Annotated in this window: 49 protein-coding genes, 1 tRNA gene, 1 pseudogene, 2 riboswitches and 1 other annotated feature (1 of these 54 running past the window's edge); of the genes and pseudogenes, 7 read left to right on the forward strand and 44 right to left on the reverse strand. The window is 27.0% G+C overall.

What is annotated here, in order from left to right:
- Positions 1-65: 65 nt before the first annotated feature.
- The 4 genes from HCG76_RS05970 to HCG76_RS05985 form a co-directional block, all read right to left on the reverse strand.
- Positions 66-452 (reverse strand): hypothetical protein, encoded by a 387-nt coding sequence (locus tag HCG76_RS05970; protein ID WP_221699441.1) that lies wholly within the window; start codon positions 450-452, stop codon positions 66-68.
- A gap of 56 nt (positions 453-508) precedes the next feature.
- Entirely contained in the window at positions 509-1,894 is a 1,386-nt protein-coding gene (locus HCG76_RS05975) for an APC family permease (protein ID WP_221699440.1), read from the reverse strand.
- A gap of 215 nt (positions 1,895-2,109) precedes the next feature.
- Positions 2,110-2,652, reverse strand: a complete 543-nt coding sequence (locus tag HCG76_RS05980) for a dihydrofolate reductase family protein (RefSeq protein WP_221699439.1) — start codon at positions 2,650-2,652, stop codon at positions 2,110-2,112.
- Between the two features lie 191 nt (positions 2,653-2,843).
- On the reverse strand, positions 2,844-9,269 hold the full coding sequence (locus HCG76_RS05985) for a beta-N-acetylglucosaminidase domain-containing protein (RefSeq protein ID WP_221699438.1): 6,426 nt from the start codon (positions 9,267-9,269) through the stop codon (positions 2,844-2,846).
- Positions 9,270-9,755: 486 nt separating this feature from the next.
- Here HCG76_RS05985 and HCG76_RS05990 point away from each other — a divergent pair, with 486 nt between their 5' ends.
- Positions 9,756-9,983: a hypothetical protein gene (locus HCG76_RS05990; RefSeq protein ID WP_221699437.1), complete on the forward strand. Its 228-nt coding sequence runs from the start codon at positions 9,756-9,758 to the stop codon at positions 9,981-9,983.
- A gap of 237 nt (positions 9,984-10,220) precedes the next feature.
- Here the strand turns inward: HCG76_RS05990 and HCG76_RS05995 are convergent, their stop codons facing one another.
- From HCG76_RS05995 to HCG76_RS06080, 19 genes and pseudogenes are all read right to left on the reverse strand, one after another.
- Positions 10,221-11,315 (reverse strand): DUF5808 domain-containing protein, encoded by a 1,095-nt coding sequence (locus HCG76_RS05995; protein ID WP_195514921.1) that lies wholly within the window; start codon positions 11,313-11,315, stop codon positions 10,221-10,223.
- 13 nt (positions 11,316-11,328) lie between these two features.
- Complete coding sequence (locus tag HCG76_RS06000) at positions 11,329-11,700, reverse strand: GntR family transcriptional regulator (protein WP_221699436.1); 372 nt, start codon at positions 11,698-11,700, stop codon at positions 11,329-11,331.
- 202 nt (positions 11,701-11,902) lie between these two features.
- Entirely contained in the window at positions 11,903-12,178 is a 276-nt protein-coding gene (locus tag HCG76_RS18990; RefSeq protein WP_260458047.1) for a hypothetical protein, read from the reverse strand.
- A 186-nt stretch (positions 12,179-12,364) separates the two neighbouring features.
- On the reverse strand, positions 12,365-14,701 hold the full coding sequence (locus HCG76_RS06005; protein WP_260458046.1) for a VWA domain-containing protein: 2,337 nt from the start codon (positions 14,699-14,701) through the stop codon (positions 12,365-12,367).
- 13 nt (positions 14,702-14,714) lie between these two features.
- A complete protein-coding gene (locus HCG76_RS06010) occupies positions 14,715-16,505 on the reverse strand; it encodes a vWA domain-containing protein (RefSeq protein ID WP_221699435.1) in 1,791 nt (596 codons plus the stop codon).
- Positions 16,506-16,518: 13 nt separating this feature from the next.
- Positions 16,519-17,403: a DUF58 domain-containing protein gene (locus HCG76_RS06015; RefSeq protein WP_221699434.1), complete on the reverse strand. Its 885-nt coding sequence runs from the start codon at positions 17,401-17,403 to the stop codon at positions 16,519-16,521.
- Positions 17,404-17,406: 3 nt separating this feature from the next.
- Entirely contained in the window at positions 17,407-18,390 is a 984-nt protein-coding gene (locus tag HCG76_RS06020) for an AAA family ATPase (protein WP_221699433.1), read from the reverse strand.
- A 12-nt stretch (positions 18,391-18,402) separates the two neighbouring features.
- The gene (locus tag HCG76_RS06025) at positions 18,403-19,956 is read right to left on the reverse strand and encodes a pectinesterase (protein ID WP_221699432.1); all 1,554 of its coding nucleotides are present in this window, start codon (positions 19,954-19,956) and stop codon (positions 18,403-18,405) included.
- Between the two features lie 4 nt (positions 19,957-19,960).
- Positions 19,961-20,845, reverse strand: coding sequence for an ABC transporter permease (locus HCG76_RS06030; protein ID WP_221699431.1), 885 nt, complete (start codon positions 20,843-20,845; stop codon positions 19,961-19,963).
- Positions 20,846-20,847: 2 nt separating this feature from the next.
- Positions 20,848-21,783: an ABC transporter ATP-binding protein gene (locus tag HCG76_RS06035; protein WP_221699430.1), complete on the reverse strand. Its 936-nt coding sequence runs from the start codon at positions 21,781-21,783 to the stop codon at positions 20,848-20,850.
- Positions 21,783-24,176 carry a hypothetical protein gene (locus HCG76_RS06040; RefSeq protein ID WP_221699429.1) on the reverse strand — a complete coding sequence of 798 codons (2,394 nt, stop codon included), beginning with the start codon at positions 24,174-24,176 and terminating at the stop codon, positions 21,783-21,785. Before HCG76_RS06040 ends, HCG76_RS06035 begins: the two co-directional genes overlap by 1 nt.
- A 310-nt stretch (positions 24,177-24,486) precedes the next feature.
- Positions 24,487-24,657, reverse strand: a complete 171-nt coding sequence (locus HCG76_RS06045; protein WP_221699428.1) for a hypothetical protein — start codon at positions 24,655-24,657, stop codon at positions 24,487-24,489.
- A 256-nt stretch (positions 24,658-24,913) separates the two neighbouring features.
- Positions 24,914-24,988, reverse strand: a tRNA-Cys gene (locus HCG76_RS06050).
- Positions 24,989-25,493: 505 nt separating this feature from the next.
- On the reverse strand, positions 25,494-26,369 hold the full coding sequence (locus HCG76_RS06055; RefSeq protein WP_260458045.1) for a prohibitin family protein: 876 nt from the start codon (positions 26,367-26,369) through the stop codon (positions 25,494-25,496).
- Positions 26,370-26,557: 188 nt separating this feature from the next.
- The gene (locus HCG76_RS06060) at positions 26,558-26,692 is read right to left on the reverse strand and encodes a metal-sensing transcriptional repressor (protein ID WP_221699445.1); all 135 of its coding nucleotides are present in this window, start codon (positions 26,690-26,692) and stop codon (positions 26,558-26,560) included.
- A gap of 204 nt (positions 26,693-26,896) precedes the next feature.
- A complete protein-coding gene (locus HCG76_RS06065) occupies positions 26,897-27,505 on the reverse strand; it encodes a trimeric intracellular cation channel family protein (RefSeq protein WP_221699427.1) in 609 nt (202 codons plus the stop codon).
- A 54-nt stretch (positions 27,506-27,559) separates the two neighbouring features.
- Positions 27,560-27,636: riboswitch (glycine riboswitch) on the reverse strand.
- A gap of 3 nt (positions 27,637-27,639) precedes the next feature.
- Positions 27,640-27,725, reverse strand: a riboswitch (glycine riboswitch).
- Between the two features lie 69 nt (positions 27,726-27,794).
- Positions 27,795-28,226, reverse strand: coding sequence for a PIN domain-containing protein (locus tag HCG76_RS06070; protein ID WP_221699426.1), 432 nt, complete (start codon positions 28,224-28,226; stop codon positions 27,795-27,797).
- A gap of 65 nt (positions 28,227-28,291) precedes the next feature.
- Positions 28,292-28,453, reverse strand: a complete 162-nt coding sequence (locus HCG76_RS06075) for a tryptophan synthase subunit alpha (RefSeq protein WP_221699425.1) — start codon at positions 28,451-28,453, stop codon at positions 28,292-28,294.
- A gap of 47 nt (positions 28,454-28,500) precedes the next feature.
- Positions 28,501-29,200 (reverse strand): annotated as a pseudogene (locus tag HCG76_RS06080) (pyridoxal-phosphate dependent enzyme); the annotation flags it as partial.
- A 296-nt stretch (positions 29,201-29,496) separates the two neighbouring features.
- Positions 29,497-29,747 (reverse strand) — a binding site (T-box leader).
- 348 nt (positions 29,748-30,095) lie between these two features.
- Here HCG76_RS06080 and HCG76_RS06085 point away from each other — a divergent pair.
- On the forward strand, positions 30,096-30,449 hold the full coding sequence (locus HCG76_RS06085; RefSeq protein ID WP_221699424.1) for a hypothetical protein: 354 nt from the start codon (positions 30,096-30,098) through the stop codon (positions 30,447-30,449).
- A gap of 161 nt (positions 30,450-30,610) precedes the next feature.
- Positions 30,611-30,754: a hypothetical protein gene (locus tag HCG76_RS06090; RefSeq protein ID WP_221719003.1), complete on the forward strand. Its 144-nt coding sequence runs from the start codon at positions 30,611-30,613 to the stop codon at positions 30,752-30,754.
- A gap of 83 nt (positions 30,755-30,837) precedes the next feature.
- On the opposite strand, the gene HCG76_RS06095 is transcribed toward HCG76_RS06090, so the two are convergent.
- From HCG76_RS06095 to HCG76_RS06115, 5 genes are all read right to left on the reverse strand, one after another.
- The gene (locus tag HCG76_RS06095; protein ID WP_221699423.1) at positions 30,838-31,209 is read right to left on the reverse strand and encodes a hypothetical protein; all 372 of its coding nucleotides are present in this window, start codon (positions 31,207-31,209) and stop codon (positions 30,838-30,840) included.
- Positions 31,210-31,463: 254 nt separating this feature from the next.
- Entirely contained in the window at positions 31,464-32,699 is a 1,236-nt protein-coding gene (locus HCG76_RS06100) for a hypothetical protein (protein ID WP_221699422.1), read from the reverse strand.
- A gap of 103 nt (positions 32,700-32,802) precedes the next feature.
- Positions 32,803-33,309, reverse strand: a complete 507-nt coding sequence (locus tag HCG76_RS06105) for a GNAT family N-acetyltransferase (RefSeq protein WP_221699421.1) — start codon at positions 33,307-33,309, stop codon at positions 32,803-32,805.
- 210 nt (positions 33,310-33,519) lie between these two features.
- The gene (locus HCG76_RS06110; protein ID WP_221699420.1) at positions 33,520-34,530 is read right to left on the reverse strand and encodes a J domain-containing protein; all 1,011 of its coding nucleotides are present in this window, start codon (positions 34,528-34,530) and stop codon (positions 33,520-33,522) included.
- A gap of 210 nt (positions 34,531-34,740) precedes the next feature.
- Positions 34,741-34,992, reverse strand: a complete 252-nt coding sequence (locus HCG76_RS06115; RefSeq protein WP_260458044.1) for a hypothetical protein — start codon at positions 34,990-34,992, stop codon at positions 34,741-34,743.
- Positions 34,993-35,261: 269 nt separating this feature from the next.
- On the opposite strand from HCG76_RS06115, the gene HCG76_RS06120 reads away from it, so the two are divergent.
- Complete coding sequence (locus HCG76_RS06120) at positions 35,262-36,200, forward strand: L-lactate dehydrogenase (RefSeq protein ID WP_221699419.1); 939 nt, start codon at positions 35,262-35,264, stop codon at positions 36,198-36,200.
- A 97-nt stretch (positions 36,201-36,297) separates the two neighbouring features.
- On the opposite strand, the gene HCG76_RS06125 is transcribed toward HCG76_RS06120, so the two are convergent.
- From HCG76_RS06125 to HCG76_RS06165, 9 genes are all read right to left on the reverse strand, one after another.
- Positions 36,298-37,842, reverse strand: coding sequence for a C40 family peptidase (locus HCG76_RS06125; protein WP_221699418.1), 1,545 nt, complete (start codon positions 37,840-37,842; stop codon positions 36,298-36,300).
- A 291-nt stretch (positions 37,843-38,133) separates the two neighbouring features.
- Positions 38,134-39,591: a nicotinate phosphoribosyltransferase gene (locus HCG76_RS06130; protein ID WP_221699417.1), complete on the reverse strand. Its 1,458-nt coding sequence runs from the start codon at positions 39,589-39,591 to the stop codon at positions 38,134-38,136.
- Positions 39,592-39,784: 193 nt separating this feature from the next.
- Entirely contained in the window at positions 39,785-40,336 is a 552-nt protein-coding gene (locus HCG76_RS06135; RefSeq protein WP_221699416.1) for a GNAT family N-acetyltransferase, read from the reverse strand.
- 69 nt (positions 40,337-40,405) lie between these two features.
- A complete protein-coding gene (locus HCG76_RS06140) occupies positions 40,406-40,885 on the reverse strand; it encodes a hypothetical protein (protein ID WP_221699415.1) in 480 nt (159 codons plus the stop codon).
- Between the two features lie 81 nt (positions 40,886-40,966).
- Complete coding sequence (locus tag HCG76_RS06145) at positions 40,967-41,911, reverse strand: DUF7916 family protein (protein ID WP_221699414.1); 945 nt, start codon at positions 41,909-41,911, stop codon at positions 40,967-40,969.
- A 151-nt stretch (positions 41,912-42,062) separates the two neighbouring features.
- Positions 42,063-42,710, reverse strand: coding sequence for a manganese efflux pump MntP (locus HCG76_RS06150; protein ID WP_221699413.1), 648 nt, complete (start codon positions 42,708-42,710; stop codon positions 42,063-42,065).
- 316 nt (positions 42,711-43,026) lie between these two features.
- Complete coding sequence (locus HCG76_RS06155) at positions 43,027-43,296, reverse strand: hypothetical protein (protein ID WP_221699447.1); 270 nt, start codon at positions 43,294-43,296, stop codon at positions 43,027-43,029.
- A gap of 159 nt (positions 43,297-43,455) precedes the next feature.
- Entirely contained in the window at positions 43,456-45,465 is a 2,010-nt protein-coding gene (locus HCG76_RS06160) for an amylo-alpha-1,6-glucosidase (RefSeq protein ID WP_221699412.1), read from the reverse strand.
- 221 nt (positions 45,466-45,686) lie between these two features.
- The gene (locus HCG76_RS06165; protein WP_221699411.1) at positions 45,687-46,115 is read right to left on the reverse strand and encodes a DUF3783 domain-containing protein; all 429 of its coding nucleotides are present in this window, start codon (positions 46,113-46,115) and stop codon (positions 45,687-45,689) included.
- Positions 46,116-46,326: 211 nt separating this feature from the next.
- Here HCG76_RS06165 and HCG76_RS06170 point away from each other — a divergent pair, with 211 nt between their 5' ends.
- On the forward strand, positions 46,327-47,691 hold the full coding sequence (locus tag HCG76_RS06170) for a putative DNA modification/repair radical SAM protein (RefSeq protein ID WP_221699410.1): 1,365 nt from the start codon (positions 46,327-46,329) through the stop codon (positions 47,689-47,691).
- Positions 47,692-47,693: 2 nt separating this feature from the next.
- Positions 47,694-48,431, forward strand: coding sequence for a TIGR03915 family putative DNA repair protein (locus tag HCG76_RS06175; RefSeq protein ID WP_221699409.1), 738 nt, complete (start codon positions 47,694-47,696; stop codon positions 48,429-48,431).
- Between the two features lie 21 nt (positions 48,432-48,452).
- Here the strand turns inward: HCG76_RS06175 and HCG76_RS06180 are convergent, their stop codons facing one another.
- Positions 48,453-49,490 carry a J domain-containing protein gene (locus HCG76_RS06180; protein ID WP_221699408.1) on the reverse strand — a complete coding sequence of 346 codons (1,038 nt, stop codon included), beginning with the start codon at positions 49,488-49,490 and terminating at the stop codon, positions 48,453-48,455.
- 165 nt (positions 49,491-49,655) lie between these two features.
- Between HCG76_RS06180 and HCG76_RS06185 the strand changes: the two genes are divergently transcribed.
- Positions 49,656-50,117 carry a YopX family protein gene (locus HCG76_RS06185; protein WP_221699407.1) on the forward strand — a complete coding sequence of 154 codons (462 nt, stop codon included), beginning with the start codon at positions 49,656-49,658 and terminating at the stop codon, positions 50,115-50,117.
- A gap of 74 nt (positions 50,118-50,191) precedes the next feature.
- Here HCG76_RS06185 and HCG76_RS06190 read toward each other — a convergent pair whose 3' ends face one another.
- The 6 genes from HCG76_RS06190 to HCG76_RS06215 all read right to left on the reverse strand — a co-directional run.
- Positions 50,192-51,856 (reverse strand): ribonuclease J, encoded by a 1,665-nt coding sequence (locus HCG76_RS06190; RefSeq protein ID WP_221699406.1) that lies wholly within the window; start codon positions 51,854-51,856, stop codon positions 50,192-50,194.
- A gap of 505 nt (positions 51,857-52,361) precedes the next feature.
- Positions 52,362-54,659 (reverse strand): bifunctional glutamate--cysteine ligase GshA/glutathione synthetase GshB, encoded by a 2,298-nt coding sequence (gene gshAB, locus HCG76_RS06195; protein ID WP_221699405.1) that lies wholly within the window; start codon positions 54,657-54,659, stop codon positions 52,362-52,364.
- Complete coding sequence (locus tag HCG76_RS06200; protein ID WP_221699404.1) at positions 54,649-55,971, reverse strand: MATE family efflux transporter; 1,323 nt, start codon at positions 55,969-55,971, stop codon at positions 54,649-54,651. Before HCG76_RS06200 ends, gshAB begins: the two co-directional genes overlap by 11 nt.
- Before the next feature lie 227 nt (positions 55,972-56,198).
- On the reverse strand, positions 56,199-56,519 hold the full coding sequence (locus HCG76_RS06205) for an ArsR/SmtB family transcription factor (protein ID WP_221699403.1): 321 nt from the start codon (positions 56,517-56,519) through the stop codon (positions 56,199-56,201).
- A gap of 29 nt (positions 56,520-56,548) precedes the next feature.
- A complete protein-coding gene (locus tag HCG76_RS06210; protein ID WP_221699402.1) occupies positions 56,549-57,265 on the reverse strand; it encodes a lysophospholipid acyltransferase family protein in 717 nt (238 codons plus the stop codon).
- A gap of 136 nt (positions 57,266-57,401) precedes the next feature.
- A protein-coding gene (locus tag HCG76_RS06215; RefSeq protein WP_221699401.1) for a glycoside hydrolase family 3 C-terminal domain-containing protein crosses the window boundary here: on the reverse strand, positions 57,402-57,671 show its 3' end. 1,857 nt of this gene lie beyond the right edge of the window; only the last 270 of its 2,127 coding nucleotides appear in the window; its start codon lies off the right edge, out of view — the gene reads right to left on this strand; the stop codon is at positions 57,402-57,404.

Here is a 57,671-nt window from a genome sequence, read left to right on the forward strand (position 1 = left end):
AAACTTATATAATTTTCAAAGAGCGAGCAATTCTATGAAAAATCAAGCTATTTTTTCATATCAGCTTAACAGATTCCCTTTTTTATAAACTCATCTGCATTCTTATCATCATGAATTTTCACACTGCTATCATAGCTTATATTGCCTTTTTCAACCTCATTAATATATAACCCTATAATAAAGCAATATAATTCAATTTGTAAATTTCCATCTGATCTTGAATTAAAAGATAACGGATTTAATGGTTCATATACTGGACTCTTAATTTGTGAATAATTAAATGATAAAAATAAATATAATCTATTAATATTTCTATATACAATTTTTCCATCTTTTACAATGGGATTAGCACTTCCTAAATATCTTGCACAAGGAGGAAGTTCAAACCCTCTAAACTTATCACAATTACAATCATCTTTAAAACTACAATGTTTTTTCTTTCTTTTTTTCAAAAGATCTTCCTCTTAAATTGCTATATATTTATCCTATGATTATTTATATCTCTATTCTACTTATTTTTAACTATTTTATGCTCATCAACTAAATGATCTCTATTTTTATTTATCGTTATTGAACCTATAATCATTATTATTGCAAAAACAATTAAATAAGCAACAACATGCATTTTATGTGAGAAACAAGCTGCAATAATCATAAATATACATCCTATAATTGAAAGTATAGGCATTACAAAACGCTTAAATACTCCTAAACTAGTTTCCTTTTTAATCATCATAATAAAAATGGGAATATACATTGCATAAATAGTGACTATAGGTAATTCTGATGAATCAAAATTAAAAAATCCAAACCACCCTTCAGTTAATTGAGAACCATAGAAAAATAATAACCATACTCCACAAAACAACAATCCTATAACTGAAGAATTTGTAGGCATATTTGTGATATTATCTACTTGTTTAAATACCTTTTGCTTTGGCCCTAATCCTCTTGCTGCTATTGAATAAAGTCCTCTAGTACAACCTAACATTAATCCATTTAATGTTCCTAAACACGAAATAATAACAAATACAAATATTAATGATCCTCCAACACTTGAGAATATCTTTTCAAAAGCAAGCTTAGCTCCTGATTCTCCACCAGCCATCATAACTGAATTAGGAACTGCACCAGCAAGTCCAATATAATATAAAATATAAACAACCATTATAGCAAAAGTTCCTATAATAAGTGCTAATGGTAAGTTTCTTTTAGCATCTTTTAATTCCGCATTTATACTGGTTGCAATAATCCATCCTTCATATGCAAAAGCTGTTGCAACAACTGCAGTAAATAGACCCCCTGCCATATCCACCTTTTCTACAACGGTTTGAAAATTATAAGATGTCATTCCATTTATAACGCCTACAATAGTTCCTACTACAGCCATTAATAATAATGGTATCAACTTAATAACAGTTGTACAGACTTGAAATTTTCCTGCCAAAATTGGTGATAAAGAGTTAATTGCAAAAGCACCTACTAAATATAAACAAGCAATGGTCATACATTCTCCACCTGATATTGAAAATCCAAATAACACGCATGTATACCTAGCAGAAACCCATGCTAAAACTGAAGTTAATGTTGGATAATAAATAACAGCCATAAACCACCCTACATAATACCCATAAGTTTTTCCCATAGTTGCTTCAGCATAATCTACAACACCATTCACATACTCATACTTAGTTGCCATTACAGAAAATGTATAAGCACATGTAATCATAATAATACCACCAATAATCCAAGCTATAATTCCTAAAAAAAGATTGCCCCCAGTAGCAGTTAAAACCTTTTCAGCTTTAAAAAATACACCACTTCCTATAACAATACCTATTACCATTGCTATAGCTGTAAATAATCCATATTTTTTGTGTAACTTATTAGACATACATCACCCCATAATTATATTTAGAAATATTATTCTATAAAAATAGATTATCAACATTTACATTATATGTAAATATTTTTATTGCTATTTTTTTATAAATCCCTTCTTAAAATACAATTTTGTAATTTTTAATAATATAAAAAAAGATGAATATATAAAAAAGATTTTTTTATAATGCAATTTAACTTATTTATAAAATAGAAAAAGAAACTCAACTAAGAGTTCCTTTTTCTATTCTTATACCATAAATCTACTATTCCATTATAAGTTCTAGTACTAACCAATTCTAGTTTTCTTTCTTTAGTATGCTTATCAAATAGAGAAATTCCATCACCTAGAATTGTAGGTATTATTGATATACAAAATTCATCTATTAAATTAAGTTCCAATAATTGATTTACTATTGAGGCTCCACCACAAATCCAAATATTTTTACCTTCTTGTTTTTTTAAATTTAAAATTAGTTCTTCTAAATTCTTATTAGTAAAAGTTATTTCTTCTTTATTTTCTATATTTCTATTTGTGATAACATAACTTTGTTTCCCTTTATATACCCAAATATCTGGCGATAATTCTGTTACTACTTTGTGATAAGTTTTATATCCCAATATAACAGTATCAATTGTTTCAATAAATTCTGGGTAACTTCCTTGTTCAGTATTGGATTGATCCTGTCCACTTAACCAATTAACATCTCCATTATAGTCTGCAATATATCCATCTAAACTTGTTGCTATATATAATATTACTTTTCTCATTTGTAATTTTACTCCCTATTTTATATCTACTAAACTTAGTCTTTCTTACTATATATTAAATAAGTATATAAGTGCAATATAAAAAGTTTTTTAATCTTTTTAATTAATAACTAAATAAAAAATAGAAAGCAGATAGATTTGTTTATTCTACAAATCTATCTACTTTCCACTCTTTTAAAATTAATAATTATCTATTTTCTTTTTTTAAATAAACTTGCTCCTATTGCAGATATCATTGCACCTAAAACTCCAATTACTCCAGCTGAAGTTCCTCCTGTTTTAGGTAAATTTCCTTGATTATTATTAGTAGTACTATTATTACTATTTCCAGTATTACTATTATTACCTGCATTAGAACCATCATTTGATTCATTCTTATCATCACTTGTATTATTATCTTCTGGCTTCTCTGTAGTATTTTCAACTAATCTACCTAATGCTAATTCTAAACCACTCTTAGCATTATGAACTTCCTCTTCAGTAGCATCATCATTAGCAAATACTAATTTTGCCATTTCTAATGCATTAACTACGTTACCATAGCTCTCTTTTGTATATTTACTTGGATTTAAGCCTTCTGCTTTGTTAATTAAGTCTTGTAATTTATCCTTATTTGGCTTTAATCTTAATTCAAGATAAGCTCTCATTAATTTATTATAGCCTTCTTTTACTTCATTTTCTAAAGCATTTGCATCGTCAATAATAACATTAACTTCTGCTAGTACGCTTTCTAATTTACTCCAAGTTGAAGTTATAAATTCATCCTTATTTAATTTACTAATTCTATCTCTTAAATTAATTAATTGCTCTTTATCTCCCTTGTAGAATGATAATTTTTGCATTGCAGCAGCAAGTCTATCAAATGCAGCATTAACTTGATCTTGATTTGCACTAGGATTATTTAAAACTTCTATTGCTTTAGCTAATGCTTCTTTGAACTCTTCTACAACTACAGGAACAACATTTTCTAATTCTTCATCAGTAATTTCATTTGCCATATCAACAGCAATTTGTAAATGATCTTTAAATGCATCTTCATCAACTTCAGTATTTTCATTTACTATTATTTCATAAATTTTTGGTGATGGATTATTAATATCAAATTCTAGCTTAATTTCTAAGATATCCTCATTAACATCTATATCACTTAATTGCTTTCCTAATACACCAACATTTTTCCAAACACCATTTATATTTTTAACGCTTACCTTAGCTTCACTTATATTGTCCTTATCTTGTAAGAATAGTATATTTCCTACATTTGTTACTCTTGTCATCTTGTAAACTAATGATTGAGTAGTTTTATTAATTTCAGATTCAAATGCAGTAGATAAATCTCCATCATATAAATAATCTACTCTTCCTTCTAAATCACCAGTTACTAACTCTACATAATTATCACCAGCATCAGGTACAGTCTTATTTACTTCTACTTCAAATAATTGAACCCAACATCCTGAATTATCTCCATTTGCTTGTATTTTAATATATCTTGCCATTTGACCATTAGCATTTACAGCAGCAATCTTTTTATCTCCTTCAGATGTATATTGTAATTCTCCTAAAGAAGTCCAGTTAATACCGTCTTCAGATATTAAATACTCTGAATTTCTCATATAGTCTGTACCACCAAAATATGCACTTATATCATAAAGAGGTATTTTATTACCTAAATCTACTTGTATATAATGTCCTGCAGATGTTGCTTTATCTGACCAATATTTAGTTGACTTATCTCCATCTAGTGCTTTATCAATACTATAGTTTTGATAAGTTCCTATATTTTGAGATATAGTTGGTGTCATCTTGTAAACTGGAGTTGTCTTAAAAGTATTAATATCAATAGTCTTATTATTATCACCTTTATTTACTAATCTAACAAAAGTTGCAGCTATGCTATTATTAGTCTTCATTATACCATCAGCAACAGTTGTTTCAGCTTCAGACCACTCTATTCCATTTAGTGAATACTCAAGTACTAGCCCTTCATAATCATTTGCTTCAATGATAACTTCTGACAATTTATTTGCCTTAGGAAGTGCTATTCCAATATATCCATCTTTATTAAGCTCTAAAGCTTTAATTTCACCTATAGAATATTCTCCATTTTCAAATTTTACATCAATATTTAAATCTTTTATTGATGATATAACTTGTGGTGGTATTTCTTTAAATATAGCCTTAGAAATTATCTCTCTTGAAACATTTATAACTTCATTTACAATTGGCTTAAGTCTCTTTTCACCTACAGCTACTACATAAGGTGTTATATTTTCACCTTCTAATCTATCAACAGTGAATGTCTTCATTAAATCTAGCTTTTCACTAGCTAAATTATTATTATCAAGCCATTCTTCTATTTCACCTTCTTCTGCAGCTATTAATGATTTCATTGCAGCTACTCCTGCTTCACCTAAAGCATTGTATGAATTTAAAAACGGTTGAATTTCTGAAAGTAAATTATCATTATTTATATTTTCTTTAATAATCTCACAGTCAGATACAATAGTATTAAACTCATTTAATAAATCATTTGCTTTATCAATTACTGATTCATTATTAGAAATTGCATTTTTTAATGCATCTATCTTTTCATTTAAATACCAAGACTCATCATATTCAAAAGCTCCGCTTGCTCCACCATCATCTTTTAAATAACATGTATTGCTTGCAAATCTCATAAACTCTTCTTTTATTTCTGGAACAAGCTTTTCTATTGAAGTTTCCCAGCTCTTCATATAATCAAATTCATCAGTATTCCAAGTATAATCAGCTATACTATATAAAGCAACCTTAGAAGCTTCAGCTTGATTCATAGGATTTGAGAAGAATCCACTAACATTATCTAAATCTGTATTTAAATTGTGTAATGGTGCCATAAGGATTCTTGAATCACAGTAGTCATTAACTGGATAATTCCACCAAACTGCTAAATCCTTATCTACTCCAGTTTGAGTCTTTGGCCACTCCATTACATCCTTAGATATATTAGACATTGTAGCATGACCTGTCCACATTACTTGGATATCAGAATGTAAAGTTTGCATAAAAGGCTTAAAGTAATTATTCATGCTTGGTCCCCATGCTGAGTTATATCTTGCTGAAATAACTATCATAGGTGCAACATCACCCTTAGCTTTTACAAATTCAGTATCAATTCTATTTATCCATTCTGCTTGCTTTCTACCATTAGTCCAATCATCTGTATCATCAAATAAAACACCAAATTGTCTTACTCCTAAATCATATAATTGCTCATATTTTGCTATAAGAGCATCAAAGTCAGCTTCAGTGAATTTTAATGTTGCTCCTGGATGGATTGTCCAACAGAAATTAACATTATTTTCTGTTCCAGCTTGTGCAAGCTCTTGTATTTGCTTAGCCTCTTTTTCTGGATATAAATCCTTCCAATTACTCCTATGATATGGATCATCCTTTGGAGCATAAATATAAGTGTTCATCTTATATTCACTAGTATCTTTCATAAGACTTATTCTATCTTCATGACTCCATGGCGTTCCATAGAATCCTTCAATAAATCCTCTAAATTCTATTTCTGGATAGTCAGCAATTACTACCTCTGCAATTTTATTATCTTCTCTTTTTTCTAGCATTTGTCCTAAAGATAATACTCCATAATATGCTCCATCTTTATCAGAGGCAATTATAGATATATTTCCTTTTTGATTTTCATCATCAGTAGCTTTAATTACATATCCTTCTTTATTATTTAATGCTTCATTAGATAATATTTCTGAATCAGAACAATTTTCACAATGCTCTTTATCTGAAGTTAATATTATATTAGCTTTATCAGCTGAAACTTCCTCTGATAAACTATATTCTATATCATTTTCATTTAATATAGCTTCTAACTTTCCTAGTGTTTGTTTTTCTTGTTCTCCATGAACTACAACATTAACTTCACCTTGTAACTCCATACCTTCTTCTGATATATATTTAGTTTCTTGTGGTGCTGGATAAACTATAGGTTCTTTTTCTTCACCCGGCTCTACATATACAGGTGGCAATTTAATATCATCTTCAACTCCCATTACTTCTACTTCGTAAATTCTTGCAGCATTATCACTACCTTGAGTTGGCTTATCTACAATTAATTTAACATATTTAGCTTTAGTTACAGGAATTCTATCAGTAGTAACTCCAGCAGTATTATTTTTAACGTTTACTACTTCCTTGTAATTACTTCCATCTACACTAGTTAGAACTCTATATTCCTTTGTATTCATTGAAGCGGCTTCTCCACCTGCTTCTGAATGTTTTATAACTATATCAGTAACCGTATCTACCTTGCCTAAGTCTATAGTTAAAGTATGTGTACTTCCACTATTAGCGCACCACTTTGTATTTGTTTTTCCATCAACAGCTTTTTCAGCAGATTCTGATGCAGCTACTGAACTTGATGCACTTACTGATTTTCCTAAAGCAAGGTTAACCTTTTCAGTATTTGCAAAATTTGAAACTGTAATTAATCCTTCCTTAACAATAACATCCTTACCTAATGCGTTTTTGGCCTTTAAAGTTACTGAATATATTCCTTCTTTTTCATAAACTACAGTTGGACTTTCTTCAGTGCTAGTTTCAATATTTGCCCCTTTAAATGTCCATTCAAATTCTGATGATGCCATTGAACTTAAATTTGTAAATTTAACTTCTTGTCCTGGCGCTACAAAAGTACTTGAAACATCAAAGTTAGCCTTTGCATTAAAATCACTATTTAAAGCTTCAGTTATAAATGCTAATGCAGTCTTTTCTGAAAGCTTCTTTCCACTATTTAAACTTGATAAATTTCCCCTTAATAAAGCTTCTAATCTTTCTACTTCTGACGTATTTTTATCTCTCTTTGCTATTAAATAATCTAAAGCTATTTTATCATTTTCTCCTAAAAGCTTTAATTTATCTAAGTTTTCATTACAATGAGATAATACATTACTAGGTAATTTTTCTTTTAACACATTAGCAGCTTCAATCATATCATTAAATTCTTTATTTAATATTTCAATTTCAGAAGTAACGTCTTCACCTTTAACTATTTTTCTAAGAAATTCATCCATAGTTTGTCTTACTTCTGGTGCATCGCCTCTACCAGTAGAAGCCCAACTTGCTTCCATTCTTGATGAATGATCTGCAAAAGTTATCATATATGGAGCTAACTCCCCATACATCTTTTCTATTGATTTTTTCCAAGACTCTTGAGAATCATAATCAGATGTATTCCATGAATAATCTGCACCTGTTGCTAATGTTATTTTTGAAAGTTCTGCATGTTCCATTGGATTCATAGTAAAGAAATCTATTTGTCCCTCCAATGCTTTATCTGCATTATATATTGGTCCTAAAGCTAATTTTTCCTTCATATAATCAGTAACCGGATAATTCCACCATATACCCATTCGCTTTCCATATACAGAGTTTACAAAATTAGCATTTTCTAAATCTATTCCCTCTGATACAACTACAGGACCTGTCCACATTACCATTATGTCACTACTTAATGTTGATGAAAAATCTCTTGTATATTTAGTTAATTCATCAATTGTTCCCATTGCATGAGTATCATATTCTGTTGGAACAGTTATAAGTGGCTTAACATCACCTTTTACTTTAACAAACTCATTGTTAAATCTATTTAATAACTCTGCCTGTTTAACTCCATCCTTATTACTTATATCATCAAATAATATAGCAAAGCTTCTAACTCCCATATTATATAGTGATTCACATTTACTTACTAATGCTTGGAAATCTGATTCTCCTCCATCACCATCAAATCTAATATCTATACCTGGAGAAATTGCAAAAACAAAATCAACTTTATTATCATTTGATGTTTGAATAAGCTCATTCATTCTTGCCATTTCACTTTCTGGATATGGCTCTCTCCACCTTTCTCTATGATATGGATCATCTTTTGGAGCATAGATGTATGTGTTCATCTTATTTTCTCCATAGAACTCTATTTGATCTAATCTATCTTGATGAGTCCAAGGTGTTCCATAAAATCCTTCAACTATACCTCTTGTTTTCATAGTTGGCTCATCACTTATAATAACATCATTAGAATATACATCACTTCCATTATTAGAAATCAACTGTGTTAATGTTTGAACACCGTAGAAAGTACCATCTTCATCTTTACCTTCAATTAAAATAGTTCCACTATTACCATCATTAGAGTCAACAGCAAGTACATACCCTTCTTCTTTTAAGCTCTCAGTAGCTGAAACTCCGATTCTTTCTTTAGCTTCATCCATTTCTTTAATATCATCTTCTACCTCACCAATTATTAATGTAGTTGATGCTTCATCATATGTTTCATTAATTACAATATTATTTTGGCTTAAAAACTCTTTTAGAGTTCTTATTGCATCTTCATCAGCCAAATCTTGACCTTGTAAATTAACTGTTGAAGTAATTGTTAATATTCCCTCATTAACTTGCATATTTTCAGGAACAGGATTTAATTTAGGTAATGATATATTTACTTGATTATTCTTATCAGTAAATGCATCTACCTTGGTTATAGTCATCCCATTAATAATAAATACACTAGCCATTGTTGTTGCTAGCAACCTCTTTAACATCTCTCTCCTCATTTTCTCCCCCTACTTTTTAACATAATAAATTAAAAGTTAACTTTTAATTAATACTTTATACCAAATTTAATTATAACTCTTTTTTGGTAAACATTTACATATGCATATTTAAATCCGCAAGAAATCAATAATATTTCTCAATATTACTAAATATAAATTACCTATAAGAAACTACAAAAAAACTTAAAAACAATTTCATCATTTTCCCAAATCAAGGCATTTATCTCTAAATATTATAATATTTTTTTAAAACTTAACTATTATTAAATTAAAGTTTTGATTTTCTCACTATCAAGCTTTAGTTATCACTGTTACATTTTTGACCTTTCTTGACTTTGAGCATATAATATACTTGTACAAAGAAATAAGAGATGTACACAAAGTAAAAAGAACTCACTACTCATACTAGTTAAAAGTAGTAAGTCCTTATAATAGTCAAATAAATTTATTGTAATAAAATTTAAATTAATGAAAGAGAGTGATTTTATGACAATCTATAATTATGATAAACATGAGGACTATAAATTTGAATATAAAAAGGATCATATATTAGTTGATAAATATTATGATACTACTAAAAAATATGCACCTTATACTTCAATGCTTTCTAAACCTGATTTAAGTGAAGAAGAATTTGATAATATTTGTGAAGATTGGTATTCTAGAAAGCATAGAGAAGAAGCTGCTAAAGCTGCTCACAAAAAAGTTAGCTAATAAGTATGTTTATGAAAAAATTTAGTAATAAAACAGAAAAACTGTTGCATTTCTTAACTTTGCAACAGTTTTTCTATTAAAATTTTTAATGACTAGATTTTCTACATCTATACTGTAAATCTAATATTCCATTATAATTTCTAGTACTAATTAATAGAATCTGCTATATATGCATCTAAATTTTTTGCAATATATAATACTACTTTTCTCATTTGTACCTCACTTACAAAGTCTTAACTATTTAGCCACTGAAGATAATGCTAATACTGCAATTAATAATATTACTGTTCCAATATATATTGCCATACCTATTGGCGTACCTGCATTAACTGTATACCCTATGCCAAATCTCTTTTCAACATTTACTCTAGGATCTTCCTTATTATAATAAATTAATCCAAATATCCATTTATCGTCATCATCTTTTTGCACAACAGTATCTTTTTCTATTTTATAATTAAATCTAATTTTATTAGCTTTTATAATAAATATTACTAAAACTCCAATTAGTAAAATCATACATATTAAATTAATGCTTACTATAATAATATTCATATCTATAACTTGTAATAAAACCAAATTTCCTATTGTTAATAATAATAAACTAACTATTTCTGCCCAAATCATAGTATTGGATAGAAGATTTCTATATTTAATATTTCCTTCCCTAGACCTTTCAACATTTCTAGGGTCAATTCTTAATTTAGTACTTCTTATTATATATTCAGCAAATATAAATATTACTGATATAAAAACAATTGAAATAATTAATGATAAAAAAGTTCCTATATTCTTTTCTGAATAATAGGTTGCATTTCCCATAATATCAAAATTAGTAGCAATTTTATTAGGTAATAAATCATATTTTGATACAGTAAAATATATATTTCCCAGTATAAATACTAATGCTAAAACTATATCTATAATAATATTTCTTTTATTAAACTTTATTTTTTCTATTTCAAAAACAGTTACTTGCTTTTTACTTTTTAATCCGCCCATTATACTTTTTATCTTTCTCATTTTAGTATTATGAACTCCATAAGATATACTAGAAACAATTATTGCAAAAAATATTGCTATAGTCATTATTAATTCACTATTCCTTAAACACCCTAAAATTAGAATGACTTCTGAAACTATCATAATAATTATATTAATTATCTTAAATCTTTTAATTAATTCTTTTGTTTCAATATTATTTCTTATTTCTTCAGTAACAACACATCCTAAAAGTAATTGTTTATTTCCTTTAATAGGCAATATACTTATTGTATAAAATTGCACTATTATAACTAATGTTAATACTATTAGCATTAAAATCCTCTCCATTACCATTTCCCCCTTATAATATATCTAATACACTCTTTACTAAATCTAGTATTTCTTCTTTATTAAGAGCTTTTGCCTTACCTTCTAAAATTATCTCTCTTATTTTTTCCTTATATTTTCCCATGAATATCTCATCATCTTTAGCTTCTTTTACTTTTATCAATACGCCTTTACGCCTATCTACTGTAACAAATCCTTCATCCTTTAATAAGTTATAAGCCTTATTTACTGTATGAAGATTTACCTCTGTTCCAGAAGCCATTTCCCTTACTGATGGAAGCTTTTGACCATCTATCAATTCTCCATTAGCTATTTCTTCAACTATCTTATTTCTTATCTGCAAATAAATCGGAACTTCACTATCAAATTCTAATACTAAGAACATATTTCCCCTCCTTTATTATATTTGTTATATATAATATATAACAAATATAATAATTATTCAATATTTACAAAAAACTTTTACTTCCTTTTAAGATTTTATCTAGAAAATAAATAACTCAATAAAAAAACTGCAGCAAAATCATATACTTTGCAGCAGTTTTTTCCCAGAGGAAATGAATTTTTTCTTATCTCTGTGGTATTAATTATACCCCATTTCTATCCTTTTTCTTTTTAAGCAATGCATTAGTGTCAAGAGTTTGAGATCTTGATTTCTCTACCCTCTTCTCTTTTTTAAGCTTACGCTTTTTCTCTTTTTTCTTAACTTCACCTTTTAAAGAATCGCTAGATTTCTCAGTAGTTCTTGCATTATCAACTTCTTTTTCTACTGCTAATTCTTTCTTCACAAAATTCTTTTCATTAGTTTTCTTTTTCTTATTTCTAATACCAATCTTAATATACTTAGAAAAATCTAAATTCAATCTTCTATAAGCTATATCAGATAAGAATAATATTAATGCTAATATAAGAAGTAAATTAGTTAAATTAATCTTCTTATATTCCTTTTCAAGTTTTCCTTCAAAAACTTCTTCAGGCTTATTTATAAAATTCCCATCAGTTTCACTTACAAGAGAATCTAACTTAACTGAATTAGTATTAAACTTATATTAATCAGAATATTTAAGTGCAAAGGCTCCTTTATAAGTACTAGTTATATTTTCTCCATCTTGTTGTCTAATGTTAAAATTATAAAATCCTAGCTCACTTAGTGGAACATTAGCTTCAAATTTCCCTGGTTCACTTTGAGTTAATGTAAACTCTCCTTGTGTACCATCCTCTCCATTATAAACACCTGTTACTTTAGTATTAGAATCAACATTATCATTATAGTACTCAACCTTAGCTTCATTACCATCTTGAGTTATAGATAAATGTCCCTCTTCACCATAAGATGGTATTGCATAATAAACTATATTTTTAATTAATTGAGGTCCATATTCCCAAGTTAAATAATTTTTACTAAAGCTTCCATCAATATCACTTGTAAAGCTCACAGTTTTCCCTATTCCATATTGTCTTACTGCAAGTATTGGCTCATCTCTATTAGAACTTAATATTTCAATTGCATCATCCTTTAAAGATGTACCTATATATCCAAGCAATGATGGAATTCCTTCTGAAGTTTGTACACCTGCTAATACTTCATGATTACTTACTATACTTGGAGTAAATTCTTCATTTATTATATAAGTTCCAACTGACATTAATACTTCTTGAGCAAATATTCTTGGAATATCAGTATATATATCAGTATAATAACTTCTTCCATTACAATTTTCTGCTAACTGTGTTAATAATCCTGAATTTGAATCACTTCCTACTGCAACTGTTGATAATGATATATTATCATTATTAAACTTTCTTAAAAGCTGTTCATAAGTTGAATAAGGAATGGAATCCTGCCCATCAGTTAAAAGTATAGTATGTTTTATTTTTGCCTCACTTTCACTTTGAAGATTATAACCTTTTTCAAGTGCAGGATATATAGATGTTCCACCTCTTATTTGTATTCCTGATATAAGCTCTTTTATATAGTCCTTATCAGTAACCTTTTGAGTAGGAACTACAACATCATAAGTATCATCAAAGGCTATTACAGAAATATCATCAATTTCTCTTAAATTATCTATAGCCTTCATTGCAGCTTCCTTAGCTAGTGTTAGCTTACTAACTCCTCCACCCTCTGAACTCATACTACCTGACTTATCTATTATTAAGTTAATACTTATTGAAGGCACTTCGTTTTTACCCTTCTTATCCATGTTTACAGGGAGAATTGTTTCTAAAGCTGTATCCTTATATCCTCCAAGAGCATAGGAATCCTCTCCACCAAAGGTTACAACTCCGCCACCATAGTCCTTTACATAGCTTTCTATATTCTCCATAAATCCATTAGTTAAATCATCTTTATAAACATTATTTAAAACTACTGACTTATATTCTAACAATTCATTTAATGTACTTGGTGATGATGCTGGACTAATTGTTTTTATATTAGCTCCACCATTTTTTAATATTTCTTCTAGTGCTGTAGAATCACCCTTTACTCCATTTATTATTAAAATATTAGGTTTATCTACTACATTTGTAAAGGCACTATACTCATTATTAACTTTATTTGTATCACCTTCTGCTTCTACAGTAACCCTATAACTTTTAAAGCCTCCACTATTTTGTACATCTCTAAATATGAAAGAATTACTTCCTTTTTTTACTTCTACAGTCTGCTCTCCAACCTTTTCTCTTCCGCTAAAAAGAGTAAGTTTTGCAGAAGCATTATAATTAGACTCTAAATCTATTTGTACTGAAAATTCTTCTCCAATAGATATATTATCAGGTATAGTTACATTATCTACATAAATTTCATTACCGCTTTCTCCTGTAACCTTATATACCTTTAAGTCTATATTTTCTGCATTAATTAGTGGAATAGATTTTAATATATCTCCCTTATTTTCTTCACCATCAGTTATAAGTACTATTCTTTTTGATGTACCATCTTCAAATAATGTTATTGCACTTTCTACTGCTGCTTGAATATTAGTTGCTGTACTTATTGGAGTTGAACTTAACCCTTTATACAGTTTTTTATTATCTATAACTTTATCTACCTTTGCATTATCTCCAAATAATATTACTCCAGCTTTATTTCCCTTTGGCATTATCTCTAAAGCACTATTTATAAAGTTTTCTCCACTATCTTTAAAAGAACTTATACTTTCTGATACATCTAATAAAAATACTGTAGAGATATTCTTCCCCTTAATACTTATTGTTATATTTGCAAAAGATAAAAGCATCAGAGTAAAAATAACTATTCTGCTTATTAATATTAACACTTCATTTTTATTATTGTTTTTAAACTTCTTAACACTGTAATAAATGAAGAAGATAAGTATTGGAATTAATATTAAAAAGTAAAGATTTCCTATATCAAATTTCATAACTTTTCTCCTCCTAATTACCTTTCTTGTAGAATATCCATTCAATAGCTACTATTATTATTGATAATAATATAAATAATGGTGTTAACTTAATTCCACTTTTTAATGAATTTTCTCCATTAACTATATTTTCATTTTCTCCAACTGCTGCTACTGATGTATTACTTTCACTACTTGTTGGAAAGTTAACAGAAAAGCTTTCTTTATTATCATTTTGTTCTAATTTATATATACCTAAAGCTTTTTCTCCATGTACTTCATCACCTGATTTAATTCCTTTAATTTCTCCATTTGGATAAGTAACATTTATTTCACTTTCATAATCTGAAGATTTAACTACTATTTTTTCTCCAGCTTTAAAGTTATTACTATATACCATTCCTGTAGAAATTAAATCTTCTCCAAGTTCATATACAAGAATAGGAAACTCCTTTTTAAGAGCAAAATCACTTGAATGTAAATCAAAAGATAATGCTGCTATTTTTCTATCATTTAATTCACCTTTAAATCCTATTGAATTATTATCCACAGTTAAAATATTTGTACCATAGTATGGTGTTTCTATAGTGTTATACTCTGATAATGTAAACTGTGTATCTTCTAAATATGAAGAAACTGAACCCTTAACTGCTGTTGCCTGCCCTATTTCTCCACCCTTTAACACATTAAATAATTCATTAGACTTAGGATTTATAAATAATAAGCTTCCTTTAGCTGGAATTGATTCTGGCATAATATTATCAAATATATAAAGATCAAAATCATCGGTGCTGCTTATATTACTTGCATCGTTAGTTTTATAAATTTCTGTATTTTCTATAACACTAAAGGCTTTTTCTAAAAATACATTTTCTTGTGTAACTAATAATATCTTTTTAACTTTATTTTCACTTAATACATGATAATAAGTATTATCTTCCATTAATATATCTTTTCTTGATAATTCACCTTTTAAGTAATCTCCATTTATAGAATCTAGCTCAAAGGATAATGTTTTAGTTTCTCCTATTTGAAGACTTATATTTTCTACAGCTGCTAATTCTTCACCATTATATAAAGAGAAATCTCCATCATATAAACTATCTCCATTATTAGTAACATTAGCTATAACTTTAACCTTATTATCTACAAACTTATGAGATACATTATCTACAGAAGCATTTAATCCGCTATTACCTAAATAAACTATTTTTCCTTCCAAATCCTGAAGTGATATTTCTTTATCTGTAAAAACTAAAGCTTCATATCCTTCTCCGATACCATCCCCTATAGCTTTAACAAAAGATACAACATCACTTATATCACCACTTGCATAGGTACTTTTAATTTTATCTATTATATTTTCCGCATTACCCTTATTGAAATCACCATTTAAAAGTAAATTAGATGTACTATCGTAAGAGATTACATAAGCATTAGTACCATCCTTTGTACTATTCAAATATTCCTTTGCAAGAGTTTTTGCCTGATCTAGTCTAGTATTTTTATCATTATATAATGTATTCATACTAGCACTATTGTCTATTACCATAATTACATTTTTATATGACTTTCCACCAAAATTTAAAAATGGACTCATAAGTGCTAATATTACACTTAATATAATTAAAATTTGTAATAATAACATTATGTTCTTTTTAAACTTTTCCCAAGGTGTATTGGCTCTAGTATTTTTATATACTTCCTTCCATAACAAAGATGAGGATATAACTTCTTCCTTATACTTTCTCTTTAATACATAAAGCATTATTACTGGAGGAATAGTTAAAAGTAAAAATAATGGCCACAAATTAGTAAAACCCATAATATCTCCCCCTCTAATATAATACTTTTCGTTTACTAAATTCACTTAATATTATTTCCTCTATATTCATAGATGAATTAACAGTTATTAGCTTTCCACCATATTTTCTAGCTAAATTCTCAATTTGTTCATTATAATTTTTTAAGGTTTCTTTATAATCCTTAATCAATGATGGTGTTACACTAAGCTTAATATTTTCTCCTGTTTCGCTATCTATAAGTGTAATTTCATTATTAAACTCTGGATTTATTTCTTCTTCACATAACACTTGCACTAATATTATTTCTTGCTTTTTATAAGCTAAATACTTTAACCCATCTTCTAAGCTTTCAAGACCTGAGTTATTTAAAAAATCTGAAACTACAATAGATATTCCTCTTAAATTTAAAGGTCTTTTCTTTATACTTTTAGCTAAATCTGTAGTTCCATTAAACTCTAAGGCTTCTAAATCTCTTAGTATTTTTTGAAACCCTCTATTACCAGTACTTGTTTTTAAATTTTCTACAATTCCATCATTCATAGTACTTATGTTAACTCTATCAAGATTATTTAAAGCAATATAACTTAATGATGCCACTATTTTTAAAGCTGTATCTTTTTTATTATCTTTTCCATAATCCATAGATTTGCTTTTATCAATGAAGAAGTTAAATACCCCTTCTCTTTCTTCCATAAAAACTTTTACGAAAAACTTATCAAATCTTCCATAAGCATTCCAGTCTATTCTTCTAAAATCATCCCCTGAGGCATACTCTCTATAATCTGAAAACTCTACAGATACACCTTTTGCCTTTGATTTACGACCTCCTTGAGTTCCCCCACTAAGCTTAAAATTTATATACATATTAATTTTATTTAGCTTTTTAAAGAAGTCCTCATTAAACATCTTTTCGCTCATTTTTTACACTACCTTTAAGTCTTCTAAAATTTTAGTAATTATAGCTTCTTCATTTAATCCTTCCGTTATAGCATCAAAATTTAAAATAATTCTATGCCTTAATACTGGATATGCTAGTTCTTTTATATCTTCAAAAGATACATTAAGTCTACCTTCCATTACAGCTCTCACCTTTGCTCCTGCAATTATACCTTGTGCTGCTCTTGGACCTGCTCCTGCTTCTACATATTGCTTAGCTATCTCTGCTCCATTTGGTAGTTCTGGATGAGTTGCAAGTATAAGCTTTAATGCATATTCCTTAACTGGTTCTGCTATTTTAATTTCTTTAATAATTCTTCTAAGTTCTAATATTTCATTACCTTCTAAGACATTATTAAATTCTGGACTATTATTTGTTAAAGTTAAATCCATAATATCCTTTAATTCTTCAAGACTAGGGAATTCTACATTTAACTTAAATAAAAATCTATCAAGCTGTGCTTCAGGAAGAGGATATGTTCCTTCTTGCTCTATAGGGTTTTGTGTTGCAAGTACCATAAATGGCTTTGGCATTTCATATGTTATTTTTCCTACTGTTACTGTTTTTTCTCCCATTGCTTCTAAAAGAGCAGATTGAGTTTTAGGCGTTGCTCTATTAATTTCATCTGCTAATAATAAATTTGTAAATACAGGTCCTTTTTCAAATTTAAATACTGTATTATCATTTTCTTTTACTACAATATTTGTTCCTACAACGTCTGCTGGCATTAAATCAGGAGTAAATTGTATTCTTGAAAAATCTAAGTTTAACACCTTACTTATTGTTTTTACTAATTGAGTTTTACCCATACCAGGCATACCTTCTAGTAAAACATTTCCTTCTGCAAAAATAGCTATTAAAACATTTCTAATAGTATCCTTTTGACCTATTATCCCTTTTCCTATTTCCTCTTCACATCTTTTTATTTTTTCTGAAACCTTTATTATTGATTGTTCATTTATTTCCATTATTATCACCTCTTAATTTAATCCTTCAAAATAGTTTTTTATAAGATCTTTTAAGCTTTGTGGTAAGTTGCTATTATTAGCTCCTTCTAAGGCACTATTACTATAATCACCTATTACTTTATCGTAATCTACCTTTTCTCCACCTACATTAAGACCATTTTGACTTTCTATTTGCTGGGTATTTCCACCATCATTTTTATTTCCAGTAAGATTCGAATCACTACCTTCATTTCTTCCTGGAATATATATTTGCTCTCCTGTAGAATTTTCTAAATCATTTTCTTTTCCTACAGTACTCCCAGTATTCCAGCCTGTTCCAGATCCAGAACCTGAGCCTGATCCATTACCTCCTGATCCACCTTGTCCTTGACCACCGCCTTGACCTTGACCTGCTCCCTGACCTGAACCTTGCCCTTGGCCCTGACCTTGTCCGTTACTTTGATTTTGGTTTTGACCATTGCTATTATTTACTGATTGTGTAATAGCTTCTGATAAACTTTGTGCATCTAACTTTTGATCTAATACTGAATTTGCTGCATTTTCTAAAGCCTGTGCTAATTCCTCATCACTCATTTCTAAAGCAGCATACTTTAAACTTTCTGAAAGAGCATTTAATTCTGCACTATTCATACTTGATAGCTTGTTTTGAAGCTCAGCTAATTCTTTATTAATAGCATCTTGATTTCCGTTTAATATAGCTTCTCCTAAAGGCTTACTTTCCTGCTTTTTCATAAGTTCATTTACTAATTTATTAACATCTTTTTTAGCACTTTCTTCTTTTTCTTTATTAAAATCTTTTAATAAATCCTTCTTTGCCTTTTCTAAGGCTTCCTTTGCCTTATCTGAAGTTAAGCTTTCCTTTTTATCTTCTAATTTTTTCTCTAAACGTTCTAAAGTCTTATTTACTTCAGATTTCTTTTCACTTTCCTTTAATTCTTTTTTTGCATCTTCTAAAATCTTTTTAAGCTCTTCCTTTTCTTCTTCACTTAAATCCTCTGATTTTTTTATCTCTTCTTTTTCCTTTTCAACCTTTTCTATTACTGTCTTTTGATATTTATCAAAGTCTCTTATTTTTTGAGCTTCTTTTCTTGCATTACTTGGTACAAACATTACTAAAATACACATAAATACAAGTGCTAAAACTAATAACATCTGCTTTTTATCAATATGAATTTTTAAATTCTTTTTTATATCAAAACCTTTAATATATTCAACTGTATCCTTCTTTTGGGCCATTGATATATTATCATCAGAATTTATAAGCTCTAATGATGTGATAAGTCTTTCATCTAACCCCTTAGAATCTACTATTAATGCAACCTTATCTTTTTTAGGTGCTTTAACAAATCCATATATTAATATAATTATTAATCCTATAACTAATATCCCAAGAGAAATTTCTAAAACATAAGGAATTGGTACAAAAAGCGAAATTAATAGCAAACTAAAGATTAAGCATAGTAGAAGCTTTAACCCTACTATGCTTAAATTTAATAAGAAGTTTGCTTTAATTCTTTTAGATGCCTTATTTAAAAAATCTAAAATAGCTCTATCTAAAGAATTCATCTTCCTACTCCTTTACTTTTTTAGATTTAACTTTAATCTTTTTATTTAATGGATTAAGTTTAGTTGCTGCTAAATATATAAATATTGCTGAAAGAATTAATTGTATAACTATTGAAATATATTCTGAATGCATACTTATTCCAAACTCTGAAAACATACTATTAAATTGCCCACCTAAACCAACTTGATTTAAAAGCAAACTAGCAAATCCAACAATTGGACTTATATAAACTATAGGTGATGCCTTAGGCATAGTTGATGTAATATTCCCACTAATACTCATTTGATAAATAGTAACCATAAGTATTACCCAGGTAATAGCTACTATACCTGCATAAATAAATAATACTAATCCATAAGTAAGGGCTGTTGCTACTTTTGATGTTTTTATATATGTTGATACAAAAACACCTATTGAGCTTACAAATATAGTGTTAACAATAAAAAATACTATAAGCCCAAATATATTACTCATTTTAATTCCACCAATTAAAGCTCCAATTGCATAAAGAGGGATTGTTGCAATTATAAGAATAATTACTCTAAGTGATGAAGCAGAAACTTTTCCTATTATTATTTGAAATGGAGTTAATTTTGAGGATAATAATATATCTAAAGTTTGTTTTTCCCTCTCTGAGCATATTGCTGTTGATGTTAATGCTGGAACTATAAAAAATAGTAATACAGCTTGCCCTATTGCCATTACAACATAAAATATAGTTGATGACTCTAGATATAATCCATTAGAAAAAACTTGTGAATTTACTGAAGCATAATAAATCATTACCGCTACTGATAATGCTGCTATATATGCAAATATCATTAATGTAAACTTAATACTTCTAACAGCTATTTTACTTTCATTTCTTAAAACTGGATTCACTCTCATTTTTACGCCTCCTCTTCATCACTATCTGCTGTAATTTGAATAAATACATCTTCTAAATTACCAACTGCTCTGCTGTAATTTATTATTGGAATATCTTTTACTACTAAACATTTTAAAAGATTGCATATATCTTCGTCATTTCCTATTACACTAGCTGTAATTTTCTTACCATCAATTTTTATATTATCTACATATGGTAATTCTTTAAGAAGCTTTATTGCCTCTTCTTCTTTATCTAATACTGTAAATACTATAGGTGATGCCCCTGCAGCTCTTGTCATTATTTCTTCTACAGTACCTTGGCATACAACCACTCCATTTTTTACTATACCTATATTAGTACATACTTCTCCAAGCTCAGGTAATATATGAGAAGAAACTATTATTGTCTTACCCATTTCTTTTAGGTTTCTTAGTATCCCCTTCATTTCATATCTAGCTCTTGGGTCCATTCCTGAAGCTGGTTCATCTAATATTAAAAGATCTGGATTATGAACAAGGCATCTAGCTAAACATAATCTTTGTTTCATACCTCTTGATAATCCATCAACATATGCGTCATACTTATCTTCTAAATTAACTAATCTAAGTAAATCCATAGATAATTCTCTAGCTTCTTTTCCTACAATTCCATATATTGAAGCATAAAACTCTAAATATTCAATTGCCTTTAAGTTATCATACACACCAAAGAAGTCTGGCATATATCCAATTTTATCTTTTAGGGCTCTATTATTTTTTATTGCATCTATTCCATCTACATAAACTTCTCCACTATCTGGAGATAAAAGTCCAGATATAATTTTCATAGTTGTACTTTTTCCAGCACCATTTGGACCTATAAAACCAAATATTTCACCTTTTTTAATTTCTAAATTTAATCCCTTTACAGCTTTAAAGCTTCCATATGATTTTTCAAGATTTTTTATAACTAGCATTACTTCTCCACCCCTTTTATACTTATTTGAGGAGCTGCGGTCTCTTTCTCATTATTAGCAACGACTTTGATTTTTATTATATTATTTGAGCTATAGCTTCCATCATTTATTACTTTATAGCTTCCTGATGACAAGCTAAATTTTTCATATTGGTTAGTATTATAATTGTAAATATAATACTCTCCATCAATTCCAGCTTGATATCCCCATCTATTAGTAAATACATTAATATTTATTTCTTTTACATCCACATTACTATCAATTTCATAATCTAAAATAACTTCTCCGTTACCATTAATGTAGCCCTCATAATAATCAAAATATACAGCTGAATCTATATGATTTACCTTGTATTTAAAGTAACCTTCTGGGAAATTAAGGTTTCCATTTTCATCCTTAAAATCTATATTTGCATCTTGTATTACTGCTGTTAAGTCATAAGTTGAAATTGATTTACTTTCTAACTTTAAGCTATAATCTATTGGTAAATTTGTAATAGCAATAATCTTTGTTGTAGTTCCTACATAATTATTAGTTCCTAATACTCTTAATAAAGAAGCATATCTTTCTACATTTTTAAATTTCGGATTATTTGAATCTATTTCATCATTCCATCTTGATTCATAATATTCACTAGTTAAACTTTCAGCATAACTATAAATACCAAAAGAGTTTTTAGAAACTAAATCAGTAATTGAAATTTCCTCACCTTTACTTACTGTTCCTATCTCCCAGACACTTTGCCCTGAAACTATTATTAACTTTTTAATATCTGCATCTAAATTATTTTTAATAGTACCTTCTAATTTTCCATTTTTAATTTTCAAAGTATTTTCTATTTTAGGCATTACTATTTCTTTACCTGAAACTTTAAATTTGTTCATTTCAGATACATTATTATTAGCTACTGTAAAATAAGAATTATTATTTGTATATGTTGTTTTAACTCTTAAATTTTTAGATTTACTTTCTGTATCTCCATAATAGTAATAATTATCATCTATATACTTTATTTCTAAATTTTCTTCTTTTTCTACTTTAATATTACCTTTATTTTTGCTTGCAATACCAATATATCCATTTATTTGACCTTTTCCTTCTTCATCAGTAGTTATAATATTAATATTGTTTACTACAACATCTTTAATTTTCATTTTACTTCCTAATAAATAAATTACTACTGTAAATACAATTGCAGTTAATGGTATAACTATCCATGTTAAATCTCTTCTTTTCATTTTTTTAAGTATAAGATATAAAACTATCCCAACTAAAATTGCATAAACTCCAAGTATTATACCTAATGTTACTGTACTTAACATTTTTTCAACTGGAATACTTGTTAATATATTGCTTATTTCGTAACTATCTTGGGAATATCCACCATTATAGTTTTGTTCATAAATTTTATCAAAAGTTCCTATTAACATATTTTGTAGCATAAGAGCTGAATCACTACTTGAAATAAATGGTTCTAAACCTAAATCAAATGCAGTTACTAATATTTTTCCTGCACCTCTATTTAAAGAATATACTAAATTATTTCCATTACTATTATTAGCAACTGTTGCTCCTTCAAAGTTTATTTGTGATAATATTAAATTTAAGTTTTCTGAAACAGTTACAACACTCTTTTCAGTAGTACCACTTGAAGAAATATTTAAAAAACCTTTATTTATATTATTAATTGTTTTACTTTCATTAGCACCTGCACCTATTAATAATGTTCCACCTTCATTAACCCAATTGTTTAACGCACTGTAATGTTCTTCTTTTAAATTTGCTGTGTTATAGTTATTAATTACTATTAAATCTAATCCAGCTATATTTAGTCCATTTTCACTTAATAAATTTTCATTTAATTTAACTAAGCTCATTTTTCCTACATTTGAGTGTGTAGAATCTGAAAATGTTATATCTCCTAGATATCCTAACGCTGTAGCATCATCTGTTAATACTCCTGTAAATGCATTTCCCTCTGAAATTCTACCTGAAGAAATTAATAATGTTTTTTCATATAGAACTTTATTATTCTCTACTATACAGACAGTTCCATTAGTTGAGTTTTCCATAAACTTTACTGGTATTGTAATGTTTATATTTTCTCCTGCCGTTGCCGTAACTTCTTTTGAATATGAGTCATATCCACCAAAATTATCACTTGCAACTCTAACTTCTATTTCTCCATTAAAATCTTTTTCTAAGTTTTTAACTTCAATATTAACTGGCATATATTTTTGAGCTCTATACTTCCCATCTATACCATAATTTATTGTTACATCATACTTAGTCTCATTTTTGCTTGCACTTACTTTTATATTTGGCATAACTAAGCTAAATATAAAAATACATAAAATAACACTAAATATTTTTTTATTTATTGTTTTTTTCATTATTACTCCCCCTATTTACAATATTTTCCCTTTATTAGTATACTATCATATTTTAACCTATTTTTAATTAATCATCTTTTGTTTTCCATTAAGATTTTCTTAAAAATTCCTTAAATATTATTTTTTATAATATTTAATAGCTAGATTTTTATTTTTATTAATTTTATAGAAATAATTTAAAAGATTCTTTAAAGGATTTTTCTTTCGATGCAATAATAGATATATGTACATATAATCAACAAGATATTAGAAATATATTGGATTCAGTTGGATAATTTAAAGACTACATATTTATTAGTTCATCTTCTGTTTATCCAGTTATTGAAAAAATATTAGAGAAGCATCCAACTAATTTTGAAGGTGATTTTTCTAATAAGTAGCTAATTAATATTCCTGTTCCAGTACCTATATCTAAAACTTTTGAATTCTCTTTTATTTCTAATAAAGCAGCCCATACTAGATCTTTTGTCTTTTCATTCATTATAAAACCCCTCCCGTAATTTAAATATAAAAAATAAAAGGTATAGCAAAGAAATGCTATACCTTCGTGATATACATAAATAATTATTAATTTAAAATTATTTAAATATGTCTTCATGACATATTACTTTCAAATATGTTTATAATTATCTATTACTATATGTTTCTCTCTTTTATAAACATATATATTTAAACAACAAAAAAAGAGAATCCACTTATGAATCCTCTTTAGTGTAGTACTTCGTACTAAATATAATTGGAGGCGCCACCCAGATTTGAACTGGGGAATAAAGGTTTTGCAGACCTCTGCCTTACCACTTGGCTATGGCGCCGTATATTTATATTATATACATTTCTTTATAAAAAGTCCATACTTTTTTAAAATTAAAAATGACAAATTAATTAGTTTGTATCAAAATCATCAACTCACTTAACAAATAAACTGCGAACTAAAGCTTAAGTCTGCAATTTAAGCCGAATTTTCCTAAAGTTAACGACTTCTGCTATAAATTTGTAGCAGGAGTCGTTAACTATAAATCGGGGAAATAAGAAAAACAGTGAAGAGAAAAAATGAAATATTAATTTGGAGGGAAGCATTGAAATTAAGCTGTAGAATTTAATAATTGATGTAGTAAAATTTGTGTTAAGAAGTTTTTACTGTTTGAAGCTTTAGCAAGTTTAAAAACTTTAGCAAATTTTACGGAATCAATTATATAAATTCAAAGCGAAAATTTCACCGCTTACCGTAAAAGTAATATTCCATTTTTCATTCTCACTGTAGTTCGCAATTTATTTCAAGTGTGTAGAATAAAGTTTTTATGCATACACCTTTAATTTTTAATCTAATCCGTTCATATCTATAAATGGACTAACATTATCACTGCTAACCTTTGGTAAAATACCATCCCATTTTTCTATATACATTTTCATTAAAATTTCATCATTAAGATCCTCAGTTAAAACTCTATTAGCTTCCGCTTCACCTTGTGCTTTAATTATTTTAGCATCAGCTTCCCCTTGTGCTTCTACCTTTTTTCTTTCTGCTTCAATTTGTGCTTTTTGTGCTTCTATCTTTGCTGTTTCTAACTCTTGTTGTTTATTTATTCTTTCTTGTATAGCTTTAGCTGTTTCAGCATCTAATTCTATTCTTGAGAAATTAACTGAATCTATTATTATTCCATACTCATTAAATTTTTCCTTTACATGAGCTAAAACATTTGAATTTAATTCAGATCTTTTTTCACCATATATGTCTATAACTGAAAATGTAGAAGACACTTCTGATGCCCACGCTTTCATTTTACCTCTTATAAAATTATCCTCTATTTCCTTACCTGTTTGTCCCTTAAATCTTGTAAAAGTTTCTGGAAGTGTATCTACGTCAAAATGATAGCTAAACTCTAAATCAACATTTACTGTTTTTCCATCCGAAGTTGGTATCATAAATGAATCATCATCTAATGATCCTTCCTTTTTATCTCTTGAAAGATATGCCTGTTCTGTGGCAACTGAATATTGTGATACCTTTTGAAATGGTGAAACAATTCTTAATCCTTGTGTTAATACATTATCTTGAATACCACCTCTTAGATTATATACAACACCTACATATCCTGGTTTTATTTTATGAGTTGATAATGCTAATAATACTCCACCTACTATAATTACACCTGCAACTACTATTCCTCCAACAACTTTATTACCTTTTATCAATTATAACTTTTTATTATTTTTTTAGCTTTAATCCTTATTTTTATCCATTTTATCTATTTTAATTAAATAATTCTATACTTTAGTTAATATTTCTCATTTTTTCTTTATCTATCTAACATATTTAATATATATTATTAATTTATATAAGAAAAAAGAGCCGTAACGGCTCCATATATTAATACAAAATTTTATCTTATAAATTTTTCTATTGCTAAATTTAAGTTATCTATAGCTTTTTTATCACCAGATTCTACTGCTTCAACTATACAAGTTTCAATATGTTTTTTTAAAATTGTTTTTCCAGCATTATTTAAGTTGTATATTAATTAATTTTTAAATTATAACTAAATATATAAATTACCCACCGCCCTTATATTGCCATCAAAGATAATAACCGTAATAATTTTCCATTAATTTTAATATTTCTCCTCTTATTAATACTAAATAGTTTTTTATTTTCTAATAAATTCATAAAAAAGGCATAAGAATGAATATTCTTATACCTTTTTAATATCTTAATATTAGTCTTAAACTCTTTCTTTATATACTACTGGTAAATTAATTGTTTTATAATAACCTACCATTCTAATAAGCACAATTATTACTAATGTTATTAACTGTGCTACCTCTAATCCAATTACAGGATATACAAACCAAAGTATAGTAACACCTATAATTCCTGCAACACAATAAATATCATGCTTAAAAATTTGTGGTTTTCTATTAGTTATTATATCTCTTAATACTCCACCACCAACACCAGTAATACTAGCTGCGAATATAAATAACATAAAATTATAATTGCTACCAATTGCTTTTACTGCTGCTGATATAAAAAAAGCAGCTAGTCCAATTGCATCAATGAATACAAATAAATTTTTATACTTTAAATTTCCCTTTAAGAATATAGCTAGTAAAGCTCCAGCAATAATAAATGGAATCGTCACATAACTTGTAAAGAATACTGGTATACCTGAATTTGTAACGATATCCCTAAGTACTCCTCCCCCCATAGCTGTAATTATAGCTATTATATATATTCCAAAAACATCAAACTCTTCTTCAATAGCTACTATTGCTCCTGATACGGCAAAAGCAAAAACACCGATATACTCTAAAATTGCAATATAGTCCAAAAAAATCCCCCTTATTTAATAATACATAAAGACTAATTATTAAAATAATTGCGCCTCTGTCTTTTTACCTGAAAGATTCTCTTACTATATCTAAGATTGCTTCGTCGGTGCCGTATATGGGCTTTCCAGAGTTTTCTCAAAATTTGGTCCTTTTGCCTGAGAGTTTGCCGCACTTTCCCCTTCGGCTCTGAATTTAAACAGTATCTCCCAAATTTCTCAACGAAATACTTGTAAATTATAATATATCCATTAAAGTAATTCAACATCTAAAATAGGGATACTTTTATTTTTAAATAATATTGTTTAATTCTTTTAGTGACAATACTCTTTTCTCCCCTAAAATATGCATTGCAATATTATATAACTCCTTATCTTCAGTAACTAAATTAAAATCATCATTAACATAACAAGCATACAACTGTAATAAATCATTTTTAGATAAATTATTACTATCAAGCTTATCCTTACTTTCATAGTCAAATATCATATAAAATCCACTTATATTATCCTTTTCAACTTCTATACTATAAGGCAATAGCTTGCAAAATCTTTCACTTAAAACTTCTCTTCTTCTATACTCTTTTGTTTCCTTTACAGATAATTCATTTAATACTTCATTTAATATAACTACCTTACTTTCTTTAATTATTTTATCTAAATGTTTTTCTTCTTCATCCCATAATCTAATTATTATATTAGTATCTAATAAATACTTCTTCATTAGTCTCTCTCCTTTTATAACATACTCTTATTTTATTATAATTGAGTACTTGTAACTATAAAATATTAAATTTCATTTTTAATGGTACTTTTCATTCTTCTAATATATTTAAATAACTCTTCATTGGCATTATCACCATACTTTTTAATAATCTTAACTATAGCACTTCCTCCAATAACTCCATCTGATATTTTTATAATTTCTCTTGCTTGCTTTACATTATCCATTCCAAAATCAACAACACAAGGAACATCTTTGAAATGCTTTATATATTTTACTCATAAATTTCTTCCCCCTTATATCTAGCTATTGCTGCAACATCTTTATCTCCTCTTCCAGAAAGATTAATAATAATACTCTCATCATTACTAAATTTTGTGGCAATCTTTATAGCGTGATCCACAGCATGTGCACTTTCTATAGCACAAATAATTCCCTCTGTTCTAGCTAAATACTCAAAAGCTGAAACTGCTTCATCATCAGTTACAGAAACATATTGCGCTCTATTTTTATCATATAAATAAGCATGCTCTGGTCCTATTCCTGGATAATCTAACCCTGCTGAAATTGAATATACTGGAACTATTTGTCCATTATCATCTTGACAAAAATAAGACTTCATTCCATGAAATATTCCAACACTCCCAGTAGTTATAGTTGCTGCATTTAATGTTGTATCAATACCTTTTCCAGCAGCTTCACATCCTATAAGCTGTACATCTTTATCATTTATAAGTTACAGAATTTACTTTTGCTCCTAAAAGCTTCATTCTGTATACATTTAAAGCTTGCCTATCTGTATCTTCTTTCCCCATAAATATTTCACACTCTAATCCTAAAAGTGCTGCTGCCGTTGCTGTTGCTACACCATGCTGCCCTGCCCCTGTCTCTGCAATAACTCTAGTTTTCCCTAACTTCTTAGCTAATAATACCTGTCCCAGTACATTGTTTATTTTGTGAGATCCTGTATGATCTTAATAAGTTCGTTCATTAATATTTCTGATATATATTGTCCCCCATATTCTCCAAATCTACTTTTACTCATAAACTCTACCTACCTTCCTACATTTCTCATTACTTCTTTCATTTTTATATAATTTTTAATATTATTACTTTAAATTCTATATTTACAGGAATAACTCTATATTTAGAGTTTGCTATAATAATTTTTTGTTTCTTATACACTTGAATAACTCATATTTTCCTCCTTTAAAATTAATATACCCTGCCAAAGAACATAAAAAGCCCGTCCTTGACAGCTAAATTTACTGTCAAGGACGGGTAGAATTCACTACACCCGCGGTGCCACCTTAATTTACGAAATAATCGTACACTTTATCGGATACTAACATATCCTAGACAACTAACGTATGTCAAACGTCATAGAATACTAAGAATTTGCAATTCTTTTCCCTATGCCCTCCGTGGTCCATTTAATAGGCTGCGTTCTGCTTAGCTCTCAGCTATCTAAGCTCTCTGTAAGTGCACGATCTATTTTTATCTCCACATCACCGGTTTATTTTTACTTATATTACTATATATTCAAAAATAATTCAACAACTTTTTATTTATGGATTATTTTACATATTCAATTATTTTCATGGTAAAAAAGGGAATAAAACTGTAAAAAACTCCATTTATATGTATATATTTCTCCTTTGATTACGTTATCATAAAAATTTTTAATGGTTTTTATTTAAAATTCTTAAAATGGTACATATACCAACTTTAATTATTATATTTTAAAATTATCTCCATAATACTTTATTTTTCTTCTTTTTTCGAATTAATACACTCATATACTTTGTAAAATTTCAGGATTATAATGAAGGAGTTGCATGAACTTTTTATAAATACGGAGGTATTATTATGAAACATAAAATAGGATTGGTATGTTTATCTATTATGGTAGTTGCACTTGCTGTAGGTTGCTCTTCAAACAAAAACTCTTCTATAAGAGCTAATGCTTCTACTAATGAATCTTCTAGGGAAAGTCGTTCAGAAGAAAAAAGCAGACGTAAAGATGAAAATGAAGTTTCATCTGATGAGTTTTTATCAGTTGGAGAAAGTGTTATTGTTTCAAAAAATATAACTGATACAAACAATAAAATTACTCAAGAAAAAGTTACTATTACTTTAGACAATATTATTAGAGGAACTCTAGCAAAAATGAAGTTGATGAATATAATTCAACTAACCCTACATCTAAAATTCCTCAACTAATAAATGATTCACTTGAATATGTAATTATTGAGTATACAACAACATTAGCTGATGACCTTAAAGTAACAAAGCAAGGACAAGCTTCTCATGTAGGAATTCAAGTTTGTAATTTAGATGGAAGTACAATTCATACTAGTGATACTAACTATATTATAAGATCCATGAACTTTGAAAAGAGTGAAGGACTACAAGCTTCTGATTCTGGAGTTACAAGAACAGTTATTACAATTCCTAAAAACATTTCTGAATTTATTGTTAGAATCGGGGACAACCCTTCAGATATGTGTTCTTATATTATAAAGTAATTTTTAGAATTATAAAAATTACTTTATAATATAAAAAGGTAACTCCTATTTTAATTTAAGAGTTACCTTTTACATATTAATTGCTACGCACAGAAATTTTCTTCTTTATCCATTTTAGAATAATAATTTATTATGTTTATTATGAAATTTCTTGTATCAAAGCTCAAATTTCTTGTACTAGAAATCTCATTAACTGAAAACTGTCTTGTAAAAAAGCTATATGCCAATTCTACTAAAAATCTTGATGTATTTACTATTCTTGAATCATTTAATAATTCTTTAAACATTATATTTGTTCCTATTATATATTCTTTAGCCACTACATATACTTCATTAATACTTAATAATTTTAATACTATATATAAATCTTTATTTAATTTTCCCATAAAATTTTGAACTAACTCAACATAATTTTTTTCATGATATGAATCTACAAACTGTAAATTTTTCTCCATATTAATCACCTCTATAAATATTATAATTTATTAATTTGTCAATTCTGTTACAATATCCTTAATTTACCCTTAATTAATTCTTAAATATTATTGTTATTTTAACTGTCTCTTATCCTTATACCGTGTATAACATTATATTAAAAAGTTTTTACAAATTTATTATACAGTATTAATTAACTTCTGTAAACATTTACTTGTGTTTTTATACAAATATATTGCCTAATTAAAATACTAATTAGGCAATTATTATTTTATTATCTTTTTTTTAATCTTAATGTAAACTTTTCTTTAACCCTTGTCCAGATACTTAAATCATCTTCATCAATATCATCATATTCCTCTATATAATCATTATCTTTATCAGGAGTTTCTTTATAATTACTAATTACTTTCTTTTCTTCTTCCTTTATACTACAGTTTGTCTGTTCTTTCTTATAATACACCTTATTCTCATATTTTACATTATTAATTTCTTCATCAATAACTTTTTTAATGTTAAGACCTAATACACATATAGAGCTTTCTAACATATATAGCTTTTCAGTAGTATTACAATATAAACCTTCAACTAATCTATACTCCGTCTTTTCTTTTTCTTTAACCCATGCCTTTAGAGTTATGTTCTCTTGTCCATATTTTAAATCTTTAACAGAATATACTTCCTCAAAAGTCATATATGCAATATTAATAATTTTATCTATTATTCTTACTCTTATAAGCGTATCTAAGCCTTTAAACAATTTATTATCGCTTTTCATTTTATTTGCAATAGTTTCTTTTATAGCTTTATATATAGGATAATCCTTTTCTTCTATTAAGCTTTTCAATAGAGTTACTTCACTATCTTCTGAATTATAGTATTCTTTTATTGATTCATATTTCTTAAGTAAGCCTTCTAATTTATTATAGAAATACCCTAAATATAATAATATTATTTTTTCTTCCTTTGTAAAATTAACTTCTACATAATCTTTATTATCTAATATTGAATTTAAGATATCTAAAACCTTATAATTATTATTTTCTATAAATGCAATCTTAATATTTTCAATTAAAGTTATCTCATCTTCAACAATTTTTTCATCTTCAACAATATCTATTGCCAATTCTTTAGTTAAATTCTCATCTTTATTATCTTCATAATTTGTTACTTCTGCTATAAGTTTACTTATTGCTTGATTTACAAACTCATCATCTTCTGCTTCAACAATCTCAATAGAAATACTACTATCTTCTTTTTTTGACTTATCTTTATTTTCTGAATCAGAGTCAATCTTTGTTTCAAATTTGTAATTTTCATAACTTTTAATAGAATTGCTAATATTTTTTCTCAATTCATTTAAATCTAATTTTATCTTCTCTATTTCCTCATTGGCTAATTTTAATTTTGCCTTTTGATTTTCTATCTCAATTTCCTTTTCTTCAATTATTTTTAATAATTCTCTTCCAGTTGTTATTTTTTCATCTAATTTACTCTTCTCTCTCTCCATCTCTTATCCTACTATCTTTTAAAGTTTATATATTTATAGTTATATTATAACACTAAATTTTACTATAAAGTTACAAAATAGTTACACATTCGCATATTTATTTCTATATAATTTTCTCAAAAGCTATTCTTTCATTTCCATCCTCTAAATATATTATTCCACAATATTTAAATCCACTTTTTTCAAGTAATCTTTGCATTGAAATATTATCCTTATGAGTATCTATTTTTATACTCTTTATATTTTTCTCTTTACATTTTTCTTCTATTAATTTAATTATCTTAGCTGCAGTTCCTTTACCTTTAATTTTTTCACTAACTGCAATTCTATGTATAACAGCATATTCTCCTATATCCCTTAACCACTTTCCCTCATAAATATTTTTATAAGTTTTATCCTCTTCAAAAGAAAGCATTGCTGTTGCTACTATTTTACTTTCATCTTCTAATACATAACTACTATTATTCTTTATATCATCATATATTGTATCACTATTTGGATATCCATTTTGCCATTGATCTATTCCGTTTCTTTTGAAGTATTCTTGTGCTTCGCTTATTATTTCCATTACATTTTTTATGTCATTTATTGTTGTCTTTCTAAATATCATATTTACTCCCCAATCAAACTATTATTTTTTATCTGGTATCTAGTAGTTATAATAATCTCACCTCTTTTTAGATATGAGATTATAGCTTGTATCCCTCTAGATAACGACTTCTAAGCTTCAAATATAGTTAAAACTCTATCTTAAGTTTGGAATTTAATTTATTTTATTATATAACAAAAGAGGGATAAAAGTATCCCCCTTTAAATAATTTTAAAAAACAAAATTTTTCAAACTATTATTAATACCTTGTAACATATTAGGTACTATTCTAACTATACTTGGTAAAAATAGTGAAACTATAAATCCTATTCCACAAGCAATAAATATATTATAATTAATTACTTCTTGACCCGTATAAATTTGATATCCATGAATAGCGGCAATAGCAATAACTCCAATTATTATGATTTTTGCTACTAACCATGATGATATACTTATTATTCTACATATAAAAATCAATATTGATAATATAGCTATTATTGGTAATGCAATTATTTTTAATGGAATTAACAGTACATTTAAAATCTCATTAGAAGCTTTTTCTTTTTTAACTACAACCTTTTTATTAGAATTTCTATTTCTTATACCTCTACTGTCTCTGTCTCTGTCTCTGTCTCTGTCATTATATTCTTTATTACTTTTACCTACATTATTTTTTTTAGATGAATTATTTTTTCTTTGATTACTGCTTTTCTTGTTTTTAGAGTTATTTTTTTGTCTTATCTTTTTTATAATTTTTTCGTCAAAATCCTCTTCGTCATCATCATCTTCATCATCAAAAAATCCATCACAATCCTCAAAATCTTCTTTTGATTTAAATATAATTTTCTCTTCTTCTGACTTATTATATTGAATCAAAGATTCCCTTAATATTTCTTCCCTACTCATTAAAACTGTAGCTGCATAACTGCCTTCTATATTTTCAGAGCTAGAATTAATCACTTCTTCTTTTTCTGTAACATCAGCTGCTTTCTCTTTAATTTTATTATTTTTAAATAAAGCACTTACTTCTTGATCAAATATTTCTTCTTGTTGTTCTTTCACTATAGCTTCTTTATAAATTAATGCATCATATGCTTCTTTAAACAAATCTAGGAATTTATCTAATCTTTTTTCATCTTTTACTTCTAACTTGAATAATTTAACTTGTTTTTCATATGCTTGTCTAATTTCTTCTTGTGTAGCATTTTCTTCAATGCCTAAAACTTTATAGTAATTCATCTATTAGCCTCCCATACTTACTTATTTATGTGATTTTTATTATTTATTATATAAACCCCATATTTTTTGTATATTAATGATTATATCAACTTTATTATAAAGCCACAAATAGTACATATATCCAAAATTTAATACATAAAAAAAAAAAAGAAGCATTAGTCATACTTCTTTTTTTAGCATACTATGACATATATTTTTTATAATTTGCTATTAACCAAATACTCCTATCATTAATATAACTGCTATAATATATAAAGCTAAAATTATACCACACATTATTAATTGTGCTTGAAAATATGTTTTCTTACTTCTATTTACATTTGATCCAAAAGCCCAAACAAACATTAATACTATATTAACTATCGGAATAAGCATTAATAAAAATGTTCCTATCCATTTTCCTACTGTCATATGCTCATCATCATATTTATCTATTCTTATATTATTATAATTATTTTCCAAACCAAATCCCCCTATTGTATATTTATCGCCTTATGTCATATTATGTATTCATTCTTATATATTAACATTTTATTTTTATTTTGTTAATACTTTGTTAACACTTTTCGACATTATATGAAATTTTGTAATATTAAAGTAAAATATGGTTGATTTTAATTTTTAGCAAGTCTATAATGTAATTATTAGTTAATAATAATTATTCCCTATATATATAATATATTTTTTAAAAATAGAAAATACTATATATATTAATTAAATGAGGTGAAATTATGAGTAAAATATCAATAATTGGCGCAGGTGCAATAGGTGCTACAACTGCATTTGCATTATTACAAAAAGGAATAGCACGAGAAATTGTAATTAATGATATAAATCAAGAAAAGGCTCTAGGAGAAGTATTAGATTTAATGCATGGTAGCTCTTTATGCAGACCTTGTAATGTTACTTTAGGTACTTTAGAAGATACTAAAGATTCAGATATAATAATAATAACTGCAGGTTCACCACAAAAACCTGGTGAAACTAGATTAGATTTAGTAGATAAAAATTATGCTATATTTAAAAGCTTTATTCCAAGGCTTGCTGAATTAAGTCCAAATTCAATTCTACTAGTAGTATCTAACCCTGTAGATGTTCTTTCATATATGACATATAAACTTTCTGGATTCCCAAAAGAAAGAGTAATAGGTTCTGGTACAGTATTAGATACAGCAAGACTTAGAAGCTTACTTGGAAAATACTTTGGAATTGATGGAAGAAATGTAGAAGGATATGTTCTTGGTGAACATGGTGATAGCGAATTTGTAACATGGTCATCATTAATGATTGGAAGTATACCAGTAAAAAGCTTCTCTGAGCAAAACTCTATATCTTGGGATAAAGAAACTGAAAATGTTATAGCTGAAGATGTTAAAAACTGTGCTTATGAAGTTATTAAGAGAAAAGGTGCTACTGCTTTTGCTGTTGCTATAGCCCTTGAAAGAATTGTTGAAGCTATAATTAGAGATGAAAGAAGCATATTAACTGTTTCTACTTTATTAAATAACTACTATGGTGTTAATGATGCTTATTTAAGCGTTCCTACTATTCTTGGAAGAAACGGAGTAGAAAAAGTATTAAATATTCAATTATCTCCTAATGAACAAGATAAATTTGTTTCATCAGCTAATTTAATGAAAGAATATATAGATAGAATTAATGATAAATAAATTTAATAAAAACTGTATCATAAATTTGATACAGTTTTTATTAATTTAAGCTTAATTATATGTTAAAATAATTTATTTTAATCTACAAAAATAAATTTTATAAAACTCTTCTTGCTCTACCAATTGAACTCCATGGAACATCTACTATTCTTATTGTTTTTCCTGAGTTTGGTGATTCAATCCATTGTCCATTTCCTATATACATACCAACATGTCCTAAATTGCTATAGAATAATAAATCTCCTGGTTGTACACTATCTAGAGATACCTCTACACCATTTTTTATTTGATCATAAGTTGTTCTTCCAATCCTTATATTAGCTTTACTAAATCCCCATTGCATAAATCCAGAGCAGTCAAACATTCTTAAACCACTATCAACATATTTATATAAAGAATCATACTTTCCTGCTGCAGAATAATCTGGGAATCTATTTTTTAATGATTGTATTGATGAATTAGTAACTAACTCTCCAGAGCCACCATAAGCATATGGTGATCCAATATGAGATTTTAATTCTGAAAGTACAGTATTATATGCATTAGAAACAGATTCACCATTCCCATTATTTCCACTATTTCCATTATTATTATCGTTACCATTAGATATTCTTATATAATCCGAACTTACATATCCTGTTGATCCTTTAAAATTAATCTTATACCAATTTCCTTCTTTTCCTGTTATATTAACTTTTTCATTATTTAATACATACCCTAATACTAATGAATTTGAAGAAGGCTTCTGTCTTACCCTTAAATTAGAAGAAACATTTGTAACAATTCCTATTTCATTCATTGCTTCAGACGAATTATTATTATCATTTGATGTATTATTTCCATTACTTGATTCTGAAGATGGTTTATTATCTGTTATATAATCTTTATGAACATATGCGTATGATGAATTATATTTAATCTTATACCAACTTCCTGTTTCTCCAATTATATTTACAGAATTACCTGAATATAAAGTTCCTAAAACAGTAGAACTAGTAGATGCTTCCTTACGAACCCTAAGCCCTCCACTACTTACATTATAAACATATCCTGTTTTATTAATTTCTGTTTCTGAAGAACTATTATTATTCGAACTACCTCCATTATTACTTGAACTTCCATTAACAGTTATATATTCTTTACTTACATATCCATATCCACCATTGTATTGTATTTTATACCATGATCCTTCTGTTCCAACTATGCTTACTTCAGTGTTATTGGTAATATATCCCAATATTGATGAATTTGTAGAAGCACCACTTCTTACTCTTAAATTTGTAGATACATTATATACTTTACCTTTTGTTAACACTGATGAAGATGCTGTAACTTCCTTTACATAATCTCCATGGACATAACCAGTAATTCCATTGTACTTAATTTGATACCAACCTCCACTTTTAGAAATAATATCAAATGTACTTCCATTCCTAATAGTTCCTAATACAGATGAATTAGTACTTGCTTCTTCTCTAATTCTTAAAGTTGAAGTTACATTAACAACTTGTCCCTTACTTATTGAAGCTACTGATACTCCACTATTTAATTCTGTTGCATTAGCTGGAATAGATTTAATAGTTAAAATAGTTCCAACAACCCCAGAAATAGCAATTATTTTTTTTAGTTTTTTCTTCTGCATATTTTTTTCACATCCTCACCTATTTAAATATATATTTTGACATAATAAATTATATATTTTTTTAGATTAATTTTCTATATTTTTCATTAATTTTTCATATTTTTGTCATTTTTTCATTTTTTTGTAACTATTTTCAATTTTTATATAAAGTTTCTATTTTTGAAAGCTTATATGTAAATTAAACAAAATTAAGAACAGCCCTATTATTACAAATATTTTGTATTAGGCTATTCTTAATAATTTTTGAATATACTTTTCTTATATTTAAACAAATTTATTTAATAATTACTTTTATCTTCTAAATTCCTTTATCATATTATTTTTTAACTGCCATAACTTTTCTGATAAGTCTACATAATATCCCTGTGGATTAGTAAATCTTTTTACTTCATCCCATAATGAATCAACTTGCTTTAAAGAATATTTACGAATCTCCTCAAGATTAGGTGATTTATAAACACATTCTCCATTAATAAAAATTGGTACCTGTATTTTTCTAGCATAATAATTTGTTAAGAGCTTTCGCTTCCATGTATATACAGGATCAAATATTTCATATTCCTTTGAATCATCTATTATTTCATCTCCTAATGTTAATACATCTGCTATAGCTTTATTACTTTCTTTATCAAATAATCTCCAAACTGTTTTATAGCCTGGATTAGTTACTTTTTCTATATTTTCTGATAATTTAATCCTTGGAGATATTTTTCCTTCCTCTTCAACTGCAACTAATTTATATACTCCTCCGAATACCGGTTCTGACTTTGCAGTTATTAATCTTTCTCCAACACCAAAAACATCAATGCAAGCTCCCTGTGTCATAAGGTCTGATATTATATATTCATCTAAACTATTAGATGCTATTATTTTGCATTTTTCTAAGCCATTTATATTTAATATTTTTCTTACTTCTTTTGAAAGATATGCTAAATCACCACTATCCAACCTAATTCCTTTTATTTCTTTTCCTTGAGGTTCTAATATGTCCTTAGATACTTTAATAGCATTAATTATTCCTGACTTTAAAACATTATATGTATCTATCAATAAAATACAATTATCAGGATAAGTTTTAGCATAAGTTGCAAAAGCTTTATACTCATCTCCAAATAATTGAATCCAGGAATGAGCCATAGTTCCAACAGCCTTTATTCCAAACATTTCATCAGCAATAGTATTTGCTGTTCCATCTATTCCTCCTATATACGCTGCTCTAGCTCCATATATAGCTGCATCATACCCTTGGCTTCTCCTTGATCCTAATTCTAATACTTCTCTTCCTTCTGCTGCTCTTTTTATCCTATTAGCTTTTGTAGCAATCAAGCTTTGATGATTAATTGTTAAAAGTAACATTGTTTCTATTAACTGTGCTTCTATTACTTTTGCTCTAATAGTTAGTAATGGTTCATTGGGAAATACAGGCGTTCCTTCTTGTATAGCGTAAATATCACCTGTAAACTTAAAATTTAATAAATAATCTAAAAATTCTTCATTAAAAAGTTTTCTACTTCTTAAATATTCAATATCCCTTTCATTAAAATTTAATCCTTTTATATATTCTATTACTTGTTCTAATCCAGCTGTAATTGCAAATCCTGCATTATCAGGATTTTTTCTAAAAAACATATCAAAATAAACTATTTTATCTTTTAAATTATTTTCAAAGTATCCATTTGACATAGTGAATTCATAAAAATCTACTAACATACTTAAATTTCTATCATCTTCTAAATTTATTTTACTCATCTTTAATGCTCCTTTTAATTTAAACACATTAATTTTAATTTATTTTTATAACTATATTTCTATTATTTTTTGCTATATTATAAGCTTTTACTCATATATAAATATAAACTATAAGTTTTATATAAAAAGACTACAGTAGCATTGCTTATGCAACATTACTGTAGTCTTTTAGTAAAATTATATAATATTTACTTTAAATTCTTTTTGCAAAAATATATCTTCTTAAGCCACCATACTTTAATTTGTCGCCTTTAATTTCATATCCCAAATTTATAAATGTATTTACACTAAACTCATTATATGGTGATGCTGTTGCACATAGTATTTCAGTATTATTTTTAACAGCAATTTTTTCCAACTCATTGCAAATTATTTTTTGAAGCTTATTTCCTCTATATTCATCTTTAACTACTGTTGATTCTATTTGACCTGTCTTTAATACTTCTTTATGATCTAAACCAATATCATACCCATAATTTGATTTATCACAACCTTTTTTAGCATACACTCCCATTGCAATAAGTTCATCCTTTTCCGTAACATATCCAATTATTTTTCCATTCTCTTTTATGTATTCTTCAAACTCTTCTCTTTCTGTGTCAGCATATAACTCCTTATTTTCAAGTCCATCTATTATTATTTTTTGTAAATCCATAATCTTATCTAAATAAGATAAATCTAACTCTTTTAATTCAACTTCAACCTCTACTCCATCTTTTCTTGTTATTTTTAATATATTATTCAAATTCATATACCTCCAGCTAAAATTTTATACAATCAAAATTTTACTTTATTATATTATGAATTTACAATATTATTTTCTTATGAATTCTAATATTCCTCGAATTATTAATGCACTGCCAAAAAAAATCGCTCCAAAAATTAATATTGCCTTTATGAGTGAAATTGGTAATAAGCTCATTCTCAAAGAAAAAAATATGGAAATTACTATACTTACTATCCCTAAAGCTACACATATAATCCCTAAAATAGTCAACTTACGTAAAGCTAAAATTATTATACCGATAAATAATATTATAGAACTAGTTGTAAAACTTACTCCTCCAGTTGTTGAATACATACCTCTAAATGGAGAATAAACAATTATATTTTTAAATGTACTTATAATCCCTATACACATTATAAATAACCCTAATAATAAACAAACTCTGCTATTACTTGTTTTATGTTTTCTATAAGCCTTATACTTTTCTAAATTTCCATAAGCAAGTATGTTTCTTCTTATTGTATAATTTTTTAATCCTGGAATATATTTAGCTTGTCTTTTTCTCAACTTAAAAATACCACCATTAGAATTAATTATATTTAATATATGCATTAACTTTTAATTTGCAACTAGCCTATAAATAATTTACTATCTTCTAATTGATTGAGCCATTCTTCTATAAGTATGTCTTATTCCTCTTATCGTTACTGATAGCTTCATTATATTCTCAGGTAATGCCATTCCAAAGGTTCCACAATCCCCAATATGTTGAATATCAGCCCCTGCCATTTTAGACATTAAAGCTATTTTTTCAATTACACTTTCAGAAGATCCCTCTTGTGAAGTTCCTATAGTTGTCATTGCAACACCACCTTCTTCATGAATTGAGTCTATCATTTTTTTAGCAATCTCTTCTGTAACACCTGGAACAGTTCCTGGTGCAGGAATTAAAACAACATCAGCTCCACACTTAACAAATCTTCTAGTTACTTTTTCATCATATATGTTTCCACTACCTGCTCCATGCATTTTCCCTGCAATTATTAATGTACTATCACCTAAAATATCTTTTGCAAGCTTTATTCCTTCACAAATAGTTTCTTCAGTAACTCCTGTACTTGGATTACCTGTTATTACTATATAATTAAATCCATATTCCTTTACTTTTTCTAAGTTTTCTTTATTTAATCTATATCCCATTTCATAAGTACTTCCTTCTGGAACTGGCTCTAAATTAACTCCTATTAATCTGCCAACTAACTTTCTTATATTTCTTATATAATTTTTATCTTTAATATTATTTTTTATCTCTTCACCTACAATTCTAAAAGTATCCTCTAACCCCTTTGAAAGATTAGCTTCACCAAATCCAAAAATATAAGGTTTTTCAAAATTAAAAGTATTTAAAGTTATCATATCAGCCCCAAAGCTTGCAGCTAATTCTAAGTTAGATACTTCTTTTACATAAGGTGTATAACTTATTATAGTTTCTGCCATAACTGTTCTACCCTCTGAGTTTTTTATTATATCTTTTAATTCATTTTTACTTAATCTTTCTATATCCCCAGTTGTTAACTCAAATATTCTCTTCATATTAAATACCTCTATTCTTCTATTTTTTATTTATATTAATCTAATAATATAATATTATACAACCTTATGTAATTATTTTCATTAGTATTCAATAAAAAAATAGACAGATAATAATTAAACTTTAACCATTACCTATCTATTTTCTAATCTTTTATTTAAATATGCTGTGTATTAAATTCATTATAAATCCTGTATGTTCATTAAAAATGTTTATTCCTATAATAATAAGAATAATTCCTCCTACAAGTTCAGCATAATCTTTAAATATTCCACCAATCTTCTTACCTGCAATAACACCAATAAAACAGACTACAAATGTTATTATTCCAATAATTAATGATGAAGATAGTATATTAACATTTAAAAATGCAAAGCTTACTCCAATAGCTAAAGCATCTATACTTGTAGCTATAGCAAGAGTAGTTAATTCTTTATTAGATAATTCACTTTTATTATTCTCTTCAGCATCTAAAGTAGTACTTATCTCACTTACTATCTCATTACCTTCATTAGCAGACTCTTTACGATTTTCATAAAATTCATAAATCATTTTTCCACCTAAAATAGTTAATAATATTAAAGCGATCCAATGATCTATAGCTTTTATATATCCTTGAAAGCTTATACCTAAAACCCAACCAATTAATGGCATAGCAGCTTGAAAGCCTCCAAAAAATAAAGCTATTTTTATAGCTGTTCCTTTTGTTAAATTCTTTAAAGTCATTCCTTTACTAACTGATACAGCAAATGCATCCATAGCTAAAGCAAATGCTGTAAATACAATTATAATAATGTTCATAATCATTCTCCTCACATTTTATTTTTATCCTCTTGGGAATTATAAGCAAAAAAAAATAACGAGATTCATGGATGCTCAAAAAAGCATCCATGAGTCTCGTTATTTAAGATTAAGCCAGGCTTTATTAAAACCATTATGTTGACCTAACCACATTTTCATGCTAACTACTCCCTCACAGGACTTATTTATTATACTCTCACCTTGTCCATATGTCAATTATTTACTTACAATTTAACTACTGAAGTTAGAACTAAACATTAAATATTACTATTGTAAGCAACAATAAAATTTCTGCTTTAAATTTATATAAATTATCTTATTTTTCTTCTGAATCTATTACTTCTTCATTTTTTTCTTTTCTTGCATTATTTATTGCTTCATTAACCTCATCTAAAACTTTATCTATTTCATCTATTTCATTTAATTCATTTAATTCATCATTTTCTTCTTCATCTTTATTCATATAATTATTTCCATTATTATTACCGCAATAGATTCCCTTCTTAATTGGTGCTATTAAAAAACCTGCTACTGCACCTGCAAAAAAACATGCAGCTCCTAATAAAATTTTTTCATTCTTATCCATTAATTTTACCTCCAATATAATTATTTACTTAAAAACTATACATTACTTATATGTTTAATAATTTAATAATATTATACACTTACAATTATTTAATAATATTTTAATATATTATAACCCTACTAAATAAATCTAATATTTAGTAGGGTTAATATAATTTTATTACTTATTTAAATATGGCATTACATCTTGTGTATACGCTCTTAATACTTCTGCAACACTCCATGCTTGTGAATAACACCCTCTGCCTGTTGATGCAAAATCTCCATCAAAAATTTCCGCTATTCCATTAATGCAGCCATCTCTCATAGTATCTTCAAAAACTTTACACATATGCTCTGCTTTATTTATGGATTCATCAGAATAATCATTAACTTTACAATATGCAGTTATAAATCCACCTATTAAAAAGCCCCATGTAGTTCCCATATGATAAGCACAATCTCTATCAAATAATTTTCCTATATATTTTCTTTTATAATCTTTATCCATAAATGAAAGAGAACGTAATCCATAAGTTGCATATAAGTGCTTATAAACAGTATTAACTATCTTCATTTCCTTTTCTCTATCTAAAATTGCAAAAGGTAATGATACTGCCCAAATTTGATTTGGTCTTATTTTATCATCATCTTCATCTACAACATCATAAAGACATTGATTTTCTTCATTCCAAAATCTATTATTAAATGATTCCTTAACCTTTTCTGAAAGACTTGAATATTCACTCTTATCCTCTCCAAACTTCTCTGATAAGTCTTCCATTATTTTTAATGCATTATACCATAAAGCATTAATTTCTACTGGTTTACCATGTCTTGGTGTTACAACATAATCTCCAACTCTTACATCCATCCAAGTAACTTGGTCAAGTCCACCACCAGCATATATTAAACCATCATCATCCATACCAATAGAAAAATCTGTTTTAGTAGAGTAAGCATTATATATTTCCTTTAATTTTGGATATATTTTTCCTTCTATAAACCTATAATCATTTAAATCTCCAGTATATTTTAAATATTTATATACTGCTTGGAAGTACCATAAAGAAGCATCTACAGTATTATATCCTGGCTCTGTATTAGCATCTGGAAATACATTTGGAACTAATCCATTTTTTATATACTTAGCAAATGATTCTAATATTTCTCTAGCATCATCAAATCTTTTTGTTACTAAAGTAAGACCCTCAAATGCAATCATTGTATCTCTACCCCAGTCTGTAAACCATGGCAAGCCTGCTAATACTGTTTTTAATCCAGTACTTTCTCTATTTACGATAAAATGATCTCCAGCTTTAACTAAATTATTAGCAAATTCATCTCCTAATTCAGCATTTTTTACTAACTTTTCAGCTCTTTCTTTATATTCTCTTACAATATCAAAACCTGATTTTTCATTTAAACCTTCTATAGTGCATTTAACATATATCTTTTTCTTTTCAAAAGGCTTTAATTCAACTTGTACTTCATATGGAGTATAATGATTATCAACCCCTAAAAATCCAGTTCTATGGTCAATCATATAAAAGTGATTTTCCTCTATTAAATAATTCGGAGTTGCCATACTTGTAGGAATTAGCTTTCTATCATAAAAACTTCCTTCAGATGTATAGAAATCTATTTTTATATCCTTATTTTTTTCTGGTATTAAAGTTAAAGTTTTTTCTGATATATTAATATCAAATTTCAAGTCTCCTCTTTCACTTGTTTCTCCAGCTTCTCTATAATTAAATAATGGAAGTATATTTAACTTACTTTCTTCACTACCATTTTCTATTTCGTAACATACAGCAACTGTATTATGTCCATATTCAATTGCTATAGTTTTCTTTACTGTAATATCTTCAACTCTATAATAATATTCTGGAATCGTATCCAAAATAAACTGTTCTAAATGCTCTTGTCCATTTTTTGAACTACCTATGTATTGTTGAGATGCTAAATCATATTCTCTATCTCCAACAATTACTTGCTCTTGAGTTCTAGTAAGTATCATCATTCTATTTACAGGAGCATTTAATGAAGCTATTAAATATCCATGAAAGGCCTGTGCACCGCCCCCTGCAACAGTATGATTAGCATATCCACCAATACCATTACCTATTACCCATGATAATTCATTACCATCTTCTATTGTTTTCCACATTCCTCTTCCATACTTATACATATATAATTCCCCTCTTCTACTAAGTTGTATCTGATAATGAAATTATACCTAAGTTTTTTTTTGTGAACAATAAAACATATATGCTAATTTTATACTAAAACTGCTATTTTCAAAATTTACATACTACAGTTAACGACTCCTACTACAAACTTATATGAGGAGTCGTTAATTATAATAGTATTTGTCTTTTAAATTATAACCTTAAACTTTAAATTTCAGTTCTATTTATGATGTATATCGTTAAAGTTTCCTTTACTCATTGCAGCACGCTCTGCAACTAAGTTAGAAATCACTTCATTTACGCTCCAATTTATAGACGTTTCTGTAACAACTGCTTTTAAAACATTGTTTACTTTTACTTTTTTAAGATTCTCAATAAAAATATTCATTTTTGCTGGTGCTATTGAATTAAAAATTATAGCTCTTTCTTTTCTACCATCTTCACATTCTGAATTTATATTATTTTCTAATAAATCACTAATTATAGTATTTCCATTTTTAGAGTTTATTAGTATTTGATCTCTAATTCCTAAAATCATTGCACAGTTTTTAACCTTTTGCAAATCCTTTCCTACTATATTAGAAACTATTATGCAAGCTCTTCCTTCTCTCGCTGAATTATCTTTTATATCTAATTTATCAAATGACATATGTAATCCTCCAATTTAATATACTAACATTTCTTAATTTAATTATATCCTAATTATATCATAAAATTCTTATAATTAATAATCATTATTATTTAACATAAAAACTTTCCGCATATGAACACTTGTTCGTATAATATCTTTATTATATAATAATACTAATAATGAAAAAGTTAATCTTATTATTAATAAATATTAAAGTTGGTGAATTTATATGGAAATTTCAGATAAACTAAGAATTTTAAGTAGTGCCGCTAAGTATGATGTATCTTGTTCATCTTCCGGTTCAAATAGAAGCTCTAAAAAAGGTAGTATTGGTTCAGTTTCATCAAGTGGAATTTGCCATACCTTTACTCCTGATGGAAGATGCATATCACTTTTAAAGATCCTTTTAACTAATTATTGTATATATGATTGTGCTTATTGTATAAATAGAATTTCAAATGATATAGAAAGAGCTTATTTTACTGTTGATGAGATAGTAGATTTAACTATAAATTTTTATAGAAGAAATTATATAGAAGGCTTATTTTTAAGTTCTGCAATAATAAAAAATGCTAATTTTACTATGGAACGCTTAACTCAAGTAGTTGAAAAATTAAGAAATGAATACAACTTTAGAGGTTATATTCACTTGAAGGCTATTCCGGGAGCTGATGAAGAACTTATAAAAAAAGCTGGTTCTTTAGTGGATAGAATGAGTGTTAATCTTGAATTACCTTCTTCAGATTCATTAAAACTGCTTGCTCCACAAAAGAATAAGGATGAAATTTTTAAACCTATGAAATTTATAAAAAATAATATAATTGCTACTAAGCATGAAGCTAAAACCTTTAAAAATTATTCCACTTTTGTTCCTGGTGGCCAAAGTACTCAACTTATAGTAGGTGCTACAAAAGAAAGTGATTTAAACATTCTTAATTTATCAGAAAACCTTTATAATAAATTTGACTTAAAAAGAGTTTATTACTCTGCCTATGTTCCAGTTAACCACGGTAAAAACTTACCTGACCTCAAAACACCTCCTACATTACGTGAACATAGACTTTATCAAGGTGATTGGTTATTAAGAGTTTATGGCTTTAAGGCTTCTGAATTATTATCTCAAGAAAATCCTAATTTAGATATTAATTTTGATCCTAAAACAAACTGGGCATTAAATAATATTCATTTATTTCCTGTAGAAATAAATAAAGCTCCCTATGAACTTTTAATAAGAGTTCCTGGAATAGGTGTAAGAGGTGCTAGAAAAATAATTAGTGCTCGTAGAATTAGCAACTTAAACTTTTTAGATTTAAAGAAACTTGGCATTGTTATAAAAAGAGCACAATATTTTATAACTTGTAATGGTAAATATTTCGGTTGTGTATCATTTGATAATGAAAAAATTAAAAAGGCTCTTACTCCTAAAATAGATTTAAACTTAGTGGAAAAAGATTCTGAACAAATAAGCTTTTTTGATAATGAGATAAATAAAATTTTATTACCATATAATACTCATTTAGATAATGATTTATCTGCAGATAAAAAGCTACTTCTATTAAATGATAAAATAACTTCTTATACTGGAGAAATATAATTATGATTGAATTTTTATATGATGGTTCTTTAGAAGGATTATTTACAGCTATTTTTTATGCATATCAATCTAAGGATCCTTGTACAATAAATAAATTAGAAAATCACATTCCTTCTCTATTAAATGAGATAAAAGAAATCACTACTGAACTCGATAAATTCAAAAGAGTATATAATAGCATTATCCAAAAATTAAATGGAAAAGCTTTAAATAATATATATTATCTATATCTTAGTGAAATTGAAGGTGCTGAAGATTTAATATTAAACTATTTAAAATTATGCTATAAATACGGTACTGATATAAATCTTGCTAAAAATAATGATACTATAATATCAGTAGATAAGTATTATCGAAAAGTATCTGGAGAGGCTCATATGTTTACAGGATTTGTACGTTTTAAAGAAATTGCTCCTTTAAGCTTTTATGCTCAAATTGAACCTGTTTATAATATTTTGCCTATAATAATTAATCATTTTACTCTAAGATTTTCTGATCAAAACTTTATTATTCACGATTTAAAAAGAGAGAAAGCCATTATTTATAATAAAAAAACTGCGATAATAACTGATTTATCTAAGGATGAAGGATACTTAATTTCTACTCTTAATAATGATACAAATTTTGAAAGCTTATGGAAAACCTTTTATAAATCTGTAAATATTAAAGAGCGTGAAAATAGTAAACTTCAAAAACAACATATGCCTAAACGATATTGGAATCATCTTACTGAAATTTAAAACTAGATTGCATATTGCAATCTAGTTTCCTCCTAATTTCTTATATAAATCATCTTTATCTATACTAACTCCATTAACATTTTTCATCTCTATTCTACTAGATATATTATTCCAATTTATATATTCATCAAAGGGATTGTCACTAGAATTTTCTTCTAACCAAACCATTAGATTGTTAGGTATATTAATATCCATTGATAATAGTATTCCTTTTTTATCTCCTAAAAGTGTTTTCCCCAATAATCTAATTGATTCTAAATCTAATTTAGATGTAGCTATTCTATTGTTCTTCATATCATAACTAATTAAGCTAGATATATCTTTAGGTACACCTAAAATATTTTTTCCCTCCTTAATTGCATACCACCAACCTCCTAATAATGCTCCATAACGCTTTTTTATGGATACAAAGTAACTATCTAATGTTATTCCATTATGAGTAAGCCCATTAAAACTTAAAAAACATGCAATATTATATAATGAATTTAAAATCCAACTTACTGTATTTATAGGTATCTTACCATTACAATATGTCATTAAATCTCTTAATAAAATTAAATCTTCATCCTTTTTAACTACTATCCCTACTTCTCCCCCTATTGTTCTAAAACTTTTCTTAATCTGTGGTAAATAGTTATCAAATTCCTTTTTCATCTCAATATTAGAATATTTTATATTATTTAATTTATTTATTGCATTAATAGCCATCTTTTCATTTTTATCATTAATTAAATATAATATTTCTTCATTACCTATATACATTCTTCCTATTTCAAATATATGACTTATTCTGAAGTTCATTGTATAATACTTTCCATCTATACATTTTAATCTTATAAAGCCTGGCTTCTCCCAAACTCCTTTAGCAATATTTTTTTCTGCTTGCTTATATAAATTATTTATTTTATTAGTAATTTCAACATACTCTTTCTTTTTCCCATTTAAATCTGGATGATATACTTTCATAAGTTCAACATACTTACTTTTTATATCTTCAATATCATCACTAAATAATTCATAAGGATATTTAATATTTCTTATTTCATCTATACTTAACATTATCCTCACCAACCTATAAATAATTTTAATAATTTATATTTATGATTCTATAAGAAATATTATGTAATTTTAATTAAATATATTTTCAAATATTTTCCAATTTGTTATAATATAATATATGTTATGTAAATAACTATTCCTATTTTAGAGATTGGAGTGTTTTTAATGGAAAAAGAATTAAAATTCAAAATATACAATAAAGTTTTAAATAAATGCTTTAAAGTAACTAGAATAGACTACATTGATGAAATTATTTATTACTTTGATAAAGAAAAAAATGATGAAGATATAGTTTCTTTTAATGATTCAGTTCTTTTAATGCCTACTGGAATCTATGATGCTTCAGGCAGAGAAATATTTGAGGGTGATGTTATAACCTATCAAGAAAATAGTTTTACTTACAAAAAGACTGCAGAAATAATATATGAAGATGGCTGCTTTATGACAAAGCAATTATTTCCTAAAAATTTGGAGCTTAAAGCACAAAAGGAAAATATGATTATTGATGACTTTAAAGATTTGTTATGCGTTGCTACATCTTCTATATCTAGACCAATTAAAATCATCGGTAATATTTTTACTTATAAATTAAGTAAAAATAATTGTAAAATAAAAATAGAGGTTTAAAAACTTATATTTTTCAACAAAAAAAGATATCGTAAAATAATTATGATATCTTTTTTGTATTTATTATATTTTATTTATACTTCCATTATTATTGGTACAATTATAGGTTTTCTCTTAGTCTTACTATATATAAACGAACCAACATCATTTCTAATATTATTTTTTATTTCAGACCACTTAAATATATTCTTATCTATAGATGTTTGTATACTATCATAAGATATTTCTTTTATTTGATTTACTAATTCTTCTGACTCTCTAACATATATAAATCCTCTTGTTACTATATCTGGACCTGAAGCTATAGTTTTAGTTTCTTTTTCTATTGCAACGATAATATTTATAATACCGTCCTTTGATAAATTCTTTCTATCTCTTAAAACTATATTTCCTACATCTCCAACACCTATACCATCAACTAGTATATTTCCAGCTTGAACTTTTCCAGAGATAGTTGCTGATTTTCTATTTAAGCTTAATACATCACCATTTTCTAAAATAAATGATTTACCTTTTTCTAAACCTACTTCTTCAGCTATTAATATATGCTTTCTTAAATGCTTATACTCACCATGTACTGGTACAAAATACTTAGGCTTTAAAATTGATTGTAGTAATTTTAATTCTTGTTCACAAGCATGACCTGATACGTGAATCTCCTCTATAGATTTATAAATAACATTAGCACCCTTTTGTGTTAATTCATTTATAACCTTTGATATAGCCTTTTCATTTCCTGGAATAGGATTAGCAGATATAATTATCATATCATCTTTTTCTATTTGAATATTTTTATGAGTAGATGATGCCATTCTCGTAAGAGCTGACATAGGCTCTCCTTGACTTCCAGTAGTAACAATCGTTATTTGCTCACTATTATATAATTTTAAATCCTTTAAATCTATTAATAATCCTTCTGGCATATTTAAGTATCCAAGTTTTATAGCAACATCAGATATTTTTTCCATACTTCTTCCGCTAAATGCAATTTTTCTTCCATACTTAATTGATGAATTTATTATTTGCTGTAATCTATGAATATTAGAAGCAAATGTAGCTACAATTATTCTTCCTTTACCCTTACTAAATAAATTATCTAAGGTTTCACCTACTGTTTTTTCTGACATTGTATAACCTGGATGACATGCATTAGTGCTATCAGCCATAAGTAATAAAACCCCTTGTTTACCTAGCTTAGCTAATCTTTGTAAATCTATTACTTTCCCATCTACAGGAGTAAAATCTACCTTAATATCTCCAGTATGTACTACAATACCTAATGGAGTATGAATTGCTAAAGCACAACTATCTGCAATACTATGATTTGTTCTAATAAATTCTACTTTTACTTTTTCTAAAGCTATAGTATCCCCTGCATTAACAACATTTAACTCTACTATATCAAGCATTTTATGCTCTTCTAGCTTACTTTTAATTAAACCTACAGTTAAGTTAGTAGCATAAATTGGTGCATTAACTTGTTTTAATATATATGGTATTGCTCCTATATGATCTTCATGTCCATGTGTTATGAAAAATCCTTTTACTCTTTCTTTATTATTAACTAGATATGTTACATCTGGAATTACTACATCTATTCCATACATTTCTGAATCAGGAAAAGTCATTCCACAATCTACAACTATTATTTCTTCCCCATATTCTATTACCGTTATATTCTTTCCTACTTCTCCAAGTCCACCTAATGGTATAACTTTTATTTTTTTCTTGCTTTCCATTAAAATCCTCCATCTTATTTTCTTTATCTATATTTCTCTATTTTTTTGCACAAAAACAAAAGTTGTTTTAAATCAACTGATTTATAATTAAATATTATTTTATAATTCAATCCGTTCAATTCTCTTAACTAAACTAACCACTATTATAAAGATCCCTACTTAACATTGCATTTACAATACTTAACATCTGATTATGTTAATTTTACTTATTGCTTAATGTTGCTAAGCTTATTTAAATATAATTTTTATATAATAATTATAAAACAACTTAAATAAATACATTTTAAATTTTATTAAATATATTCATTTAACTTTTTTTATATCTTAAGTCATTATAAACAATTTCCCACTTTTTTTCAACTCTCACACTTAATCAATGTAAAATGGATAATGGATAATTAATTTATAAACTGCTATAGAAGTTTATAAATTATATTGAAAAATAAATTCCATAAGGATTTTCCTCCTTAAATTCTCCATTATCCATTCCCCTTTAAATAAACATTTATATTAAATCTAATAATTTTAATACGTGAGTTGCAATTTTTCTTTCTTTTCCTTTGTATGGATATGAATGTATATGGATAGCAGGATTAAAGTTTAATTCAATTATTGCATAATTAGTGTTTTCATCTCTGTAATCCTCAAGCATCATATCAACCCCACAAATCATAGCTCCAGCTGCTTTTGATGCATTTACTGCTATATCCTTAAACTTTTGTGGAATATCATCTGTATAGTCTACACTATCTCCGCCTGTACTAATATTAGAATTTTCTCTTAAATACACTATTTCATCTTTTTTAGGAATATAATCAAAGTTTTTACCTTGTTGTTTTAAGAATAATTCTGCATTTTCCTCTAATCTTATCTTTTCAAGAGGAGTTACATATCCTTTACCACGTAATGGATCCTGATTTTTAACTTCAACTAATTCCTTTATTGATTTTCCTCCATCACCAATAATATTAGCAGGAACTCTATGTAATATTCCTACTACCTCATCATTTATTACTAAGAATCTATATTCTTTTCCTTTTATAAACTCTTCTATAAGTACTGTTGTATCATTTTTAAATGCTATTTCAAAAGCATGAATTATATCTTCTAAATTTGCACCTTCAGGGAAAATATTAATTCCAATCCCAAAGTTAGTACTCTTAGGTTTTATAACTATAGGTTTATTAATATATTTATGTGCTTTTATTTTAGCCTCTTCTATAGTATTAAACTCTTCTCCTCTTGGTACTTTAACTCCTTTTTCAGCTAAAACCTTTTTAGTTACAGTTTTATTTTCCATAATTAATACAGAAACATAAGTATCTTTAGATGTTTTAGTTGCCTGTTTTACATACTCTATTTTTTCATCTTTTTTAAGGGATATAAAATTCTCACTTCTATCAACTACATTTACAGTAATACCTCTTTTAATAGATTCCTTCATTAAAATTTGAGTTGATAGTTCTAAATCTTCATATCCTTCTAGCTTAAATCTATTTTTATATGCAGATTCTTTATATCCTTTAGCTAAACTTAAAAATGTATTAATATATCCCTCTTCATTTATTTTTTGGGTTATTTTATATGCATAAGTTAATTTACTATCTTTAACTTTATCAATCATATCTTTAATTACATCTTCAAATCCTAAATTTAATTCATTATTAATACCCATAACTTCATTAAGTATTTCTAATCCAAAATCTATTCTATTTATACATTTTCCATCATGTTTTAATTCTATATTATCAATTCCATGTACTGCTATTAATTGTTGATTTTCTAAAGCTTCTTCTTGCCAATTTTCAAACTCACTTTCTTCTTTAGTTAATAAATAAATATTAAATACTTGTAAAAATCTTAAATCAGCTAAACTTATTCCGCCTTTTTCAAAAGGATTAATATCAATTGTTCTATACTCTAAATATTTTATTCCCTCATTAAGTAATGACTCTTTAAAATTCTTTGTATTACTTGGTTTTAATCTTACTTGACTATATAATTCTTTATGACTTTCTATTATCTCATCTTTAATATATCCATCTATACTTTCTATATACTCATTAACACTATTATAACTAGGAAATAAATCTACCTTATTTTTATATCCACACTTTCCATTTCTATGAGATATTGCTCCTAGGCTACTATATTCATTATTACTAACTTTTTTTAATGGGCATTTACAACTATCAACAAAGCTTTCATGTACAACTGGAGCTGCTCCAAGAAGATATACTATAAGCCATCTAAATCTTAAGTAGTTTCTAGCAACCTTTAAATATATGCTATTTTTAAACTCTTTATAAGATAAATTTTTCTCACTATCTTCATATAATTTCTCAATTATAGATTCATTAAAAGAAAAATTATAATGAATTCCCGATATAAGCTGCTTTTTACCTCCATACTTAAGCAATAACTTCTCTCTATACTCTTGTGATTCTTTACTATGATCAGCAAATTTAGCTACTGGAATATCTTTATCATCTGGTATTATACATGGCATTGATTCTGGCCATAGATATTCATCTCCAATTTCCATTGCAACTATATCATATAATGCCCTTGTAAAATTATATGCCTCTATAACATCTGGTAATGCTGGTGTTATAACTTCTATTTGACTCTCTGAAAAATCTGTTGTAATGTATGGATTATGTGCTTTATCTCCAAATTCTTCTGGGTGATCACTTTTGGCTAAATACCCATTCTCATCTAATCTTAAAGTTTCTCTTTCAATACCAAAGTTTCCACTTAAAATTTCTTTACTAGAAAATAATTTTTTTATTTTATTTAACATCTTTATAATTTCTCCTTATCTTTATTAGATATATAAAATAGGCTGCTAATCCTTTTAATATACTTGAAATAGCTATGCTCCACCATACCCCATTAATTCCAAGACTCTTCATAAGTATTAAAGCCATTGGAATTCTTAAAAGAGTAAAAACAACACTAATTATAGCTGGTATTTTTGGCATTCCTAAACCGGTAAATAATCCATTTGATACCATTTCTATTGTACTAAAGCTCTGAGAAAATGCAACTGCTTGTAAATAACCACCAGCTATTAAAATGGTATTTTCCTCTCTAATAAACAGTTTTATAATTGGCTCTTTAAAGACAATAAAAATTATAGACATAATTATTGAATAAATAATTCCTAATAATAATGCAGTATAATATCCTTGCTTTATTCTTTTAAATTTATTAGCACCAAAATTTTGACCTGTAAAACTTGATATTGCTCCATTTAATCCACCAATAACCATATAGGTTATTGATTCAATTTGTAAACCTATTTTTTGTGCTGCAATTGAATTTGTCCCAAATATAGCAATTATCTTAGCTAAAATTATATTAACTATTGTAAATAGTATTCTTTGAAATGCCATAGGAAAACCTAGTCTTACAATGTCTAGTATTTTTTCTTTATCAACTCCTATGCTCTTATCATAATGTAATATTCCATTTGATTTTATTTTATATAATACAAACATTACTATATTTGATATTAATGTTGCTACTGCTGCACCTAAAACCCCTAACTTAAATACATAAATAAATACTGGATCTAAAATTATATTCATTATCATTCCTATAGCATTTATCTTAAAGGAATCTCCATTATTTCCAAAACTACTAAATATTCTTGTATATAGAGAATTGAAAAATGCAAAAAATAAAATAGGTGCATTTATAGCTAAGTAATAATATGAATTTCTTTCTACAAACTCATTATTAAGACTTAAAAATGAAATAAAACTTCTTCCTAAAACTATTAAAGTTAACGCATATATTATTGCTATAATAAAATTTATTGCTATTCCTGAATTAATATATTGCTTTACTTCCTTATTATCCTTTCGTCCAATAGCATGTGAAACCTTTATTCCTGTTCCTATAACAACTAATGAATTAATGGAATATCCTAATCCAATAAAAAAACTTGATGATCCTATACTTGCTACAGAATCACTTCCTAATCCACCTACCCATAGCATATCTATTAAGTTATAAGTAAATTGCAATAATGAACTTCCCATAATAGGTAGTGCTAAAGCTGTAAGTACATTAATAACTTTTCCTTGTGTTAAGTCATTTTTTTTCATATATTCTCCTTAAAATTATTTTTAGTTATTTAATAATAAATAATACTTACCATTTAATCATTAAATATAGATACTTATCTATGTTTAATATAGTTTTTTATTTTTCACTTGTCAACATTCATAGTACTTTCAAATAAATAATTTTAGTAACTTACTTTAATTTTTATATTAAAAAGCAAAAATGATCTCATAACAGGTAAATTTATTATGAGACCATTTTTATTAATTTAACAATCACAGTCACTGCTTTTTTCTATTATTAACTCTTTATTACTTAACATTAGCTCATTTAAAAATCTTATTAGCTCATTTGCATTATCTTTATTTAAGCTATAATAGTTCCAAGTTCCTTCTTTTCTAGAATCAACTAATCCACACTCCATTAGTACCTTCATATGATGAGATAATGTTGGTTGAGTAAATTTAAAGTGTTCTAATAATCTACAAGCACATCTCTCACCACAAGATAATATATGAATAATTTGTAATCTATTAGAATCGCTTAATGCTTTAAATATTTTTGCATTATTATCATATTTATTATCCATAACTCCTCCATTAAAATTACTTTAATATATTATTCCCTAAATTCTTTTCTTAAATTGCTAATTATTATTTTTCTAATATCTTCAGCTAGAGTCTTTTCTTCATCTCTTGTTAACCCTTCAGTCTCTATAGGCTTACAAAAGGTAACATTAACTGTTGATGGCTTAAATTTATTATTTTCCTCAAATGAAGTAAATGCAGCATCTATTGTTACAGGTACTATTGGCACCTTAGCTTTAATTGCTAGTTTTAAACTTCCCTTTTTAAAAGGAAGTGTTTTTCCATCTAAACTTCTAGTTCCCTCTGGGAATATCATCATTGAATAGCCATCTTTTAAATTTTTTACTCCTTCATTAATTACTCTAACAGCATCCCTTGGATTTTGCCTATCTAAAGGTATGCATTTTCCTCTTGATAACCAATAACTTAATATTGGAACCTTTAAAACCTCTTTTTTAGCTACAAATCCAACAAGCCTATCAGCTGAATAGAATATAGTTGGTATATCTAATATACTTGTATGATTTCCTATAAAAACACATGGGCCTTCTGGTATATTTTCTTTTCCGTTAATTTTAATATCCATACCTATTATATTTATTGTAAACTTTGCCCATAAGTACATGCATTGTCTAACATACTCAGTTGCTTTCTCTATACCTTCCTTTTTCTTAATATGCTCATATTTAAATCCCTTTAATCTAGCATAAACCATATAAAAAAGGTATCTTATTCCTTTTATAATCATATACTTCCCCCTCTTCATTTGATTAAATTTATTATATCATTATTTTGCTGTCAATAACAAACTATTGGTATAACAAAAAGAGTTGTTATAAAAACAACTCTTCTTATATACTTTTATACTCTAGATATTTTAAAAATTATAAAGATATTTCATATTCTAGTGGAGCCTTTTTTAATAATTCTATGCTTCTAGTATCTGGTTGAGATACTCCAACAAACAGCTTAAACTTTTTGCTATCAACTACTCTATTCCCTTCATAATCAACAACTTCAAATGCTCTTTTATTTAAACTCATTTTAATAGTTTTTGTTTCTCCACACTTTAAAGATACACGTTTAAAGTTAGCTAAACTATAGTTTTTCACAGCATACTTTGACTCTAAATCTTTGATATAACATTGAACTAC

It is taken from the genome of Clostridium sp. K13, from assembly GCF_019734195.1.
Taxonomy (GTDB): domain Bacteria; phylum Bacillota; class Clostridia; order Clostridiales; family Clostridiaceae; genus Clostridium.

Excerpts from the sequence above, each read along its gene's own strand:
- HCG76_RS05975 (WP_221699440.1), bottom strand. The coding sequence starts at position 1,894 with ATGTCTAATAAGTTACACAAAAAATATGGATTATTTACAGCTATAGCA.
- HCG76_RS05980 (WP_221699439.1), bottom strand. The coding sequence starts at position 2,652 with ATGAGAAAAGTAATATTATATATAGCAACAAGTTTAGATGGATATATT.
- HCG76_RS05985 (WP_221699438.1), bottom strand. The coding sequence starts at position 9,269 with ATGAGGAGAGAGATGTTAAAGAGGTTGCTAGCAACAACAATGGCTAGT.
- HCG76_RS05990 (WP_221699437.1), top strand. The coding sequence starts at position 9,756 with ATGACAATCTATAATTATGATAAACATGAGGACTATAAATTTGAATAT.
- HCG76_RS05995 (WP_195514921.1), bottom strand. The coding sequence starts at position 11,315 with ATGGAGAGGATTTTAATGCTAATAGTATTAACATTAGTTATAATAGTG.
- HCG76_RS06000 (WP_221699436.1), bottom strand. The coding sequence starts at position 11,700 with ATGTTCTTAGTATTAGAATTTGATAGTGAAGTTCCGATTTATTTGCAG.
- HCG76_RS06005 (WP_260458046.1), bottom strand. The coding sequence starts at position 14,701 with ATGAAATTTGATATAGGAAATCTTTACTTTTTAATATTAATTCCAATA.
- HCG76_RS06010 (WP_221699435.1), bottom strand. The coding sequence starts at position 16,505 with ATGGGTTTTACTAATTTGTGGCCATTATTTTTACTTTTAACTATTCCT.
- HCG76_RS06015 (WP_221699434.1), bottom strand. The coding sequence starts at position 17,403 with ATGAGCGAAAAGATGTTTAATGAGGACTTCTTTAAAAAGCTAAATAAA.
- HCG76_RS06020 (WP_221699433.1), bottom strand. The coding sequence starts at position 18,390 with ATGGAAATAAATGAACAATCAATAATAAAGGTTTCAGAAAAAATAAAA.
- HCG76_RS06025 (WP_221699432.1), bottom strand. The coding sequence starts at position 19,956 with ATGAATTCTTTAGATAGAGCTATTTTAGATTTTTTAAATAAGGCATCT.
- HCG76_RS06030 (WP_221699431.1), bottom strand. The coding sequence starts at position 20,845 with ATGAGAGTGAATCCAGTTTTAAGAAATGAAAGTAAAATAGCTGTTAGA.
- HCG76_RS06035 (WP_221699430.1), bottom strand. The coding sequence starts at position 21,783 with ATGCTAGTTATAAAAAATCTTGAAAAATCATATGGAAGCTTTAAAGCT.
- HCG76_RS06040 (WP_221699429.1), bottom strand. The coding sequence starts at position 24,176 with ATGAAAAAAACAATAAATAAAAAAATATTTAGTGTTATTTTATGTATT.
- HCG76_RS06045 (WP_221699428.1), bottom strand. The coding sequence starts at position 24,657 with ATGAATGAAAAGACAAAAGATCTAGTATGGGCTGCTTTATTAGAAATA.
- HCG76_RS06070 (WP_221699426.1), bottom strand. The coding sequence starts at position 28,226 with ATGAAGAAGTATTTATTAGATACTAATATAATAATTAGATTATGGGAT.
- HCG76_RS06075 (WP_221699425.1), bottom strand. The coding sequence starts at position 28,453 with ATGGATAATGTAAAGCAAGCAAGAGAAATTATAAAAATATCAGATGGA.
- HCG76_RS06085 (WP_221699424.1), top strand. The coding sequence starts at position 30,096 with ATGAAACATAAAATAGGATTGGTATGTTTATCTATTATGGTAGTTGCA.
- HCG76_RS06090 (WP_221719003.1), top strand. The coding sequence starts at position 30,611 with ATGAACTTTGAAAAGAGTGAAGGACTACAAGCTTCTGATTCTGGAGTT.
- HCG76_RS06095 (WP_221699423.1), bottom strand. The coding sequence starts at position 31,209 with ATGGAGAAAAATTTACAGTTTGTAGATTCATATCATGAAAAAAATTAT.
- HCG76_RS06100 (WP_221699422.1), bottom strand. The coding sequence starts at position 32,699 with ATGGAGAGAGAGAAGAGTAAATTAGATGAAAAAATAACAACTGGAAGA.
- HCG76_RS06105 (WP_221699421.1), bottom strand. The coding sequence starts at position 33,309 with ATGATATTTAGAAAGACAACAATAAATGACATAAAAAATGTAATGGAA.
- HCG76_RS06110 (WP_221699420.1), bottom strand. The coding sequence starts at position 34,530 with ATGAATTACTATAAAGTTTTAGGCATTGAAGAAAATGCTACACAAGAA.
- HCG76_RS06120 (WP_221699419.1), top strand. The coding sequence starts at position 35,262 with ATGAGTAAAATATCAATAATTGGCGCAGGTGCAATAGGTGCTACAACT.
- HCG76_RS06125 (WP_221699418.1), bottom strand. The coding sequence starts at position 37,842 with ATGCAGAAGAAAAAACTAAAAAAAATAATTGCTATTTCTGGGGTTGTT.
- HCG76_RS06130 (WP_221699417.1), bottom strand. The coding sequence starts at position 39,591 with ATGAGTAAAATAAATTTAGAAGATGATAGAAATTTAAGTATGTTAGTA.
- HCG76_RS06145 (WP_221699414.1), bottom strand. The coding sequence starts at position 41,911 with ATGAAGAGAATATTTGAGTTAACAACTGGGGATATAGAAAGATTAAGT.
- HCG76_RS06150 (WP_221699413.1), bottom strand. The coding sequence starts at position 42,710 with ATGAACATTATTATAATTGTATTTACAGCATTTGCTTTAGCTATGGAT.
- HCG76_RS06155 (WP_221699447.1), bottom strand. The coding sequence starts at position 43,296 with ATGGATAAGAATGAAAAAATTTTATTAGGAGCTGCATGTTTTTTTGCA.
- HCG76_RS06160 (WP_221699412.1), bottom strand. The coding sequence starts at position 45,465 with ATGTATAAGTATGGAAGAGGAATGTGGAAAACAATAGAAGATGGTAAT.
- HCG76_RS06165 (WP_221699411.1), bottom strand. The coding sequence starts at position 46,115 with ATGTCATTTGATAAATTAGATATAAAAGATAATTCAGCGAGAGAAGGA.
- HCG76_RS06170 (WP_221699410.1), top strand. The coding sequence starts at position 46,327 with ATGGAAATTTCAGATAAACTAAGAATTTTAAGTAGTGCCGCTAAGTAT.
- HCG76_RS06175 (WP_221699409.1), top strand. The coding sequence starts at position 47,694 with ATGATTGAATTTTTATATGATGGTTCTTTAGAAGGATTATTTACAGCT.
- HCG76_RS06180 (WP_221699408.1), bottom strand. The coding sequence starts at position 49,490 with ATGTTAAGTATAGATGAAATAAGAAATATTAAATATCCTTATGAATTA.
- HCG76_RS06185 (WP_221699407.1), top strand. The coding sequence starts at position 49,656 with ATGGAAAAAGAATTAAAATTCAAAATATACAATAAAGTTTTAAATAAA.
- HCG76_RS06190 (WP_221699406.1), bottom strand. The coding sequence starts at position 51,856 with ATGGAAAGCAAGAAAAAAATAAAAGTTATACCATTAGGTGGACTTGGA.
- gshAB (WP_221699405.1), bottom strand. The coding sequence starts at position 54,659 with ATGTTAAATAAAATAAAAAAATTATTTTCTAGTAAAGAAATTTTAAGT.
- HCG76_RS06200 (WP_221699404.1), bottom strand. The coding sequence starts at position 55,971 with ATGAAAAAAAATGACTTAACACAAGGAAAAGTTATTAATGTACTTACA.
- HCG76_RS06205 (WP_221699403.1), bottom strand. The coding sequence starts at position 56,519 with ATGGATAATAAATATGATAATAATGCAAAAATATTTAAAGCATTAAGC.
- HCG76_RS06210 (WP_221699402.1), bottom strand. The coding sequence starts at position 57,265 with ATGATTATAAAAGGAATAAGATACCTTTTTTATATGGTTTATGCTAGA.